The 56,369-nt window shown below is 67.5% G+C and carries 52 protein-coding genes and 1 pseudogene (2 of these 53 only partly in view); 28 read left to right on the forward strand and 25 right to left on the reverse strand.

Annotated features, from left to right (window positions below; translation table 11 throughout):
- On the forward strand, positions 1-640 hold the 3' portion of the coding sequence (locus ACZK3W_RS13310) for a response regulator (RefSeq protein ID WP_032128093.1). 14 nt of this gene lie to the left of the window's left edge; 640 of the gene's 654 nt are visible here — the last part of the coding sequence; the start codon falls outside the window, past its left edge; the stop codon is at positions 638-640.
- 709 nt (positions 641-1,349) lie between these two features.
- Entirely contained in the window at positions 1,350-2,264 is a 915-nt protein-coding gene (locus ACZK3W_RS13315; RefSeq protein WP_180838801.1) for an IS110 family RNA-guided transposase, read from the forward strand.
- Positions 2,265-2,505: 241 nt separating this feature from the next.
- Here ACZK3W_RS13315 and ACZK3W_RS13320 read toward each other — a convergent pair whose 3' ends face one another.
- Positions 2,506-3,699, reverse strand: a complete 1,194-nt coding sequence (locus tag ACZK3W_RS13320; RefSeq protein WP_121503526.1) for an MFS transporter — start codon at positions 3,697-3,699, stop codon at positions 2,506-2,508.
- Between the two features lie 93 nt (positions 3,700-3,792).
- Here ACZK3W_RS13320 and ACZK3W_RS13325 point away from each other — a divergent pair, with 93 nt between their 5' ends.
- Positions 3,793-4,722, forward strand: a complete 930-nt coding sequence (locus ACZK3W_RS13325; protein ID WP_032128095.1) for a LysR family transcriptional regulator — start codon at positions 3,793-3,795, stop codon at positions 4,720-4,722.
- A gap of 89 nt (positions 4,723-4,811) precedes the next feature.
- On the opposite strand, the gene ACZK3W_RS13330 is transcribed toward ACZK3W_RS13325, so the two are convergent.
- Both ACZK3W_RS13330 and ACZK3W_RS13335 read right to left on the reverse strand, forming a co-directional pair.
- Positions 4,812-6,269 (reverse strand): amidohydrolase family protein, encoded by a 1,458-nt coding sequence (locus ACZK3W_RS13330; protein WP_049398460.1) that lies wholly within the window; start codon positions 6,267-6,269, stop codon positions 4,812-4,814.
- Between the two features lie 52 nt (positions 6,270-6,321).
- Positions 6,322-7,023 carry an ankyrin repeat domain-containing protein gene (locus ACZK3W_RS13335; protein WP_197616795.1) on the reverse strand — a complete coding sequence of 234 codons (702 nt, stop codon included), beginning with the start codon at positions 7,021-7,023 and terminating at the stop codon, positions 6,322-6,324.
- A 122-nt stretch (positions 7,024-7,145) separates the two neighbouring features.
- On the opposite strand from ACZK3W_RS13335, the gene ACZK3W_RS13340 reads away from it, so the two are divergent.
- Together ACZK3W_RS13340 and ACZK3W_RS13345 are read left to right on the forward strand one after the other, a co-directional pair.
- The gene (locus ACZK3W_RS13340; protein ID WP_197616797.1) at positions 7,146-8,027 is read left to right on the forward strand and encodes a LysR substrate-binding domain-containing protein; all 882 of its coding nucleotides are present in this window, start codon (positions 7,146-7,148) and stop codon (positions 8,025-8,027) included.
- Between the two features lie 132 nt (positions 8,028-8,159).
- Positions 8,160-8,597 (forward strand): DUF3806 domain-containing protein, encoded by a 438-nt coding sequence (locus ACZK3W_RS13345; protein ID WP_197616799.1) that lies wholly within the window; start codon positions 8,160-8,162, stop codon positions 8,595-8,597.
- A gap of 115 nt (positions 8,598-8,712) precedes the next feature.
- On the opposite strand, the gene ACZK3W_RS13350 is transcribed toward ACZK3W_RS13345, so the two are convergent.
- Entirely contained in the window at positions 8,713-9,873 is a 1,161-nt protein-coding gene (locus tag ACZK3W_RS13350) for an amidohydrolase (RefSeq protein WP_197616801.1), read from the reverse strand.
- Between the two features lie 182 nt (positions 9,874-10,055).
- Here ACZK3W_RS13350 and ACZK3W_RS13355 point away from each other — a divergent pair, with 182 nt between their 5' ends.
- Positions 10,056-10,697: a hypothetical protein gene (locus ACZK3W_RS13355; RefSeq protein ID WP_111150827.1), complete on the forward strand. Its 642-nt coding sequence runs from the start codon at positions 10,056-10,058 to the stop codon at positions 10,695-10,697.
- A gap of 29 nt (positions 10,698-10,726) precedes the next feature.
- Here ACZK3W_RS13355 and ACZK3W_RS13360 read toward each other — a convergent pair whose 3' ends face one another.
- Together ACZK3W_RS13360 and ACZK3W_RS13365 are read right to left on the reverse strand one after the other, a co-directional pair.
- Complete coding sequence (locus ACZK3W_RS13360; protein WP_005410025.1) at positions 10,727-11,353, reverse strand: hypothetical protein; 627 nt, start codon at positions 11,351-11,353, stop codon at positions 10,727-10,729.
- 110 nt (positions 11,354-11,463) lie between these two features.
- Positions 11,464-14,190: a TonB-dependent receptor plug domain-containing protein gene (locus tag ACZK3W_RS13365; RefSeq protein WP_478450013.1), complete on the reverse strand. Its 2,727-nt coding sequence runs from the start codon at positions 14,188-14,190 to the stop codon at positions 11,464-11,466.
- A gap of 219 nt (positions 14,191-14,409) precedes the next feature.
- Between ACZK3W_RS13365 and ACZK3W_RS13370 the strand changes: the two genes are divergently transcribed.
- Positions 14,410-15,009, forward strand: a complete 600-nt coding sequence (locus tag ACZK3W_RS13370; protein ID WP_071229112.1) for a GNAT family N-acetyltransferase — start codon at positions 14,410-14,412, stop codon at positions 15,007-15,009.
- On the opposite strand, the gene ACZK3W_RS13375 is transcribed toward ACZK3W_RS13370, so the two are convergent.
- Together ACZK3W_RS13375 and ACZK3W_RS13380 are read right to left on the reverse strand one after the other, a co-directional pair.
- Entirely contained in the window at positions 15,006-15,782 is a 777-nt protein-coding gene (locus ACZK3W_RS13375; RefSeq protein WP_197616803.1) for a CDP-diacylglycerol diphosphatase, read from the reverse strand. The genes ACZK3W_RS13370 and ACZK3W_RS13375 overlap by 4 nt on opposite strands.
- Before the next feature lie 67 nt (positions 15,783-15,849).
- Positions 15,850-16,506 (reverse strand): decarboxylase, encoded by a 657-nt coding sequence (locus ACZK3W_RS13380; protein WP_197616805.1) that lies wholly within the window; start codon positions 16,504-16,506, stop codon positions 15,850-15,852.
- A gap of 171 nt (positions 16,507-16,677) precedes the next feature.
- Between ACZK3W_RS13380 and ACZK3W_RS13385 the strand changes: the two genes are divergently transcribed.
- The gene (locus ACZK3W_RS13385; RefSeq protein ID WP_006373100.1) at positions 16,678-16,974 is read left to right on the forward strand and encodes an I78 family peptidase inhibitor; all 297 of its coding nucleotides are present in this window, start codon (positions 16,678-16,680) and stop codon (positions 16,972-16,974) included.
- A 96-nt stretch (positions 16,975-17,070) separates the two neighbouring features.
- Here ACZK3W_RS13385 and ACZK3W_RS13390 read toward each other — a convergent pair whose 3' ends face one another.
- The 8 genes from ACZK3W_RS13390 to ACZK3W_RS13425 all read right to left on the reverse strand — a co-directional run bounded on the left by ACZK3W_RS13390 (position 17,071) and on the right by ACZK3W_RS13425 (position 25,392).
- Positions 17,071-17,955, reverse strand: a complete 885-nt coding sequence (locus ACZK3W_RS13390; protein ID WP_197616807.1) for a hypothetical protein — start codon at positions 17,953-17,955, stop codon at positions 17,071-17,073.
- Positions 17,956-18,086: 131 nt separating this feature from the next.
- A complete protein-coding gene (gene dld, locus ACZK3W_RS13395) occupies positions 18,087-19,793 on the reverse strand; it encodes a D-lactate dehydrogenase (protein ID WP_180837658.1) in 1,707 nt (568 codons plus the stop codon).
- Positions 19,790-20,929, reverse strand: coding sequence for an FMN-dependent L-lactate dehydrogenase LldD (gene lldD / locus ACZK3W_RS13400; RefSeq protein ID WP_180837659.1), 1,140 nt, complete (start codon positions 20,927-20,929; stop codon positions 19,790-19,792). Before lldD ends, dld begins: the two co-directional genes overlap by 4 nt.
- A 4-nt stretch (positions 20,930-20,933) precedes the next feature.
- Positions 20,934-21,698: a transcriptional regulator LldR gene (lldR, locus tag ACZK3W_RS13405; RefSeq protein ID WP_012480578.1), complete on the reverse strand. Its 765-nt coding sequence runs from the start codon at positions 21,696-21,698 to the stop codon at positions 20,934-20,936.
- 53 nt (positions 21,699-21,751) lie between these two features.
- Positions 21,752-23,410: an L-lactate permease gene (gene lldP, locus ACZK3W_RS13410; RefSeq protein WP_197616809.1), complete on the reverse strand. Its 1,659-nt coding sequence runs from the start codon at positions 23,408-23,410 to the stop codon at positions 21,752-21,754.
- 222 nt (positions 23,411-23,632) lie between these two features.
- Complete coding sequence (locus tag ACZK3W_RS13415) at positions 23,633-24,085, reverse strand: MgtC/SapB family protein (RefSeq protein ID WP_005410036.1); 453 nt, start codon at positions 24,083-24,085, stop codon at positions 23,633-23,635.
- Between the two features lie 159 nt (positions 24,086-24,244).
- Positions 24,245-25,003 (reverse strand): SDR family NAD(P)-dependent oxidoreductase, encoded by a 759-nt coding sequence (locus ACZK3W_RS13420; protein WP_049398446.1) that lies wholly within the window; start codon positions 25,001-25,003, stop codon positions 24,245-24,247.
- 95 nt (positions 25,004-25,098) lie between these two features.
- Positions 25,099-25,392: a hypothetical protein gene (locus tag ACZK3W_RS13425; protein ID WP_125894599.1), complete on the reverse strand. Its 294-nt coding sequence runs from the start codon at positions 25,390-25,392 to the stop codon at positions 25,099-25,101.
- Positions 25,393-25,449: 57 nt separating this feature from the next.
- Between ACZK3W_RS13425 and ACZK3W_RS13430 the strand changes: the two genes are divergently transcribed.
- On the forward strand, positions 25,450-26,403 hold the full coding sequence (locus ACZK3W_RS13430; RefSeq protein WP_197616811.1) for a helix-turn-helix domain-containing protein: 954 nt from the start codon (positions 25,450-25,452) through the stop codon (positions 26,401-26,403).
- Here the strand turns inward: ACZK3W_RS13430 and ACZK3W_RS13435 are convergent.
- The 4 genes from ACZK3W_RS13435 to ACZK3W_RS13450 all read right to left on the reverse strand — a co-directional run bounded on the left by ACZK3W_RS13435 (position 26,389) and on the right by ACZK3W_RS13450 (position 30,578).
- Positions 26,389-26,514: a hypothetical protein gene (locus tag ACZK3W_RS13435; protein WP_478450014.1), complete on the reverse strand. Its 126-nt coding sequence runs from the start codon at positions 26,512-26,514 to the stop codon at positions 26,389-26,391. The two genes, ACZK3W_RS13430 and ACZK3W_RS13435, sit on opposite strands and share 15 nt — an antisense overlap.
- Before the next feature lie 189 nt (positions 26,515-26,703).
- Entirely contained in the window at positions 26,704-28,614 is a 1,911-nt protein-coding gene (locus tag ACZK3W_RS13440) for a CocE/NonD family hydrolase (RefSeq protein WP_197616813.1), read from the reverse strand.
- A 219-nt stretch (positions 28,615-28,833) separates the two neighbouring features.
- The gene (locus tag ACZK3W_RS13445; RefSeq protein ID WP_197617181.1) at positions 28,834-29,220 is read right to left on the reverse strand and encodes a DUF4440 domain-containing protein; all 387 of its coding nucleotides are present in this window, start codon (positions 29,218-29,220) and stop codon (positions 28,834-28,836) included.
- The gene (locus ACZK3W_RS13450; RefSeq protein ID WP_197617179.1) at positions 29,220-30,578 is read right to left on the reverse strand and encodes an MFS transporter; all 1,359 of its coding nucleotides are present in this window, start codon (positions 30,576-30,578) and stop codon (positions 29,220-29,222) included. Before ACZK3W_RS13450 ends, ACZK3W_RS13445 begins: the two co-directional genes overlap by 1 nt.
- A 105-nt stretch (positions 30,579-30,683) precedes the next feature.
- Between ACZK3W_RS13450 and ACZK3W_RS13455 the strand changes: the two genes are divergently transcribed.
- Positions 30,684-31,580 (forward strand): LysR family transcriptional regulator, encoded by an 897-nt coding sequence (locus ACZK3W_RS13455; protein ID WP_197617176.1) that lies wholly within the window; start codon positions 30,684-30,686, stop codon positions 31,578-31,580.
- Positions 31,581-31,679: 99 nt separating this feature from the next.
- Here the strand turns inward: ACZK3W_RS13455 and ACZK3W_RS13460 are convergent, their stop codons facing one another.
- Positions 31,680-34,475 carry a glycoside hydrolase family 3 C-terminal domain-containing protein gene (locus ACZK3W_RS13460; protein ID WP_197617174.1) on the reverse strand — a complete coding sequence of 932 codons (2,796 nt, stop codon included), beginning with the start codon at positions 34,473-34,475 and terminating at the stop codon, positions 31,680-31,682.
- 513 nt (positions 34,476-34,988) lie between these two features.
- Here ACZK3W_RS13460 and ACZK3W_RS13465 point away from each other — a divergent pair.
- Both ACZK3W_RS13465 and ACZK3W_RS13470 read left to right on the forward strand, forming a co-directional pair.
- Positions 34,989-35,243, forward strand: a pseudogene (locus ACZK3W_RS13465) (VOC family protein); the annotation flags it as partial.
- 293 nt (positions 35,244-35,536) lie between these two features.
- Entirely contained in the window at positions 35,537-36,241 is a 705-nt protein-coding gene (locus ACZK3W_RS13470; RefSeq protein WP_197617172.1) for a helix-turn-helix domain-containing protein, read from the forward strand.
- A 9-nt stretch (positions 36,242-36,250) separates the two neighbouring features.
- On the opposite strand, the gene ACZK3W_RS13475 is transcribed toward ACZK3W_RS13470, so the two are convergent.
- Entirely contained in the window at positions 36,251-37,141 is an 891-nt protein-coding gene (locus tag ACZK3W_RS13475) for a sterol desaturase family protein (RefSeq protein ID WP_121503544.1), read from the reverse strand.
- A 132-nt stretch (positions 37,142-37,273) separates the two neighbouring features.
- Here ACZK3W_RS13475 and ACZK3W_RS13480 point away from each other — a divergent pair, with 132 nt between their 5' ends.
- The 7 genes from ACZK3W_RS13480 (at position 37,274) to ACZK3W_RS13510 (ending at position 46,047) form a co-directional block, all read left to right on the forward strand.
- Complete coding sequence (locus ACZK3W_RS13480; protein ID WP_180862776.1) at positions 37,274-38,224, forward strand: LysR family transcriptional regulator; 951 nt, start codon at positions 37,274-37,276, stop codon at positions 38,222-38,224.
- A 92-nt stretch (positions 38,225-38,316) separates the two neighbouring features.
- Positions 38,317-38,967 carry a DsbA family oxidoreductase gene (locus ACZK3W_RS13485; protein ID WP_049461586.1) on the forward strand — a complete coding sequence of 217 codons (651 nt, stop codon included), beginning with the start codon at positions 38,317-38,319 and terminating at the stop codon, positions 38,965-38,967.
- 35 nt (positions 38,968-39,002) lie between these two features.
- Positions 39,003-40,010, forward strand: a complete 1,008-nt coding sequence (locus ACZK3W_RS13490; RefSeq protein ID WP_049422824.1) for a cyclase family protein — start codon at positions 39,003-39,005, stop codon at positions 40,008-40,010.
- A gap of 298 nt (positions 40,011-40,308) precedes the next feature.
- Positions 40,309-40,923 (forward strand): translesion DNA synthesis-associated protein ImuA, encoded by a 615-nt coding sequence (imuA, locus tag ACZK3W_RS13495; RefSeq protein ID WP_032129603.1) that lies wholly within the window; start codon positions 40,309-40,311, stop codon positions 40,921-40,923.
- A gap of 9 nt (positions 40,924-40,932) precedes the next feature.
- On the forward strand, positions 40,933-42,342 hold the full coding sequence (locus ACZK3W_RS13500) for a Y-family DNA polymerase (RefSeq protein WP_478450017.1): 1,410 nt from the start codon (positions 40,933-40,935) through the stop codon (positions 42,340-42,342).
- A gap of 6 nt (positions 42,343-42,348) precedes the next feature.
- Positions 42,349-45,459: an error-prone DNA polymerase gene (locus ACZK3W_RS13505; RefSeq protein ID WP_197617168.1), complete on the forward strand. Its 3,111-nt coding sequence runs from the start codon at positions 42,349-42,351 to the stop codon at positions 45,457-45,459.
- An 81-nt stretch (positions 45,460-45,540) separates the two neighbouring features.
- Positions 45,541-46,047 carry a hypothetical protein gene (locus tag ACZK3W_RS13510; protein ID WP_012511394.1) on the forward strand — a complete coding sequence of 169 codons (507 nt, stop codon included), beginning with the start codon at positions 45,541-45,543 and terminating at the stop codon, positions 46,045-46,047.
- Between the two features lie 134 nt (positions 46,048-46,181).
- On the opposite strand, the gene ptsJ is transcribed toward ACZK3W_RS13510, so the two are convergent.
- Positions 46,182-47,468, reverse strand: coding sequence for a MocR-like B6 salvage transcription factor PtsJ (gene ptsJ / locus ACZK3W_RS13515; RefSeq protein ID WP_197617166.1), 1,287 nt, complete (start codon positions 47,466-47,468; stop codon positions 46,182-46,184).
- A gap of 76 nt (positions 47,469-47,544) precedes the next feature.
- Here ptsJ and ACZK3W_RS13520 point away from each other — a divergent pair, with 76 nt between their 5' ends.
- From ACZK3W_RS13520 to ACZK3W_RS13560, 9 genes are all read left to right on the forward strand, one after another.
- Complete coding sequence (locus ACZK3W_RS13520) at positions 47,545-48,318, forward strand: YggS family pyridoxal phosphate-dependent enzyme (protein WP_121503549.1); 774 nt, start codon at positions 47,545-47,547, stop codon at positions 48,316-48,318.
- Positions 48,315-49,016: a glutamine amidotransferase gene (locus ACZK3W_RS13525; protein WP_197617163.1), complete on the forward strand. Its 702-nt coding sequence runs from the start codon at positions 48,315-48,317 to the stop codon at positions 49,014-49,016. The genes ACZK3W_RS13520 and ACZK3W_RS13525 overlap by 4 nt, the downstream gene beginning before the upstream one ends.
- Entirely contained in the window at positions 49,013-49,237 is a 225-nt protein-coding gene (locus ACZK3W_RS13530) for a hypothetical protein (protein ID WP_125894569.1), read from the forward strand. The genes ACZK3W_RS13525 and ACZK3W_RS13530 overlap by 4 nt, the downstream gene beginning before the upstream one ends.
- Before the next feature lie 98 nt (positions 49,238-49,335).
- Positions 49,336-49,842, forward strand: coding sequence for a hypothetical protein (locus ACZK3W_RS13535; protein WP_197616946.1), 507 nt, complete (start codon positions 49,336-49,338; stop codon positions 49,840-49,842).
- Between the two features lie 123 nt (positions 49,843-49,965).
- Entirely contained in the window at positions 49,966-50,475 is a 510-nt protein-coding gene (locus ACZK3W_RS13540) for an RNA polymerase sigma factor (RefSeq protein ID WP_032129371.1), read from the forward strand.
- The gene (locus ACZK3W_RS13545; protein ID WP_197616944.1) at positions 50,472-51,398 is read left to right on the forward strand and encodes a FecR domain-containing protein; all 927 of its coding nucleotides are present in this window, start codon (positions 50,472-50,474) and stop codon (positions 51,396-51,398) included. The genes ACZK3W_RS13540 and ACZK3W_RS13545 overlap by 4 nt, the downstream gene beginning before the upstream one ends.
- A 64-nt stretch (positions 51,399-51,462) precedes the next feature.
- Entirely contained in the window at positions 51,463-53,934 is a 2,472-nt protein-coding gene (locus ACZK3W_RS13550) for a TonB-dependent receptor (RefSeq protein WP_197616943.1), read from the forward strand.
- The gene (locus ACZK3W_RS13555) at positions 53,921-54,721 is read left to right on the forward strand and encodes a ChaN family lipoprotein (RefSeq protein ID WP_197616941.1); all 801 of its coding nucleotides are present in this window, start codon (positions 53,921-53,923) and stop codon (positions 54,719-54,721) included. Before ACZK3W_RS13550 ends, ACZK3W_RS13555 begins: the two co-directional genes overlap by 14 nt.
- A complete protein-coding gene (locus tag ACZK3W_RS13560) occupies positions 54,714-55,427 on the forward strand; it encodes an energy transducer TonB family protein (protein ID WP_049398426.1) in 714 nt (237 codons plus the stop codon). Before ACZK3W_RS13555 ends, ACZK3W_RS13560 begins: the two co-directional genes overlap by 8 nt.
- On the opposite strand, the gene ACZK3W_RS13565 is transcribed toward ACZK3W_RS13560, so the two are convergent.
- Positions 55,424-55,858: a RidA family protein gene (locus ACZK3W_RS13565; RefSeq protein ID WP_197616939.1), complete on the reverse strand. Its 435-nt coding sequence runs from the start codon at positions 55,856-55,858 to the stop codon at positions 55,424-55,426. The genes ACZK3W_RS13560 and ACZK3W_RS13565 overlap by 4 nt on opposite strands.
- A 180-nt stretch (positions 55,859-56,038) precedes the next feature.
- Positions 56,039-56,369, reverse strand: the end of a protein-coding gene (locus tag ACZK3W_RS13570) for a cation diffusion facilitator family transporter (RefSeq protein ID WP_049398424.1). Its footprint extends 572 nt past the window's final position; the window shows 331 of its 903 coding nt (coding positions 573-903); its start codon lies beyond the right edge, outside the window; its stop codon occupies positions 56,039-56,041.

The following is a 56,369-nucleotide window of genomic DNA, read 5'->3' on the forward strand; positions in this document are numbered from 1 at the left end:
TGCCCCGATCGGCGTGCTGGTGGTCGACGACCACCCGCTGCTGCGTGACGGCCTGGCGGCGCTGCTGGGCGCACAACCCGATCTGCGCCTGCTCGGCGAAGCCGCCGATGGCGAGGAAGCCATCGCCTGCTACCAGCGGCTGCAGCCCGACGTGGTGCTGATGGACCTGCAGATGCCACGGCTGGATGGTGTGGAAGCCATCGTGCGGATCCGCGCGATGGACCCGCGCGCGCGCATCATCGTGCTGACCACCTACCGCGGTGACGTACGTGCGGTAAGGGCACTGCAGGCCGGCGCCAGCGCCTATCTGCTGAAGGACATGCTGCGCCATGAGCTGGTCGATACGATCCGCATGGTCGCTGGCGGCCGCCGCGCACCGATTCCCCCGGCGGTGGCGGCCAGCATCGCCGCGCATGTGGTGGAAGACCGGTTGTCGCCGCGCGAAACCGAGGTACTGAGGCATGTGGCCGGGGGCCTGTCGAACAAGCGCATCGGCGAGCGCATGCAGATTTCCGAGCAGACGGTGAAGGCGCACATGAAGAGCCTGATGGACAAGCTGGGCGTGGGTGATCGCACGCATGCGGTGACCCAGGCGCTGCGGCGCGGGATCATCAGCCTGGACGACAGCGGTCACGATTAGGGGTTGTTCGGCAGGGCTTGCAGCCCTGCACCCGCGGTAGTGCCGGCCGCTGGCCGGCAACCTCTACAGCAACAGCGGGCTTTCCGTGGGATGGCGGGGCGGTGTCGGAGTGCGGGGACGCTGCAAGTCCCCCTCCGGGGCCCGGCCCAGCCGCTGGCGGCTGTGCGTTCGGGCGCTTGCGAAGCCGTGCTTCGCAAGCAAAGCGCCCTCACCCATGTAAGCTCGGTCGCCTGCGCCCGACCCATGCGGCTCACGCCCCCGCAACCGGAGCCACCCCGCCTTCGACAGTTCCCCGCGGCCTGTCGTGTATTGCTTTCTGTAGCCGAGCCATGCTCGGCTCAGATCTCACAGATATTGAAATATTCGATTCCGATGGAGTCATCCACACAGGCGTGGATCCATCAGACATCGGGAAACTGTCAGAGGTGGGGCGGTGTCGGAGTGCGGGGTGTCAGCCGCATGGATGCGGCTGCCAAGCCTTATCTGATCGGAATCTGGCAGCGTAGGCGTCGAGAGCCGGCGTGGGCCGCCGTGCGAGCCTAGATCTCGACGATCCGTAACCAGGATCGCGACGATCGCCATGTAGCTTGGCGCCCACGCCGGAATCTCCCTTGATCCGCCCGAACAGTTGCTGGAGCGACCACTCGAAGCGATAAGACTGGGCAAGCGGGGGAGCTCTCGACCCTTCCAGACTATACGGAGTCAGGTGATGAACGGGATCGGGATTGATGTCAGCAAGCGTCAGCTGGATATCGGTACGACGGACGGAGAAACCCTGCAGGTCAGCAACAACCGCTCCGGGTTTTCTGAACTGGATGTTTGGCTGAAGAAGCGTCCGACCCGCCAGATCGTGCTTGAAGCCACGGGTGGCTATGAGCAGCCGGTGCTGGATTTCCTGCACAAGGCCGGTCATCCGGTGGCCCGTGCCAATGCCTTGCGCGCCCGGAAACTGGCTCAGGGGTTGGGTCAGACTGCCAAAACCGACCGTTTGGATGCCTACGCGTTGGCGCAGATGGCCGCCCTGGTGAAGCTGCCTCCCTATCAGCCGCTGCAGTCTTGGCAGCAGAAGATGCGGGAGTTCGTTCGGGCACGTCGGCAGGCGATGGACGCCCTGACCATCGCGCGGCAACAGCAGGAAATGGTGCTTGATCGTGAACTGCGCCGACTACTGCAGGGCAACATCACCCGCCTACAAACGTTGGTTGAGCGTCTGGGCAAGCAGATCGTCGAGCAGGTTGGTCAGCAGCCTCAACTGAAGATGCTGAAGTCGATGAAGGGCGTAGGGCCTGTGCTGCAGGCAGTTCTAGCCAGCTATCTGCCAGAGCTTGGCAGGATCACTGGCAAGCGCATCGCCAGCCTGGTCGGGGTAGCCCCGATGTCCCACGACAGCGGCACGATGAGAGGAAAACGAAGCATCCACGGTGGAAGAGCCGAAATCCGGCAAGTGCTCTACATGGCGGCAATGTCGGCCATGCGGCATGAACCTCGGCTGCGCGATTTTTACCAGTCGCTACGAGCCCGCGGCAAGGAAGGCAAGGTGGCCATCGTGGCAGTGATGCGGAAGATGCTGGTCATCCTCAACGCCCGTGTGCGCGACGCTGAAAGCGGGCTAGTCCCCGCCTGAGGCGAGCCAGGGCGAAAGACCAAAGGCTGCCGGCCAGCGGCCGGCACTACCGTGCCCGTTTACCTGACGGGCCTGAGACTCTCCAGCAACACAGTTGCTACAAGGACGTACTTGCGGCGTCCCCGCACTCCGACACCGCCCCACCACCCCACAGGAAACCCGCCGTTGCTGTTGCTGTTGCTGTTGCTGTTGCTCCAGCTTCCAGCAGGTGCAGGGCTGCAAGCCCTGCCGAACACCATCCTTACCTCAAACGCAGCAGCAGGCTGCCACCCGCGCACACCACCGCCAGCCAGGCCACGCCGTTCCAACCCCACTGCGCCAGCGCCAGGCTGCCCAGCGCACCACCGGCGGCCATGCCGATGAACATGCCCGTGAACAGCAACGCATTGAGCCGGCTGCGTGCCGGCGGCACCAGTCCGTAGACCAACGTCTGGTGCGCCACCAGCGCCGACTGGAAGCCGAAGTCGAACAGCAGCGCGCTCACCACCAGCAGCGGTAGCAGCGCAGCGGCCGGCAGCCACGACTCGGTCAACAGCAGGCCAAAGCCCAGCAGCGCCACCGCGATCGCCAGCCGCGCCACGGCGTGGCAACCCAAGCGATCGGCGAATCGACCCGCAAACGGCGCGGCCAATGCGCCGGCCGCACCGGCAATGCCGAATGCACCCGCTGCGGCACTACCCAGCCCCAACCGTGCATGCAGCATCAGCGCGAGGGTTGACCAGAACGCGCTGAAGCCCACCGCCAGCAGCGACTGGCTGGCCACCGCACGGCGCAGCTGTGGCTGCTCCCGCCACAACGCCAGCAACGAACCCAACAACGCGGGATAGCGCAGTGTACTGGTCGGTGCGAAGCGCGGCAGCGCACGCGCCATCACCGCTCCCATCGCCGCCACTGATACCGCGGCCAGCACGAACTGCGTGCGCCAACCCCACGCTTCGGCCACTACGCCACTGACCACCCGTGACAACAGGATTCCGAGCAGCAGGCCGGTCATCACCCGGCCGACGATCTGGCCGCGCTGCACATCCGGCGCCAGCACCGCTGCAGCCGGCACGATGTCCTGCGCCAGCGTGGCCATCAGCCCGACCAGCAGGCTGGCCATCAGCAGGCCAGGCAGGTGGCCAGCCATCGCAGCAGCGCCCAACGCCAACGCCAGCAACGCGGACTTCCACAGGATCAGGTTGCGGCGGTCGAACCGGTCGCCCAACGGCGCCAGCAGCAGAATGCCAAGCGCATATCCCAGCTGGGTCAAGGTCGGTACCAGGCCGGCGGCGCGCTCGCCGGCGCCGAGATCTTGGGCGATCAGGCCCAGCATCGGCTGGCTGTAGTAAAGCGAGGCAACCGAGAAGCCGGCGCCGGCTGCCATCGCCATCACCAGCGGGGTGGAGGGTGCGGTCGTGGGTGCCGCAGCGACGGACAGCGAGGGGGTAGACATGGGAGAGTCCGGTGGGGGAAGTGGGCGTATCCTGCCGGTATTCGCGAGGCGTCTGTAGTAGGCTTCCGCACATACACTTCATACGTAAAGCGCATGAATGACCTCGCCACCGGCGCCGATCGTCTGGATCTGCTGCGCACCTTCCTGCGCATCGTCGATGCCGGCAGCCTGTCTGCTGCGGCCGTGCAGCTGGGCACCACCCAGCCGACGGTCAGCCGCCGCCTTCAGGCCCTGGAGCGGCAGTTAGGCCTGCGCCTTCTGCAGCGCTCCACCCACGGCCTGCAGCTGACCGAGGATGGCCTGCGTTGCCAGCGCCATGCGCAACGCGTGGTCGACGAATGGGAGTCGCTACAGGCCGAACTGCACGGCGAACCGGAAACGCTGCGTGGACGCCTGCGGGTGATGGTGCCGCACGCGTTCGGCCAGGCGCAGCTGCTGCCGACCATGCTCGCGTTCCTCGCCCAGCACCCGCAGCTGAGCCTGGAGTGGATCCTCGAGGATCGGCGCCCGGACTTCATCGCAGAAGGCATCGACTGCGCGGTGCGGGTGGGCCCCGTCGACGAACCGCGCATGGTCGCACTACCGCTCGCCGAAGTGCCGCGCATCGTCGTGGCAGCGCCCTCGTTGGTGGACGCCACAGCAGTCAGTACGCCGGAACAGGCGCAATCACTGCCGTGGATCTCGCTGGTCACCTACTACCGCGAACGCCTGCTGCTGCATGACGCACAGGGCCGCGCGCATACGCTGTCGATCAGCCCGCGCCTGCTCAGCGACAACCTGTTCGTGGTGCAGCAGGCCGCATGTGCGGGGCTGGGCGCAGCGGTGGTCTCGGCCTGGCTGGTGGCCGACGATCTCGCACAAGGGCGGCTGGTGCAGCTGCTGCCGGACTGGCAGGCGCCGGCACTGCCGGTACACGTGGTGTTTCCCGCCGCGCGCCAGCAGCCGCCGCGGCTGCGCGCCTTCATCGATGCGATGAAGGCCGCGCTGCCGCAATTGCATGGAATGCGGCCGGCGCCGCGTTAGGTCATCGGCCGCATCATCCACGCATGGCGTGGATCTACTGATGGTACGGGTAGATCCACGCAATGCGTGGATTCTGCCCCGCCCCGCAATCAGTTGGCCTTGGCCGCCTCGGCATTCCACGCTGCGACCCTGGCCTTGGTGTCGGCCAGCATCTTGTCCAGTGCGGCGCGGTCATACACGTTGCCGCGCAGGATCACGCTGTCGATCTTTTCGGTGGCAGCAATGTCCTGCAGTGGGTTGGCGGTCAGCAGTACCAGATCGGCGGCCTTGCCCTGTGCGACACCACCGTAGCGGTCCATCTGGCCGAACCAGGCCGGGCCGGAACGGGTTGCGGCCGACAGCGCCTGCGGTGCGCTCAGGCCTTCCTTCACGAACAGCTGCAGTTCCTGATGCAGGGCGATGCCCGGGAAGTTGAACGAGTTGAGGAAGCCCGCATCGGTGCCCGCAATGATCGTCACACCGGCTTCCTGCAGCATCGGCAGCACCGCCGCGACCTGGTGGTACTGCGCGTGGCGCGCTTCGATCTGTGCCGGCGTGGCCTTCGCCGCGCGGTCCACGCGCCACTGGTAGGTCGCGCGCAGGCCCGGGCCGATGTAGGCCAGGTACGGATCGTTGGCGTGGTCATCCTGGTCAAGGAAATCGAGGATGCGGCCACCGTTGAGGGTCGGGGTCACGAACACGCCGCGCTTGGCGAAATCGCGGTAGGCGTGCATCGCCGTGTCACGGTCGAAGCTGGCGTCGAGGCGGCGGTTGGCTTCGGCGCGGTCGATGCGGCCGGCACCGAAGTCGGCGGCGATCTGCGCTTCATCCTTGCTGCCTGCCTTGAATGCGTAGTCCAGATGCTCGATCGAGGCCAGGCCTGCATCGACCGCCTGTTCAACGGTCAGCGCCATCGGAATGTGACCCGAGGCCTTGAACCCGGCCTTGCGCGCAGCACTGGCCGAGTACAGGAACAGCTCCGGCTTCAGCGTGCTGTCGGTAATCTTCACGAAATCAACCTTGTCGTGCTGCAGGCGGGCGATCGCCTTGTCGGCGTCGGCCTCGCTTCCCACTTCGATCGTACCCTTCCAGACCGGCTTGATGCCTTCGATCTTCGCGCCCGAACTGAGCAGGCGCGGACCAAACAGCGTGCCCTTGGCGATCTCGCCGCGCCACTGCAGCACCTGCTCGGGCAGGTCACCGGAACAGTCGCGCACGGTGGTGATGCCGTGCGCGATATATAGCGGCAGCAGCGCCTTGTTCTCTTCGATCAGCGCCGGGCCACCACCGAAGTGCACGTGCATGTCCCACAGCCCCGGAATCAGGTACTTGCCCTTGGCATCGATCTGGCGGGCCGCGCTCCATTGGCTGCGCAGCTGCGCGTCCGGGCCGACGGCCACGATATCCTCGCCACGGATCACCACGCTCTGTCCGGCCAGGGTGCTGGCGTGCTCGACATCGACCACGGTGGCATTGCGGATCAGCAGGTCGGCGCGCTCGGCAGCAGACGCCGACAGCGGGGCCACTGCAAGGAGGATGGCAAGGGACAACGGACGGGAACGGAACATGGACAGCATCCTGATGGGCACGACCAGCGTGCGGGGTGGAAGGGAACAGTCTTCAGCGCACCGCGCCGTGCTGGCGCAGCAGGGTTTCAATTCCGGTATAGCCGCGCTGGCGCGCGTGCGCCAGCGGCGTCACACCGTCGCCGTCGGCCAGCTCGGGGTCGGCGCCGGCCTCCAGCAGCAGCTGCACGATCTGCACGTGGCGCGCGCCGCCGTCACCGAGCAGGATCGCTTCCAGCAGCGCGGTCCAGTGCAGGCGGTTGACATGGTCTACAGCGACGCCGGCACGCAGCAGCGTGCGCACAGTGGCGACGTGGCCGCGCTCGGCGGCGGGAATCAATGCGGTGCCGCCATAGCGGTTGGTGCTGCGCAGGTCGGCGCCATGCGCCAGCGTCATCGCCAGGATCTCGTCCAGGCCACGCGCGCCGGCGTACAGGTAGGCGCTGTCCTGCATGGCGTCCTTGGCGTTGACGTCGGCGCCGGCTTCGATCAGTTCACGCGCGGCGTCTACATTGTTGCCATGCGTGGCCAGCAGCAGCGCGGTGCGGCCCTGGCCATCGCGCGCCTCCAGCGTGGCGCCATCCTCGATCGCCTGTCGCAGCGCATCGGCATCGCCACGGCTGGCAGCATCGCGCAGGCGGCCATCGACGTCGGCTTTGGACGTTGCGGTGCAGGCCGGGGAGACCATGGCCACCAGGAACAACAGCAGCACGCGCGCGAACGGCGCAGGCCAGCCAGGGGAACGATGGACGCGCATGACGGTGTCTCCTCATGACCGTCGCCACGGAGCGCCGTGCGACGGTAGCAACAGCCGGGCATTGCCGGCCCCTGCCCTGCATGGTAGAAGTCGGCATTGGTATCCAGAAGTGAAATGTTCAAATGCAAGACAGTGCCAAATCGAATAGAACCCTGTTCGAACTGGACCTGCTGCGGGCGCTGGTGATGGTGGCCGACTGCGGCAGCTTCACCACTGCGGCCACGCGCCTGCATTCGACCCAGTCCACGGTCAGTCAGAAGGTGCGCCGGCTGGAGGAACTGGCCGGGCATCGCCTGCTCGAACGCGGCCACCGCGACGTACACCCCACCGATGCCGGCCACACCCTGCTCGGCTACGCGCGGCGCATGCTCGACCTGAACGAGGAAATGGCACAGGCGCTGGCCGGCGCCACCGTGGAAACCGCGGTGCGCATCGGTGTGCCCGAGGACTTCGTCAACGCGCAGACCACACGCATGCTGGCCGCTTTCAGCCGTCGCCACTCGCAGGTGAAGCTGGAGATCAGCAGCGGCCTCAGCCGTGACCTCGCGCAGGGCTTCGACCACGGCGAGCTGGACCTGGTGCTGGTCAAGCAACGCCGCAACAGCCGCCAGGCGGTGCATTGCCGGCGCGAGCCGATGCACTGGATCGACAGCCTGCGCAGCAGCTGCCTGCAGCAGGACCCGCTGCCGCTGGTCACCTTCCCGCCACGCGGGCTGTACCGCGACGAGATGATCCACGCCGTGGAGGCGCTGGGCCTGCGCTGGCGCATCGCCTTCACCAGTTCGTCGCTGAGTGGCATCCAGGGTGCGGTGGCCGATGGCATCGGCATCAGCCTGCTGCCGCGCCGCGCGGTCAGCCGCGAGCACCGCATCATCGATGGAGAGCGCGAGCTGCCGGTGATCGACAACTACGAGATCGGCCTGCTGCATCGCGCGGACGCCGATGATGCCGTGCGCGCACTGGCCAGCGAGCTGTGGCGGCAGGTGCAGCGCGAACCGGACTGACCACGGTAGATCCACGCCATGCGTGGATGCCTTTCGCGCATCACGCATCGAAACATGGTCACTCCGGCCGTATAGCGGGCAACAATCGCCCCGTAGAGTGCCGGTTGTTTCCGTGCCCCACGGCGCCCTTCCATGTCCGACGAAATCCCCACCCGCTTCGATCCCCTGCCTACAGCCCTGCAGACGCATCTGCAGCACCAGCGTTCGCTGATCGCCGCGCGCGTGGCCGCCGGCTTTCCGACGTTGCCGGTGCAATGGCCGCTGGCGGCCACCACGCTGCAGCGCGTGGTCGATGCCGAGCTGATCGACCGTGATGACGGCGATGGCTGGGAAGCGCTGGGCGTGGCGTTCGGTGACACCCTGGCCCAACGCGTGCCGGGCCTGGCCTGGATGCAGGTCACCGATGCCTGGGGCATCGACGCGGTGCTGCGCTATGCCGACAGCAGCCTGCAGATCGGCGCCAGCACGCTGCTGCTCAAGCGCGTCGAGCAGGGCGAGATCATCGACATCGCCCATCTGCTGGCGTGGCTTGAGGAATTCATCGCCACCCGCGCCGACGATTACGCCTGAAAAGCTGCCGAGCATGGCTCGGCGCAACCGGAACTGGCGTGGCGTCGTGGGTAGATCCACGCCATGCGTGGATGGAACCACCGCGCGGCCACATTCATCCACGCATGGCCTGGATCTACAGCCAACGGCCATCAACCACCACGCGGCGCTCCACCGGCACTCCGGCCACGGCGGCCGGGCCGTGGTCGGCACGCACGGCCACGAATGTGGCCGGATGCCCTTCCACAAGACCGTACTGCGGCAACCCGATCACCTGCGCGGCATGGGTGGTCACCATGTCCAGCGCCAGCATCAGGTCGGCATCGGTATGGAAGCCGGAGCGGTAGCCCAGCAGCATCGCCCGCTGCAACAGATCGCCGTTGCCATACGGCCACCAGCAGTCACGGATGTTGTCGTTGCCCGCGAACACGCGCACACCGGCATCATGCAGCGCGCGCAGCGGCGGGAATGGATGATCCCCCGGCGCGTTGCTCATGATCGCCACACCCGCCGTCGCCAGCGCCTCGCCCACCTGCAGCGCGCGTGCCAGCGGCACCTCGCCCAGCGAATAGGCATGGCTGACCGCCACCCGACCCTGCAGGCCAGCGGCCCGGGTGCGCGCGGCGATGCGCAGCAGCTGCGCCAGACCGGTTTCGCCGGGCTCATGCAGATGGATGTCCAGCTGAACGCCGTAACGCTCGGCCAAGCCGAACAGCAGCGCCAGCTGGCCTTCGGCATCACCGTCGAGCGTGGTCGGGTCGATGCCGCCGAGCACCTCCACGCCCGCAGCAAGGGCCTGCTCAAGCACCGCAGCGGTACCAGCGCAGGACATCACCCCGGCCTGTGGGAACGCCACCAGCTGGATGCGCATGATGTCGGCACAGCGCAATGCGGCCTCGCGTACCGCCTCCAGGTGGCGCAGGCCGGTGCTGCCATCGATATCGACATGGCAGCGCATTGCCACTGTGCCGAAGCCGCTGCATTGGCGGATCAGCGCCTCGGCGCGATCGACCATCGGCGCCGCAGCCGCCACTGCCGCCTTTTCCACCGCCAGCCGTTCACGCAGGCTGTTCACCGGCTGGTGCGGGTGCCAACGGTCGCCGACGAAACTCTTGTCCAGGTGGATATGGCCGTCGACCAGCCCGGGCAGCACCGCAAAGCCCTGCAGGTCGATGCATTCCGCCGCGTCGGCCGGCGCGGCCTCGCCATTGAGCCCGCTGATGCGGCCATCACGGATATGGAAATGCAGTGGCGCACCGTCGCGGTCGACACCGCCATGGACGAACTGGAGGGTCATCGGGAACTCCCGGAATGCCAAGAATGGCGCCATCGTGCGCCTCGCCGCAGCCATCGGCCAACGAAATATCTGGATGGCACGCATTCACCAGAACGATGACTACCCTGCGACAACCGGTCGCAGCCACGCCGTGCACACCCCTGAACGGGTAACATGGGCGCCTGTTTCCGCTGTGATGCCGCATGGGCCCGTCCGACCGCCACGATCGTCTCCGCCGCTGGCAGGCCGCGTCCCTGCTTGCCGCCGCCCCGATCGCCAGCCTGTCCGCCACTGATGCGGCGGCCGCTGCGCCGCTGCAGTCGCCGCCGGGCCAGCAGCGCATTGCCCCGGCTGCACTGGTCGAGCGCCTGCACCAGCGCGTGCTGTCCGGGCAGAGCGCCACTGCCACGCTGGAACACTGGTGCGCCGAGCACGGCCTGGCCGAACAGGCGCGGGTGCGTGCAGTGCGCGTACACGGCCAGGACAAGCCTGCCCCCGCCGACGTGCTGCAGGCGCTGGGTGTGAAGCCGGGTGCCGAGCTGCGCTATCGCCGCGTGCAGCTGGTCTGCGGCAGCCGCGTGCTGTCCGAGGCCGACAACTGGTACCTGCCCGGCCATCTCAGCCCGGCCATGAACCAGGTGCTGGACAGCACCGACGAACCCTTCGGTCGCGTGGTCGGCCCGCTCGGTTTCCAGCGCCAGACCTTGGCTGACCAGACGTTCTGGCCGCCGCGGGGCGAAGGCGACCGCGGCGTGATCCTTGAAGTGCGCGCCCTGCTGCGCGACCGCCAGCAGCAGCCCTTCAGCTACGTCATCGAGTCATACCTGCTGCAGGCGCTTCCGTAACGCGCCGTGGCGCCGGTCATCCGCCGGTGCTACGGGCCCGCGATGCCGTTGGCGGCCGGGTCCACCGAGAACACGAAACGCCCACCGCGCTGGTCCCTGCCCCGTGTCATCGGCGCGGTGGTAAGGCTGTAGACCGGGGCCGCCTTGTCCATGCCGATCGCCTCGGACCAGGCACTGAAATCCTCATCGGTACGGCTGCGGATCTCGCCAACGCACAGGCTGTAGCCGCAGGCAAAAGACACCAGCGTGCCGTCGTTGCCGATGAGCCGGGTCGCGGCCGTCCTGTAGAGCCGGGTCAGGTCCTGCACTTCCGGGTGGCCGGCCGCATCGCGCTCGAACTGGCTGATCGCCTGCGCGAAGGCCTTGTCGGAACCCAGCACCGCCTCGCTCTTCTGTGCGGACACCGCACCCTCGTTCAGCAGCATGCGCTCGCCCTCGAGGAAGTGACCCTCCGGTTGCGCGAGCCCAGGGGCAGCCGTCGTGGTACTCGATGCCGTTGGCACGCGCGCTGATACAGCATCGGTCGCGGGGTTGGAAAGGGACGGCGCAGGCGCGGCATTGGCCACCTCCGCGGCATCCTCCACGCTGGCCGCCTGCCTGCCACTGCAACCTGCAATGGCCAGCACGGCAATCACGCTCCACCCCCTGACATCCATGCGCATCCTCCTCCGTGTATCGCCACAGCATGCCATGTGCGCGCCGGCAACACGGATGCACTGCACAAAGAAAAGCCCGGCAATGCCGGGCCTTTCGTTCGCCTGCCGGATCAGCGGAACCGGTAGTCCAGCTGCACCCAGTACTGGCGGCCATACGGGTCGTAGTTGCCGACCGGGTAGAACGGCCAGCCGCCACCGTTCTTGTCCGCCGGCGGGCGGCTGTCACGCAGGTTGTTGACGATCACGCCCACCGACAGGTTCTCGCCGAACTGGCGGAACACGCTGGCGTTGTAGGTCATGTACGGCGCGATGCGGCCACTGCCATCGGTCTTCGGCAGCGAGCCGAAGCGGTTGCCGTACAGCGTGGTGGTCCAGTCTCCCTGGTTCCAGGTGATGCTGCCGTTGGCCTTGCTGCGCCACTGGTAGTCATCCAGCGAATTGCGGATGTCACGCTCCGGATCATCGGAGAACTGCCGGTACTTGTGCTCCAGCACCACGGTGTAGGCCAGGCGCGTGGTGAAGCGGCCATAGCGACCGGCATCGAAACGCCAGTTGCCCTTCAGGTCCAGGCCGCGAACCGATTCAGAGGCGGCGTTGATCGGGTTGATCAGCACACGGGTCACCTGGTCCGGCTGCACGGTTGCATTGGACGGGTTGCGGATCACACGCGACAGCGCGTCCTGGCACAGCGGTGAGCCGATGTCACGCGCTTCGCCGCCCAGCGTCTTTCCCAACCGGCAATCGGCCTCGTCGCGCAGGATGCGGCTGGTATCGAGGCTGGTCACCTCGTTGTCGATGCGGATGTCGTAGTAATCGGCACTGAAATCCAGGCCAGCCAGCGGCGACCAGACCACGCCGAAGCCATACGACTTGGCCGACTCCGGCTGCAGCTGCGGGTTGGCACGGTTGCTGTAATCGATCGACAGGCCGTTGTAGTCGCAGTTGTCATACGACTGGCCTGCGGTGCGGCAGCGCCAGTAGTCGGTCATGCCCGGGTTGTAACCACGCGTCTCGGTCGCGAACACGTAGTTCATGTCCGGCGCCCGGAAGCTGGTGGCAGCGGTACCACGGATCAGCAGGCTCTCGATCGGCCGGAACTCGACGCCGAAGCTCCAGGTCGCCTTGCCGATGTGCTCACCACCGGCACGGTACTGGTCATAGCGCCCGGCCAGGGTTGTGGTCAGCGACTGCAGCAGCGGCAGCTGCAGCTCCACGCCGGCAGCATAGCGGTCGCGCTCGCCACCGGCACCAATACCGGCGCTGGTGTTCCAGAATTCACCGGTGCCCAGTCGGGGGTCCGGTCGATTGCGATAGCCCTGGCTACCAGCCTCGACCACCGCGGCCAGCGCAGCGTCGCCACCGGGCAGTGCGAACAGCCGGCCGTTGACGCTGGCGCTGAAGGTCTGCAGCCACGCCGCGTTGCGGCTCTCCTGGTAGCCGGACAGGCTCTGGTACTCGTTCGGGCTCAGCGGCTGGAACAGGCGCGCCGGATCCGGCGCATAGACCTCTACACCATTGCGCACGCCCAGCTTCGGGCCAAGCAGGTATTCGTTGATCCCGGCCAGCAGCACCGGGCGGCGGGTGCGGTTCTCGTAACGCGAACGGCTGTAGACCGCCTCATAGTCCCAGCCACTGTCGCCGATCTGGCCGCGCGCGCCGACGTTGAATGACCACGAATTTTCCAGGAAACGATTGGCATTGCGCGGCAGGCCACCGATTTCCTCGGGCGCAAAGCGGCGGTACCAGCTTTCCAGGTTGCCGGTGGTCTGGTTGTAGAAGTAGTTGCGGGCCGAGGTCCAGGTGGGCGCACGGGTGTTGTTGGTGATGCGTGCGCTGCCCACGGCCAGATCGGCGAACAGGTCGGTGGTCTCGTTGACGTGGAAGGTCAGCAGGCCGTAGCCGTTGAGGTTGCGCTTCTCGGTCTGCACCGTCCAGTAGCTGGCGGCGGCCTCGTTGCTGCCGCAATACCAGCCCTGGCGCGGGTTGAAGGCACGGAACACGCTGCCGCCATAGATATCCGACGCCGCGTCGCAGCCATTGGCGCCCGGATCGATGTTGCGACCGGTAGCGGCGTTGCGGCGATACGCGATCGCGGTCGCCTGCGGCGCCTTGCCGGCGGGGTCATCATCCAGCGAGTCCATGAAATCGCGCTGGCGCGCATGGATCGCCTTGCGCACATCGAACTCGAAGCCGAACAGCGCATCCCAGCGCTCGCCGGAACTGCCACCAACCACCTGCGCGCGCTGGTTGTCGCCACCGCCCTGCTGGGTGCCGCCGGCCCGCACGTTCACGTCCACACCCTCAAAGCGGTCCTTGAGGATGATGTTGACCACGCCGGCGATCGCATCGGAGCCGTATACCGCCGACGCACCTGCCGCCAGGACCTCGATGCGCTCGATCAGCGCACTGGGAATGTTGGCCAGGTTGACCACGTTCACCGACCCTTCGTAGGCCAGCGGGTAGTCGGCCTGACGGCGGCCGTTGACCAGCACCAGCGTGCGGTTCGGGCCCAGCCCGCGCAGGTTGATGGTGTTGGCAGCCGGGGTGAAGGTGTTGCCGAAGTCCTCGCCCTGTACGTTGCCGGTGTTCTCGGTCAGCGCGCTCAGTGCGTCGAAGGCATTGCGGTAGCCCTGCGCATCGATCTGTTCGCGGCTGATCACCGTCACCGGCGACGGGCCCTCGACACTGGCGCGTGGAATGCGCGAGCCGGTGACCTTCACTTCCTGCAATGTGGTGGGTGCGCTTTCCTGCGCGAAGGCCGGCATCGAGACCAGCATCAGGGACGACAGTGCGAGCACCAGCGGACGCGGGCGCAGCGCCTTGTGGGAGGCGGACATGGGCTTCCTGGGGAGTTGGGCGGGTGGTGGTACGGGGGCAGCGGCCTGTACGGCGCATAACGATCCCGTAACGAAAGTGTCCTGAATGGGGGGTTTCAACGGAAATGACCAGGCCTGATGGCCTTATGCCTGAACCGAATCAGACCCGCAGTGCCATCCACCACACTTTTGCAATGTTTTGAATGGTGCAGGGCTGCAGGCATGGCCATCGTGCCCGGGATGATGACCCCGTACCCCACTTCCCTCCTTCCCCCATTGCGCCCGGTGCTGCGCCGTCACCTGCTGCAGCTGCAGGCCGCACCGGTCACCCTGCGCCCTTTCCAGCGTGCCGACCTGCCGCGCTGGCGCCTGTTCGATGACCGCCGCCGGCGCGGCCGCCGCGATCCGTCCGTCATCGATGAGGAAGCGCGCTTCCTCGCCCACATGCATCGCTCACGCCTGGAACAGGACAACGACCAGCTGCTGCTGGGGGTGTTCGATGACGAGCACGGCAACGTACTGGACCAGCTGCACGTACGGCTGCAATCACTACACGCGCGCAGCGCCGAACTGCTGTCGCTGCAGCATTGGCACCCGCATGCCGACGCGGCGCTGCAGGCGCTGTGCCCGTTCCTGTTCGAGGACGTCGGCCTGCATCGCCTGTTCGTGATGCTGCCACCGGACTGCAGTGATCCGTTCGCCACCGCGCTGCGGGCCTTCGGCTTCGAGCAGGAAGGCCTGCTGCGCGACCATCATCTGGATCTGGATGGCTGGCAGGATCGCCAGCTGCTGGCGCTGACCGCACCCATGTGGCGGAGCAAGCACAGGATGCTGGACTAGCGCACCCGCTCCAGCGCGTTGCCGGCACCGGTCAGCACCGAGCAGGCGTGGTCCTGCAGCTCTTCGGCGCTGGCCTCGTTGCCGGTGCCCGCGTCCACACGGGTGGCCAGCAGGATGAAGCCCGGGACGCCCTGCACGGTGTCCCGGCCCGCCACAACCAGGCTCCACTGGCCGACGTCGTCCACGCCTGCGAGTTCGTAGGCCAGCAGATTGAGCGGATTGGCGGTCAGTTCTGCGCCCGGCAGCAGGCGTGCCTGGTACTGATGGCCGCGCAGCAGCCCCGGCAGCGGTGTCCACTGGCTGCCCAGAGCGGCAGCATGCGTGTCCAGCGCCTGCAGCACGTCGGCACGCAGGCAATCCACATGAATATGCAGCTGATGTTGCGAGCGGCCATGCGGTGAATTCAGCGCCAGGCTGGCGACGTTGCGCGGCAGCGGTTGGCCCAGCGCCCGTTCGGTGTGGGTGCGGGCCAGCCAGGCCGCGCCGAAGTAGTTGGGTGCACCACGCTGGTACAGGCTGCGGCTCTCGATGCCGCTGACCTTGTCCAGCGGCATCAGCAGGAACTGGTAGTCGCCGTGCGCGTCCTTGACCAGCACATCGCGGCGGTCTGCTGCCGTCTCCACCCGCAGGCAATCGCCACGCGGGCCTTCGGCTCCCTGGCAGTCACGTTCAATCAATCGCCACAATGCATCGGAATGGGCCGGCGGCGGAGGCGCGCTGGCACAGGCAGACAACAGCAGCAGGGACGACAGCAGGAAGGGGCGCAAGGACACGGCACGACTCACGGAGCAGGCACGGCAGACAGCGCCGCGCTGCATTCTAGCCAGTGCAACGCTGCAATCAGTAGGTGCCGAACGGCACTTCAACCACGATCGGGGCGGCACCCTCGCCGGCCTGCAGGCTGTAGCGGTCCAGCGCGCCATCGTCATCGGCGTGCGGCTGGCGCTGGAAATGCAGCGGGTAGCGGCTGTCCCCCAGGCGCACGGCACTGCCGTCGGCCTCCAGCGCGGCACCTTCCGGAATCAGCAGACCGCCCAGGTCGCTGTAGGCGCCAGGTACATCGGCGAAGCTGTAGTCGGCCAGCTCGTCCACCCGCTGCATCGCATAGACGTGCGGCACATAGGGTCGTGCAGGGCTACGGCCATTGCTCAGGTCCGTCACCCAGGCCTGCGGCAGGTGGTACTCCCCGCGCAGCGCAGCGACGCCCAGCGAGGGGCTGGCCACCTGCAGGCAGCACACCGCCCGCTTGCCCTCGCGGTCGAGGATGGCGAAACGGTCGCCGCGGGTGGCCGCCTGCGGCAGCATGGCGAAGGCCAGGTTACGCTGGGCCGGCGCGTAGCCGGATTCGGTCTGCAGGTTGCGCCAGGCGCCGAATACCGGGGTTTCGACCGGCGCGGGTTCCGGATCGGCAGCGGAGGCGGCAAACGCCATGCCCAGCAACGACAACACCAGCGCCGTCATCGTCTTGTCCTTGCCGCGGAAACTGCCTGCCGTCATACCGTATCCAACACCTGCGCCGGAAAGGCCCGGCCTGCCCGCTGGCGTACTGCCAGCCATTGCTCCCACTATGCAATGACCACGCTGTGCCGGCAATGACCGGGGCGCTGACGCCTTTCGCACGCTCGGTGCTATCGTTCCCGCCATCGTCCCCTGCGCAGGAGCGCTCGCATGTCTGCATTCCGTCTGTCCCTGTTGCTGCCGGCCTCCGCCCTGCTGCTGTCGGCCTGCGTCAGCACCCCTGGCCCGGAAGTCAAAGGCAGTGGCCGCTGCGACGCCAGCCAGCTGGGCTGGGCGATCGGCCAGCCGGCCAACGAGCCCAACATCCGTCGCCTGTCCCGCGAGAGCGGTGCCGGCCTGGTCAACCCGATCGGCCCCAGCACCATCACCACCAAGGACATCCGCCCGGACCGCCTGCGCGTGTTCGTGGACAAGGACAACATCATCACGTCCACCCGCTGCGAGTAAGCGCGGCAGCAGGCTTTTGTAGAGTCGAGCCATGCTCGACTGGCTTTTCGGATGGGTCGCGCAGAAAACCAGTCGAGCATGGCTCGACTCTACATTTCAGGGTTCGGTATATCCCGCACAATCCGGCAGCGCCTGGTCGGGGTGGAATACCCCATCGCTGAAGCGGAACAGCCGCGTGTAGGTGCACGCCGGGTCCTGCTCGGTGCGCAGATCCTGCTTCTTCAACGGCCCCTTGGCCAGCGAATCCTCGAAGCGCGAAACACCGGCCGGGAACCGGGTCGCCACGGTCTGGTAGCGCAGCACCGGCATGCCCTCGGCGACCGTATCCAGCGCCAGCTTCGCCGAGAAGCCGTATTCGTCATGGCAGGCACCTGCGCGCTGCTTGATGTCCTGTTCGCTGAAACAGGCGCGGATCATCGCATTGCCCAGCCATGGCACGGTCAACACGTCGTCGTCCACCTGGATGTCGTCCTGCAGGTGGCGCACGCGTGCCAGTTGCAGCGTGGACGCGTCGGCACCTCCACCGGAGTACATGGCGCTGAACGTGACGATGCCACCCAGCAGCACATTCTGGCGGGCGCGCTGCTGCGGGTCGGTCACCGGTTCATCGCTGCCCACGCCAGGTGCCAGCCGCACGATCCACGGCCACAGCGACAGCTCGCTTTCCTGCGGCACGTCGATGCTGACGTGGTAGGTGTGTGGCGTGCCCTGGCCCGGTTCCTTCTCAAGTACTTCCAGCACGGTCGGCCGGTCACCATCTTTGGCAACCGGCTGCACGCGCACGCACCAGATGCCGTCCCGCGTGCACTCGTAGAGCCCCACCGGCCCCGTCTCATTGGCGATCAGCACCTGCCCCAACGGCTCCATCACGTTGCCCGCAGCGTCACGCTGCTGCGGCAGGATCGAGCCCTGCGTCAGCGCCAGCATCGGGGTGGCCAGCAGTGCAACGCACACGGTCGTGCGGGCAAGGACGGGGGGCATGGATGAGATTCCTGCTCGTGGAATCCAGATGGTAACCGCTGCTCCGGTAGAGTCGAGCTTGCTCGACTGTGCCTGTCGGGAATTGCAGCCGAGCATAGGCTCGGCTCTACAGTAAAGCCACGTTGTATCCGTCAATGCCCACTACAGTCGCAGCCACCCCACCCTTTCGCCTTCGATGTCTGGCCGATGCCCGGATTGAACGTATTGCTCGGATCCAGCTGCCTGTAGAACCCGGCCAGCGCCGGCTTGGCCGGGTACAGGTGGCCGACGTTGTGCTCGGCTGGATACTCGGCGCCACGCTGGTCCAGCAACGCCCACATCGCATGCTCGATCGCCATCGGGTCTTCGCCTTTGCGCGCGATGTAGTCCTGGTGGAACACGTGGCACAGGAAGTGCCCGTAATACAGCTTGTGCAGCAGGCGGCCATCGATATCGACCGGCAGCTGCTCGAACCAGTCGGCATCATCGCGGCGCAGGGCGATGTCCAGCGCGACGATGTCCTGCACCTGGTCGCGGTGTACCTCGCGGTAGCGCACCGCGGCGCCGGCCACAGCGAAGCGATGCAGGAACGCCTTGCGCCCCTCATCGGCCGTGCAGTGGAAGTAGCCGCCCTCATGGTCGGCGAAGAAGCCGCGCAGCCATGCCTCGGTTTCCGCGGCGTCCTGCGCGGAGACCTTCAGCAGCAGATGATGCTCGTAGCGCTGGCGGAACTCGCCCATGCGCTTGGGCAGGTGCGAGGGCAGCAGGCCGGTCAGCACCTGCATCACCCGGTCGGTCACGCCGCGCAGGCCCAGCCGCTCGAACCAGCCATCAACCCGGCTCTTCAATGCGAAGGCGGCCGGCACGCGGGCGGTGCCGAGGCGGTCGATCAACAGGAAGCTGTCCTTGCCGTAGCGTTCGCCGATGTCATAGGCATCGCGGTGGATATACTCGCCGGCAATCGGCAGGCGTTCGAAGCCGGTCAGCAGCTGGCGCCGGATCGCGGTCAGGCTGTCGGTGCGGTTACTGCCGATATAGAAGACCTCGGCGGCCTCCTTCTCGAAGGTATCCAGGCGCACCGCGAATACTGCCAGCTTGCCGGCAGACCCCGCTGCCTCGAAGTGGCGGCTGGGGTCGGCATTGAAGCGTGCTGGCGTATCGGCATCGACCCGGCGCACTTCCTCGGCGTAGCGTGGATCGGAGGCGGCGCGGCCATCGCCGTCCCCAACGTCGGCAGCACGGTAGTCACCCGCCTGCACGCGCTGCAGGATCTGCTCGGGCGTATCGCCCAGCGCGATGCCCAGATGGTTGACCAGCTGCAGCTGGCCCTGCGCATCGACCTGCGCATACAGTGCCAGCTCGGTGTAGGCCGGGCCACGGCGCACCAGCGCGCCGCCGGAGTTGTTGCAGATGCCACCGAGTACCGACGCACCGATGCAGGACGAGCCGATCACCGAATGCGGTTCGCGGCCGAGCGGTGCCAGCGTCTGCTCCAGGCGGTCCAGCGTCGCGCCAGGCAGGCACAGCACCTGGCGGCCCTCGTTCAACAGCTGGATGCCGGTCAGGCGCAGCGTGCTGACCAGCACGATCGGACGCCCATAGTCGTTGCCATCCGGGGTCGAGCCACCGGTCAGGCCGGTGTTGGCCGCCTGCAGGATGATCGCTGCCCCGCCCTGCACCGCCGCCTGCAGCACACGCCACAGCTCCAGCAGCGTCCCCGGGCGCACCACCGCCAGCACCGGGCCGTCGCCGAAACGGTAGCCACGGCGGAAACGGCGGGTGGCCTTGTCGCCGGTCAGTACATGGCGGTTGCCGACCGCATCGCGCAACTGCGCCAGCACGGCATCGTGGCCACTCACGGCAGGTTGACCAGCGAATCGCGGCCGATGTCAGCGATGCGGCGCGCACCGGTCAGTGTCATCGCCACGCGCATTTCCTTGGCAATCAGGTCCAGCAGGTTGGCCACGCCCGCCTCGCCCTGCGCTGCAAGTGCATAGACGAAGGCACGGCCCAGCAGCACGGTATCGGCACCCAACGCCAGCATGCGCACCACGTCCAGGCCGGTGCGGATGCCGGAATCGGCGAGGATCTTCAGGTCGCCCTGCACCGCATCGGCAATCGCCGGCAATGCACGCGCGGTGGACAGCACGCCGTCGAGCTGGCGGCCACCGTGGTTGGAGACCACGATGCCATCGGCGCCGAACTTGACCGCATCACGTGCGTCATCCGGGTCGAGGATGCCCTTGATCACCATTGGGCCCTTCCAGAACTCGCGGATCCACTCCAGGTCCTTCCACGAAATGGAGGGATCAAAGTTGCTGCCCAACCAACCGATGTAATCCTCCAGCCCGGTCGGGTTGCCGCGGTAGGTGGAGATGTTGCCCAGATCATGCGGGCGGCCGAACAGGCCCACGTCCCACGCCCAGTGCAGGTGGGTGATGGCCTGGCCGATGCGGCGCAGCGAGGCATTCGGGCCGCTCATGCCCGAGTGGGCATCGCGGTAGCGCGCACCCGGCACCGGCATATCCACGGTGAACACCAGGGTGGTCACGCCCGCGGCCTGCGCCCGCTCCAGCGCGTTGCGCATGAAACCACGGTCGCGCAGTACATACAGCTGGAACCACATCGGCCGCTGGATGGCCGGTGCCACTTCCTCGATCGGGCACACCGATACGGTGGACAGGGTGAACGGGATGCCGTGGCTGTCGGCGGCGCGCGCCGCCTGCACCTCGCCGCGCCGGGCATACATGCCGGTCAGGCCGACCGGGGCGAGCGCCACCGGCATTGCCAGCGTTTCGCCGAACAGTTCGGTTTCCAGGCTCAGGTCGGACATGTTGCGCAGGATGCGCTGGCGCAGCGCGATGTCGGACAGGTCGGAAACGTTGCGCTTCAGCGTGTGCTCGGCATACGCGCCGCCATCGATGTAGTGGAACAGGAACGGCGGCAGCCGGCGTTGCGCTGCGGCACGGTAATCGGTGGAGGCGGAGATGATCATGGGGTCAACCGTGTGGGGAAGGTAGACGCGAGGCCCGCGCACGCCGGGCTTCGTTGTCATCGAGGGTGCGCAGCGTGGTGTGCACGAACTCGAGGTGGGCATGCGCGGCGGCGCGCGCGCGTTCGGGGTCGCCGGCCAGCACCGCGTCCATCATCTCGCGGTGCTGGTCGGACAACGGCGAGAAGGTCCTCGCCGAGGTGTAGAGCTTTTCGCGGCTCTGCGAGATGTTGGTCTGCAGCAGTTCGAACAGCCCGCGCATCACCTGCAGCAGCACGAGGTTGTGCGAGGCCTCCGCGATGGACAGGTGGAAGGCCGCGTCGGCCTCCGCTTCGCCGGTGGGGTCATCCTTGCCGTGCGCGTCCATCATGGTCTGGAACGCCTGCGCGATGCGCGTACGATCCTCATCGGTGGCGCGCAACGCTGCATGCCAGGCGGTGGCACCTTCCAGCGCGTGGCGGATCTCCAGCACGTCGAAGCGGTATTCCGGGTCGCCCTGGAACAGCGGCAGGTACGGCGCCAGCGGTTCATCCAGCGCCTGCCGCGCGCGCGCCGCGGGTTCGGCCACGTAGGTGCCGCCTCCGACCCGTGCGGTCAGCAGGCCCTGGCTGGCCAACTGCGCGATGGCCTCGCGCAGCGCCGTTCGCGAGACCCCCAGCTGCACCGCCAGGGTGCGTTCGGCCGGCAGCCGGTCACCCGGCTGCAGCCGCTGTTCCTGCACCAGGCCGCGCAGCTGCGCGGCCACCTTGTCCGAAATACGTTGCGTGCTCATGGCGTCATTGTGGCCCGAAGCGCGCAGCGGGTGGTCGGCCTGCCGTGCATGGCTCAGGGAATCATCCAGGTCAGCCAGTAAGCCTGGGCCAGGGTGATCAGGCCGACCATCGTGGTGAAGATCAGGCTGTGCTTGACCGTGAAACGGAACAGGTCCGATTCCTTGCCGGCCAGGCCGACCGCCGCGCAGGCAATGGCGATCGACTGCGGCGAGATCATCTTGCCGGTCACGCCGCCAGTGGTGTTGGCCGCCACCAGCAGCACGTCGGACACGCCGATCTGCTGCGCGGTGGTGGCCTGCAGTGCCGAGAACAAGGCATTGGACGAAGTATCCGAGCCGGTCAGGAACACGCCCAACCAGCCTAGGAACGGCGAGAAGAACGGGAACGCATCACCGGTGTGCGCCAGTGCCAGCGCCAGCGTCGCCGACAGGCCCGAGTAATTGGCGATGAAGGCGAAGGCCAGCACCATGCCGATCGAGTAGATCGGCATGCGCAGCTCACGCACGGTCTCACCGAAGGTCTGCAGCGCCGAACGGGCCGGCATGCGCAGCGCGATGATGGCGATCACCGCGGCGAGGATGATCGAGGTGCCGGTGGCCGAGAACCAGTCGAACTTGTAGATCGCCTCGTAGCTGAGCGGTGCATCCACGATCGGCGGCATCTTCTGCACCCTCTGGTCCAGCCCCGGCACCGGGATCTTCAGCACCCAGCTTTCCAGCGGGCCGCCCGCCGCGAACAGCGATTTGAACGGTTTGATGCTCCACAGCGTGACCATCGCGGTGAGGATCAGGAACGGCGACCACGCCTTGGCGATCTGGCCGACGCTGTAGCGCGGCGCCTCCAGTGCCTGTGCGGCCGCCTCGGCGCTGGTTTCGGTATCGAAACGGAAGATCCGCACCGGCTTCCAGCGGCGCAGGAACAGCGTCAGGCAGACCAGCGAGGCCAGCGACGCGGTGATGTCCGGCAGCTCCGGGCCGATGAAGTTGGAGGTCAGATACTGCGCGATGGCGAACGAGCCACCGGCCACCAGCACTGCCGGCCAGGTTTCCTTGATGCCGCGCCAGCCATCCATGATCGCCATGATCCAGAACAGCACGATGATCGTAAGGAACGGCAGCTGGCGCCCAGCCATCTGGCCGATCTCGAAGGCATCCAGACCGGTGACCTGCCCGGCCACGATGATCGGAATGCCCATCGCACCAAAGGCGACCGGCGCGGTGTTGACGATCAGGCACAGGCCGGCGGCATACAGCGGTTTGAAGCCCAACCCGACCAGCAGTGCCGCGGTGATCGCCACCGGTGCACCAAAACCGGCTGCACCCTCCAGGAAGGCACCGAAGGCGAAGCCGACCATCAGCATCTGCAGCCGCTGGTCCTCGGTGACCGACAGGATCGAGGCGCGGATGATGTCGAACTGCCCGGTCTTCACCGAGACCTTGTACAGGAACACCGCGCCGATGATGATCCAGGCGATCGGCCACAGGCCGTAGACGAAGCCATACCCGGCCGCGCCCAGCGCCTGCGCCAGTGGCATGCGGTAGAACAGCAGGGCCACGCCCAGCGCGATGGCCACGGTGATCGTGCCGGCGAGCCAGCCCTTCATGCGCAGCACGGCCAGGGCGACGAAGAAGAACGCGATCGGCAGCAGCGCGATCAGGCTGGACAACCACAGGTTGCCGGCGGGGTCGTACAGGTGTTGCCAGGGCTGCATGAGGGCTCTCGACTGGGGCGGGATGTGCTCCACCGCAGGCGGTGGGTCGCCATGGTCGTCGATTATTGGTATTACCAATAATGATTTCGATCAGACCACTTGCAGCGGATTTAACCGCCGCTCCGGCGAAGCGCCTATTAGACCATAGGGCTAGATGCCATATTGGTCCGACCATTTAGATCCCGTGATAGTGCCGGCCGCTTGCCGGCAATTCGAGATTCCCTACGAAATCCGCTTCTCCAACCGCCGCATCACCGCCAGCACCAGCACGCACAGCACGCTCACCCCGATGGCAATCACGTACTTGCCGATGCCCACGGCGATGCCGATGGCCGCCGCCATGATCAGCGAGCTGGCCGTGGTCAGGCCGCTGACCTGATCCTCGCGTGACCCACGCAGAATGGTGCCGGCGGCAACGAAGCCGACGCAGGCGACCACGGCTTCGATCAGGCGCACCGGGTCGACCTGCAGCAGGTCGCGGTAACGCTCCTGCTGGAAGTGCTCTGCCACTGAATCGCCGAGTCCAACAATCAGCGCAGCAGCGCCGGCAATCAGCATGTGGGTGCGCAGGCCCGCAGCGTGCTTGCCCATCTCGCGCTCGACACCGAGCACGCCGCCGAACAGCATTGCTGCGGCCACGCGCAGCAGGATCGAGACATCCTGGGTGAGTTCCATGGGCAGGCTCCGGGCGTTTCCCGGAGCGTTGCTCGGCAGCCGTGGGATGGCGGTGAAGACGATGGCACGCCCTCTTCACCGCATGCTTCACCGCGTGCGCTCATCCACGCATGGCCTGGATCTACTGGCCATCGCCATACGTAACCTTCACGCACTCGATCATTGCGCCAGATAACCACCATCGATCGCATAGTATGTGCCGGTCGCGAACGAGGCGTCGTCGCTGGCCAGCCAGGCAACCAGCGCCGCCACTTCCTCGGCCGTGCCCAGCCGCTTCAACGCGTGGCGGCCTTCCAGCGTGGCGCGCACCTTGGGGTCCATCTTCTCCAGCAGTGGTGTGCTGATGAAGCCCGGGCCGACCGCGTTGACACGGATGCCGTCGGCTGCATGCTCCCAGGCGGCGGTCTGGGTCAGCCCGACCACGCCGTGCTTGGCCGCCACGTACGCGGTGGAACCGGCATAGCCCACCTGGCCCAGGATCGAGGCCATGTTGATGATGCTGCCACCGGTTCCGGCCGTACGCATCGCCTGGATCTGCGCACGCTGGCACAGGAACACACTGGTGAGGTTGACGTCGATTACCCGCTGCCAGCCATCGATCGGATAGTCACCGCTGCTTGCGGCCGGCCCGCCGATACCGGCGTTGTTGACTGCCACATGCAGGCCGTCGAGTTCCTTGATCGTGCGCTGCACCGCCGCCTCCACGGCCGCGTCGTCTGTAACGTCCAGCGCAATGCCGATGGCCTGTGCACCGGCACTGCGCAGCTGCGTCACGGTGGCATCGACTGCATCCTGCTTCAGGTCCCAGACCGAAATACGGGCACCGGATGCGGCCAGCGTCTGCGCCACGGCCAGGCCGATACCGGACACGCCGCCGGTCACGATCGCGGTCTTGCCGGTGAGCTGGTAGTCAATCATCTGCGTTCTCCATCAGTGGGGGTATCGATGTGACCTGCAATGGCCAACCGCCCCACCCTACGCGCCCGCTCGTGATGGCCCGGCCGACATCGCGTCTACGGGTGATCGTTCCAGCCATGAAACCTCAACTCAAGTTGATGTATGGAATTGCGTACGGATATGCATGCAAAACGCTGGCGTATGTTCGGCGGCATTTTCACTTTGGCCGTAATCGTCAATCGTTTTGACCATATTGAAATCAAAAGCGCGCGAATCAAGGCGACAATGGGAAACGTTTCCAGTTTCTTCGACACATTCCATTCAACCTGGTGTTCCCCCACCATCCAGCGTGCCCACGCCCCTGCTTCCCAGCATGTCTGCACGGGTAACGACGGGATCTGCATCTGCATTGCAGAGCGCGTGGGCGAGGTAATGCCAGCGTCCACCTCCAAAGCACGTGCCGAGCGATGTCCCGATATTTCACTTTTGCTGATTACCGCCGCTTCGGCCACCGCCATGGCTTCGATTACCGCGCCGACCCGGAACACCTGCGTGACGACCAGTGGGCCGGCCATGGCGAGGTCAACGAGCAGTTCCTGCGCGGCGGCATGAGCCTGATCGCCTCCGACGTCCATAATCGCTTCCCTTATGTCGCCACCGCCCAGCAGAGTCCCGGCCTGGCCATCCGCGTGATGCTGCAGGGCGAGGTCGATGTGCGCATTCCGCGACGCGGTGGTTTCACCCTGCGTGCTGGTACGGCGATGACCGCGCACCACCGCGAACAGGTTGAGATGACGGGTGCGCATCCTGGCGAAACGCGCATGCGCGGCGTCAGCGTGATGGTGCCCGGCCAGATCGATCCGGACCTGTTCCAGCTGCCACAGTTGGAGACCGCGCTCAACACCCACCTGGAATGCCGCCACTGGGCCATTCCGCATACCCTGCTGCCGGTGCTGGGCCAGCTGTTCGAAAGCCCATGGGAGGACGGCATCGACGCGTTGTGGCGCGAAGGCGTCGCACTGCAGCTGCTGGCTGTTGGGCTGAAGGCCGAGGATCTGCAGACCGATCATGTGCGAACGCTGCGGGCTGGCCAGCGCGAGCGCCTGGAGCGCGTGCGTGCCTACCTGCATGACGATCCCAGCCACGCGCATAGTCTGATCGAACTGGCCCAGCTGGCCTGCATGAGCCCAAGTTCGCTGCGCCGTCATTTCGCCCAGCAGTACGGCTGCTCGGTGTTCGACTACCTGCACGAACAACGCATGCGCCACGCCGAGCAGGGCCTGCGCGAGGACGGCTGGACTGTCGAGCAGGCTGCGGCCGCCAGTGGTTACCGCCACCCCAGCAACTTCGCGGCTGCATTCCGCAAGCGTTTCGGCCTGGTACCCAGCCGCTGGCGCACCGGACCCTCAAAGGTCGGATAGCAGCTTCTGCTTCACGCCATCACGGATGCCGGCCAGCGGACGGCACGACCGCAGCCGCCTGAATCGACCTGCAATGGCTTCGCTCTGGTAGGTGTCGACCTTGGTCGACACGCTTTCACACCATCCCAGATGCCGGCAAGCGGCCGGCACGATCGCGGCCGCCTGAATCGAACTTCCATGGCTCCGCTCTGGTAGGTGTCGACCTTGGTCGACACGCTCTCACACCATCACGGATGCCGGCCAGCGGCCGGCACGACCGCGCACCGCCGGGTATCGCGCACCCGGCGCACCCCATCAACCTCAATACACCGGCAGATCGATGTAACTGGCCTGCGCCGCGCTGTGCCAGACCCGCTGCGTGGCCTTCTGGTAATCGCCGGGCTTGGCCAGGTAGACGTTCGGCACGTAGGTCTGCGGGTTGCGGTCATACAGCGGGAACAGACTGGACTGCACCTGCACCATCACCCGGTGCCCCTTCTGGAAAGTGTGGTTGGCGTTGGGCAGGTCGAAGCGGTACGGCAGCACCTCGTTGGCGGCCAGCGGCTTCGGATCGCTGAAGCTCTCGCGATAGCGGCCACGGAAGATCGCCAGCGACACCGGCAGCTCGTGGCCGCCCATCTCCGGCGTCGACGCTTCCTGGTCCGGATACACGTCGATCAGCTTCACCACCCAGTCGCTGTCGGTGCCACTGGTCGACGCCTGCAGGTGCACTACCGGTGCGCCGCCGATGCGCAGCGGCGCGGTCAGCGGTTCGGTGATGAAGGTCAGCACGTCCGGGCGGCCATCAACGAAACGCTGATCCTTGACCAGCCAGGTGGTCCACATGTCGCGGTCACCGAAACGGACCGGGCGCGGCACGAACGGCACCGGCTTGGCCGGGTCGGACACGTATTCCTCGAAGTCGCCCTCGCCCGCCGCCGGTGCCTGGAACGCCAGCTTGCCGCCAGCACGCAGGTACAGCGGCTTGCTGCTGGCAGCACAACCCTTGTCGCAGCTGCGTGGCCAGCCCTTCAGGCGATCCCAGTGGTTCTCGCCGGTGTTGTATATCAGCACCGGCGGCGTATCCGCCTTCGGCGCACCGTCCACCAGGTACTGGTCAAAGAACGGCTTGAGCACATCACGGCGGAACTGCAGCGCGGTATCACCATCGAACTTCAGCGCGCCCAGCTCGCTGCCACTGTAGTTCACCTGGCTGTGCCGCCACGGCCCCATCACCAGATAGTTGCGATTGTTGCCGCTGTCGCGCCCTTCCATTGCCTGGTAGGCGTGGTTGGCACCCCACATGTCCTCCTGATCCCACAGACCCTGCAGCCACATGGTCGGCACCTTCAACGGTGTTTTCGCCATTACCGCGTCCAGCGCCTGGCCCTGCCAGAAGCCGTCATAGGCCGGGTGCTCCACCAGTTTCTTCCACCAGGTCAGCTGATCCACGCCGGTGAAACGCGCGTAGTCGCCAGCCGAACCGATACGCAGGAAGGTGCTGTAGTCATCGTAGCCGAGGCTGGGCAGCGGCGTGCCCTTGCCGCGCTTCTCGGTCTGCATCGCGAAGTAGTTGAAATTGACCTGGCGGAACGCGCCGTAGTTGAGCCAGTCGTCGCCCATCCAGCCATCCACCATCGGGCTCTGCGGCGCGGCCACCTTCAGCGCCGGGTGCGGGTCGGTCAGCGCCATCACCACGGTGAAGCCCTCGTACGACGAGCCGAGCATACCGACCTTGCCGTTGCTCTCCGGCACGTTCTTCACCAGCCAGTCGATGGTGTCCCAGGCGTCGGTGGAGTGGTCCACCTTGGTGTTGTTCAACGGTCCGCGCAGCGGCCGGGTCATCACGTAATCGCCCTCGGAGCCGTACTTGCCGCGGATGTCCTGGAATACGCGGATGTAACCGCCATCGACAAATACCTCGTCGCCCTGCGGCAGCAGGTCGCGCATGCGCGGCGAATCACTGCGGCTGGCGCGGCCGGCAGCATCGTAAGGCGTGCGGGTGAGCAGGATCGGGGCATTGCGCGCGCCCTTGGGCACCACGATCACCGTATACAGCTTGGTGCCATCGCGCATCGGCACCATCACCACGCGCTTGTCGTAGTCACGACCGACATCAGGGGCAACGAAGGGCTTGCCGCTGATGTCCGGGGTCATCGGCGGGGTTTCGGCGGCCAGCACTGTGCTGGACAGGCAAAGGGCAATGGCTACAGCGACGGCACGCACACGCATGGACAACCCCTCCCGGCAGGAAAGCCTCAAGCCTACTCCTGCCTTGAGCCGTGAAGTGTGTGCAGGCTTTGCATTCTGCGGTGGATGTGGGCAGGACTGATGGCACATGTGCGACCAGCTGCTGCGCTCGTCGGCAACCGGTAGTGCCGGCCGCTGGCCGGCAACTTCATCCACCTCGGGCACGGTACGCGGTTGCCGGCCAGCGGCCGGCACTACCGATCAGGCTGCCGTTACCTCATGCAGCGCCAGCCAGCGCCAACGCCCCTCTTCCTGCCGCAGCACCGCCAGCGATTCCCGCCATACGGGCTCGCCGCCATCGATCGCATGTCCTTCGCGATAGCGCAGCACCGCCAGCGGTGATGGCGCTTCCACCGCCTGCACGGCGTCGATGGAAATCTGCAGCCCTGGACGCGCGCCATGACCGCCCGCGAACAGTGCCTGCACGGCCTTTCGGTCCAGCCTGCGACCCGCGATGCCGACCATGCTGAAGTCCGCGCAGAAATGCGCCATCAGGTCCTCCAGCGCGTCGGTGCCGGCGTCGGCGCGGAACCAGGCCTGCAGCTTGTCGTGCAGGTGGTGGACTTCGTGTTCTGCGGTGGTATCCATCAGGTGTTCTCCGGTTGCGAAAGGGTGAGCAACTGCGGCCGGCGCAGCAACGCCATCGGCAGCAGGGTAAGTAGAGCGGCCAGACCCAGCGCCACGCCGGTGGCGCGGGCCGGCAGCCACTGCATGGCCAAGGCCAGCAGCAGCGCGATGGCCGCGGTGCCCAAGCAGAAGCTGAGCTGGCGATTGAGGTTCCAGAGCGCACTGGCATCGCCCAATGCTTCGCCCTCGACCCCATGGAAGGCCAGCGTCTGCGCCGTGCTGCTGCACAGGCTGCCGCCGGCGCCCATCAAGGCAAACAGCCATGCTGCAATGGCAAAGACCGGGTGTGGCAGCAGCGCCATCAACAGCAGGCCGCTGGCCTGCAGAAGCATGCCCGTACGCAGTACCGTGGCTGGTCCGAAGCGAGCCAGCAGGCGCTTGCTGGCCGTGATCGCAATGGCCGAGGCCAGCGCCCACGGCAGCATCAGCGCGCCGATGTGCGCGGCACTATAGCCGGCCTGGTGCAACTGCAGGGTACTGACCAGCTGGCTGCCGATGAACACACCGGGTACGGCCAGATAGATCAGCATCGCCAGGCGCAGCCCGCGATGGGACAGCAGCGACCAGCGCAGCAGTGGCTGCGCCTGCTGCCGTGCATGCCGCAGGTGAGCCGCCGCCAACAGCATTGCGATCAACAGCAGTACGGCACCGGCGGTCCGATGTCCGGGCTCGCCCAGCCAAGTCAACGCCAGCAGCAGCGCGCCCAGCGCCGCCATCGCGGTGGACAGCGCATAGGCCTGCAGGCGTGGCGCACTACGCGCGCCATCGGCCGGCATCCACGCCAGCACCAGTCCAATCGCCACCACGGCCAGCGGCAGGCTGGCCCAGAGCACACCGCGCCAGGACAACCACTGCACCAGCAGCCCACCGAGCGCAGGCGCCAGTGCCGGCACCAGCAGCGCCACCAGCAGGATGCGGCGGGTCAGCGCGCCACGCTGGTCAGGCGTGCACTGTCGGTACGCTGCCGCTTGTGCCACCGGAATCAGCAGGCCACCAGCCAGGCCCTGCAGCAGGCGCCAGCCCAACAGCCAGCCAATACCCGGTGCAGCCCCGGCCAACACTGCGGAGGCGGCGAACAGCAGCAACGCCACCAGCAGCAGGCGACGCTCACCGCAGCGTGCGGCCAGCCAGGGCGCCAGCGGAATCACCACGCTCAGGCCCAGCATGTAGGCGGTGCCGACCCAGGCCAGGGTACCGACGTCGGCATGCAGTTCCGCCGCCAGCGCCGGATAGGCCACCGTGGCGATGAACATGTTGACCAGATCCAGAGCGAACACCAGCAGGAAGATGGCCTCATGGCGCAGGCGGGGGGACGGCATCGGCGACGCTCCAGCAGGGAAGCGGCCAGCATGCCGTGCGGGCCTTGTTGGAAAAACACGACAGCAACTGCAACACTGTCAAATCTTCTTTGACAATGAATTGCCATGGTCAGCCTCGATCGCTTCGATATCTTCCGTGCAGTGGTCGAGGCCGGCAGCCTGACCGCTGCCGCCGATCGCCTGGGCCTGAGCCGTGCGGTGGTCAGCTTCAACCTGAAGCGGCTGGAGCAGGAGCTGGGCGTGACCCTGCTGCTGCGCAGTACCCGCCACCTGGCCCTGACCGAGGCCGGCGAACAGTTCCTGCAGCACTGCGTGCAGGCGCTGGACGCCGCACAGGCGGCGATCGATGCCGCCCGCCGCGACCAGCATCAGCTGCAGGGCGTGCTGCGCCTGACCACCACCCCAGAGTACGCCCAGCTGCGCCTGATTCCTGCGTTGGAGGCGTTCCGTGCGCGGCATCCGGCTCTGCAGCTGCATCTGTCGACGTCACCCGCGCCGGCGGACCTGATTCCCGAACGTTTCGACCTGGCGATCCGCCTCGGCCGCCTGCCCGATTCCGGCCTGCATGCCAGTGAGCTGGAACGGCACCCACTATGCGCGGTGGCGGCTCCGTCCCTGCTGGCACGCCTGCCCTCTGCCGATGCTGCCGATGACCCCGTGCAGCTGGGCACCCTGCCCCGCCTCGGCTACCCACGCCTGGCCGACGTGCCGGTGGTGGCACCGGATGGCAGCGACGCCCTGTTCGCCACCAACCCGGGCAATGCAGTTGTGCGCGTGGATGGTGCCAGCAGCCTGCGCGCCTTCGCCGTGGCCGGCGCCGGGGTCACCGTGCTGCCACGCTGGCTGATCGATGACGACCTGGCCCAGGACCGGCTGCGCCCGGTGCTGCGCCAGCACAGGTTCCCGCAGCAGAGCGTGTACGCGGTCTACCCGCACAGCACGCAGCCCTCACCGAAGGTGCGGCAGCTGATCGATTTCCTGCACGGGTGGTTTGTCACCTGAAAAAAGGGGACGGAGGGGATTAAGTCGTTTATGCATAAACGACTTAATCCCCTCCGTCCCCTTTTTGCATGGCCCCTTGCGGGGCCATGCCTTCAGGCATCAGCGCAGCACCTGCTCCACCAGCTGTACGTCCACCGTCTGCAGCGGTTCGGCGGCGTTGCGCGACAGTTGCACCTGGTAGGTGCCGCCGTCGATCTTCCACTGGCGGGCCTGCGCATCGTAGTGGGCCAGGGTCTTCGGCTCGGCTTCGATGCGGATGCGGCGCTGTTCGCCCGGCTGCAGGGTCACCTTGTCGTAGCCGATCAGGCGGATCGGCGTGGTGCTGCCGGCCGGCAGCTTCAGGTACAGCTGGGCGACGTCGGCACCGGCGCGCTTGCCGGTGTTGCGGATGTCGACGCTGGCGACCAGGCGCGAGCCTTCCACGCTCACCTTCAGGTTTTCATAGGCGAACGAGGTGTAGGACAGGCCATGGCCGAAGGCGAAGGTCGGGGTCAGGCCCTTGGCCGCCATCCACTTGTAGCCGACGTTGGCGCCTTCGATATCGAAATCGAACACATCACCGAACGGCTTGGCCGGCTTGAAGCCGAGGCCGTCGATGTGCGGGCGCGGCAACTGCGATTCGTCCACCACCCAGGTCACGGGCAGGCGGCCGGACGGATTGACCTGGCCGGTCAGCAGCGCGGCAATGCCTTCGCCACCGCGGATGCCCGGGTACCAGGCCTGCAGCATCGCCGGCACCTGCGCCAGCCACGGCGTGCGCACCGGGCCGTTGGTTTCCAGCACCAGCACGGTCTTCGGGTTGGCCTTGGCCACCGCCGAGATCAGGGCGTCCTGGTTGTCCGGCAACTGCATGTCCGGCAGGTCCACCGATTCGGCCGCCCACTGGGTGGCGAACACGATGGCCACGTCGGCCTGCGCGGCGGCCTTGGCCGCAGCGGCGGCATCGGTCCCGTCCACATATTCGATGGTCGCATCCGGACGCGCCGCACGCAGCGACTCCAGCGGCGAGGACGGGTGGAAGATCACCGGGCCCGGCCAGGTGGTCGGCAGCACGCCCGGCACCGCGTTGGTGCCCTTGGCGGTCACGCCTACCATCGACGAACCACCACCGCCGATCACGCCCTTGTCGGCGTGGCCACCGATGATGACGATGCGCTTCACGCTGTCGGCCAGCGGCAGCAGGTTGCCTTCATTGCGCAGCAGCACGCTGCCTTCTTCCACCGTGCGCTGGGCGACGGCGAAGCCAGCCTCGGCATCGACCTTCTGGTGCTGCGGCGGGTTGTCGAAGTTGCCGTGCAGGAACATCGTGCGCAGGATGCGCGCCACCATGTCGTTCAGGCGTTCCTGCGGCACCACGCCACCATGCACAGCCAGGCGCAGCGGCTCATCGAAGAACACCGCTGCATCGAACACTTCACCGGCAGACTGCTGGTCCAGGCCGGCCAGCGCTGCCTTGGAACCGCTGTGCACGCCGCCCCAGTCGGACATCACGAAACCGGGGAACTTCCATTCCTGCTTCAGCACCTGGTTCATCAGGTAGCCGTTCTCGCAGCCGTAGGTACCATTGATCTTGTTGTACGAGCACATCGCCACGCCCGGGCGGCCGGCGTCCAGCGCGATCTCGAAGGCCAGCAGGTCCGACTCGTGCATGGCCTGTTCGCCAATGCGCACGTCGTGGAAGTTGCGGCGGGTCTCCATGTCGTTCAGCGCGAAATGCTTCATCGAGGAGATCACGTGCTGGCTCTGCACGCCCTGGATCAGCGCGCCGACCATCGAACCGGCCAGCAGCGGGTCTTCACCGGCATATTCGAAGTTGCGACCGTTGCGAGGGTCGCGCTGCAGGTTGACGCTGCCGGACAGCAGGATGTTGAAGCGCTGTTGCCACGCCTCGCGGCCCATCGTTGCACCACCAGCGAAGGCGACTTCGCGGTTCCAGCTGGAGGCGGTGGACGGGCCCGACGGCATTGCCGTGGCGAAGTCACCCGGGCGGATGCCACCCGGATTGGTCACGCCGACGCCGGCATCGGCCGACTGCTGCGACGGAATGCCCAGCCGCGCTACGCCCGGCACGAAACCGGCCGACCCGACCGCGCCTTCCGGCAGCGGGCCACCGTCCTTGCCCAGCCCGAAGTAGCTGTGCAGCATCTGGAACTTCTCATCCTCGGTCATCACCTTCAGCAGCAGCGCAGCGCGTGCATCGGCGTTGAGGGTGGTGTCCATCCACGGCGTTTCACCGTGCTTGTCGGCGGCATAGGCCAGGGTCAGCAGCGTGGCACGCAGGGCGCTGCCTTCCACCTTGAACGGTGCACTGCTGGCGGCCTGGAAGCCGTCGCTGAAATAGCTGGCATCGGCTTCCAGCGCCACACGTGCCGGGTCGAAGCCTGCGGCCTTGGCCGATTCACCGGCCACTGCGCCAAGCAGCACCGCCGGTGCGCCGAGCCGCGAACGGGTGACCAGCGCCGGCAGCTGCGCGGCACCTGCACCAGCATCGGTGTACACCGCCACGGTGTGGCGACCATCGTCCAGGCGCAGGTAGTTCAGGCCCGGCTGGTCCGGGCCGGACTCAGCGGCAATCGGCAGCCGGGTCAGCACGGCCTGACCGCGCTGGGTCTGGCCATCGTCCTTGCCCGCCGCAATGAAGCGGTACTCGTAGCCCAGGCCGTCGGCCAGCACCTGCAACGGATCGACCTGGCCGATGCCGCGCTGCACCTGGCGCACGCTCACAGCGTCCACCTGCAGGGTCTTCAGCTGGGCGGCCAGGGCCGGCATGGCCTCGGCGGTCGGGGCCTGTTCCAGGGTCAGCACAGTGAACGCGGCGGGGTCGGCCCAGGCCGGGGCGGCCAGTGCGGCTGACAGGGCCAGGGACAGTGCAAGCGGCTTTGTAAACGTTTTCATCGGCAGGCGTAATTCCGTTGCCAAGGCAATCGGTCCAGGGAAAGTGCCGCCGAAGGGTGCAGCGTTCATGCCGCGCAGGGGTTGCCAGGCAACGCCCCGCAGGCCGAAGGACGGGCCGGTCTGCGCCTGGGACCCTCCTCCCGGCGTGACAACCTGCCTGTCCGGGCCGCGCAGGGCGGCCCAATCATGTGAAGATTGTGCGAGGGCGTTCACACCTGTCAACAGGACCTAAGTCACAGGCCGACCCCAGCCACTGGTTATCAGGCCATCACCGGCGGTCACCAGCGCGCCGCGCGGGGCGGCGGAAAAAAGAGCCCCCGGCCCCCGAACCGCCCCCCCCCCCCCCCCCCCCCCCCCCCCCCCCCCCGGGGCGGCCCCGCGGGGACCCCCCCCCCCGGGGGGCGCGGGGGGGGGGGGCGGGGGGTGGGGGGGCCGGGGGGGGGGGGGGGGGGGGGGGGGGGGGGCGGGGGGGGGGGGGGGGGGGGGGGGGGGGGCGGGGGGGGGGGGGGGGGGGGCCTGCGTCTGGCGATGGTCGGTGCGTTCCTGTTGATCGAGGGCAGCAAGGCGGCGCTGGCGCCGTTCACTTCGACCACGGGGACACTGCTGGTCGATGACGTTCGGCCCTATCACGACAAGCTGGTGGCGGCTGGCGCTGAAATCATCTTCCCGCTGCAGGTGGTACCGACCGGGGCGGCGTTCAATGCGGTGCATCCCGATGGCACCGTGGTCGAGTACGTGCATCACCGGCCGGATCCGCAGGGGCGGTGAGGGTACGCGCGGCCGGGCTGCGCCCGGCACCCGCAGAGGCGACATCAACGTCAACAGCCAGAGCAACAGCAAAAGCTGGGCTCCTGCCGGTAGGCGGGGTGGGTCCGGTTGCGGGGGCCGCTGCAAGTACGTCCATGTAAGCTCGGTCGCCGCATCCATGCGGCTCACGCCCCCGCAACCGGACCCACCCCGCCTTCGACAATTCGCCGCAATCTGCAGTAGATCCACGCCATGCGTGGATGCTCTTCGATCAATCGTCGAATCAATCGATTTCGATGGAGATTCATCCACGCATGGCGTGGATCTACAATTCCTCCATGTCCTCTCCCGCCCTGCCCTGGAATGGCACGCTGCTGCTGGATGCTCACGTGGCCGTGCTGCAGGGCCACGCCGGTGGCAGCGATACGCACGCACACTACGCACATCAGCTGCTGCTGAGCGACGGCGCGCTCTGGCAGGTCGAGGTCGCTGGCGTACGGCAGCAGGGCCAACGGCTGTGGCTGCCGTCATTCCAGCCGCACGCAATCCTGTCGGCGCCGGAAGCGGGCTGCACGGTGTTCCTCGAGCCCGCACATGCCGATCCCGGGCAGATCGAGCAGCACCTGCACGCGCTGCCGGGCAACGCGCTGGAGCTGCACGACTGGCTGCCACGGCTGAGCCGCCCGCAACCACTGGACCGCCGCGTGCAGGCCGCGCTGTCCCGTATCGCCCAGCACCTGCCCGGGCCGGTGCCAGCCGCCGATATCGCCGAGGCGGCACATCTGTCGACCAGCCAGCTGCATCGACGCTTCCAGTCCGATCTGGCGGTGACCCTGCGCGGCTGGGTGCTGTGGCAACGGCTGCGCAGCGCACTGATGCATCATCTGCGCGGGCACAGCCTGACCGACAGCGCGCACGCGGCCGGATTCGCTGACCTGGCCCATCTGTCGCGCAGCCTGCGCCGCATGTTCGGCATCAGTGCCGCGCAGCTGCAGGGCCTGCAGCTGCACGCAGCCTGACACGCCCCATCATCCGCGCCTGCGCAGACCTTCCGGCAGCTCCGGCACCTCGCCATGCGGCAGTTCGCGGAACGGCGCCAGCAGCTGTCCGGGATAATCGCGCGGATAGTCCGGCTGGCTGCCGATGCCGAGGTCGCGTTGCTGCAGCCGATAGCCGGGCGCATCGAAGGCGGTCCCCAGCAGGTGATCCCAGAAAGTCAGGAACAGGCCGAAGTTGACGTCGCCGGCGGTGCCGTAACGCATGTGGTGGAAGCGATGCAGCGGTGCCCAGGCCATCACCCGGCCCAGCACGCCGGGGCGCATGTCCACGTTGGAATGCTGCAGCAGCAGCTGGATGGCAATGGCGAACGCCAGCACCGCGGCTACCGGCATCGGCAGGCCCAACAGCAGCAGCGGCAGCACGCCGCCCACCGCTTCGGCCGCCTGGTGCAGCGGGTGTTTCATCAGACCGTTGAAGCCATACATGCGGGTCACGCTGTGATGCACCGCATGCAGCCGCCACAGCCAGCCGATGCGATGGCTGGCGTAGTGCACCAGGGTGATGCCGAGATCGGCGCAGATGACGGCCAGCAGCACCTGCAGCGCGAATGGCCACTGCAGCGGCCAGGCCTGCCACGGAATGATGGCTGCCAGCAGTGGCACCGCCGCGATCGACAGCAGGTTCAGGCTCTCGTTGACCAGCGCATGCAGGGTGTCACGCAGGCTGTCGCCGTGGTCGTGGTTGAACGCGGGGTCATACGGCCAAGCACGTTCGGCAGCGAACGAGACCGCGATGGCAACCGCCAGCAAGGCCAGCAGCCATAGTGGGTCGCCGTGGAGGTGGCCGATCCAGGCGACGGCGGCGGCAACGAAACCCAGCAGGAACAACGGGGCATACAGGCGGAGCATCCAGTGCTTCATGGGCAATCCGGAAAGTAAGGGGCCTGCATGCTGGCGCCGCGTATGGGCCGCCGGCTTGAACAAACGGCGCAACCCGGCGCGCTCCCCGGTGGATGACCATCGTGGACGGCACCACGTTTCCCACATCCATGCATGGCGTGGATCTACAATGGCGCCCTCATCGCGCCCGGGACCGGCATGGATTCCTTCAACCTGATGCGCGCCTTCCGCCGCATCGTCGAACGCGGCGGGCTGGCCCGCGCCGCCGAAGACCTGGGCATGTCACCGGCCGGGCTGAGCAAGCAGCTGCGCACCCTGGAAGCGCACCTGGGCGTGGTGCTGCTGCAGCGGACCACGCGGCGCATGAGCCTGACTGAGACCGGCCACGCCTATTACCGCGAATGCTGCCGCCTGCTCGACGAGCTGGATGCATTGGAACGTGGCATCGCCGAACAGCGCGGCGACGTGGCCGGGCGCCTGCGCGTCAATGCACCGCAATCATTCGCGCTGAGCACGCTGTCGCCGCTGCTGCCACGCTTCCTGCAGCAGCATCCGCAACTGTCGCTGGACCTTGTGATGGAAGACCGCCTGCTTGATGCGGTGGGCGAAGGTTTCGATGTGTCGCTGCGGTTGCGTGCCGAGCTGGACGACTCGCGACTGGTAGCGCGCCGCCTGGCCTCGTTGCAGCAGGTGCTGTGCGCGGCTCCGTCCTACCTGCAGCAGCATCCGGCACCGCAGGCAGTGGACGATCTGCAGGCGCACAGCGTGCTGGCCTACAGCCTGTCCGACTCGCCCGGCAGCTGGCCGCTGCTCGGCCCCGACGGCCAGGTGACGATCACCCTGCCGGCGCGCGTCACCGTCAACAACAGCCTGCTGCTGCGCGACCTGCTGGTGGCCGGCATGGGCATCGGCGCCCTGCCCTCGTTCCTGGCGGCACCGGCGCTGGCCCGTGGCGAACTGCAGCAGGTGCTGCCCGACCACCGCTATCCGCCGCGCTTCGTGCATGCGGTCTATCCCACCTCGCGCCACCTGCAGCCCAAGGTGCGTGCCTTCATCGATTTCCTGCACGCCGAGCTGCCCGGCTGCGCTGGCCTGGATTCGTAACCGCCAGCGAAAACTGAGCTGCCCGCGGCGTGCTGTTTCAGACGCGCCGCGCTGCCTAATCTGCCGCCTCCCCTCTCACCGATGGCAGGCAGATGTCTTCCGTTCCTTCCCCCGCCACCGCCGCGCCGGTGGTCGATTTCTTCCACGACGTGGTCTGCGGCTGGTGCTTCGTGCTGGCCCCGCGCCTGCAGCAGGTCTCCGCCGAACTCGGCATCCAGGTGCGTCACCGCAGCTTCGTGCTGCAGGACTCGCGCGCGCAGATGGTCGAGGTGTTCGGCTCGATGGAGCGCGCCAAGGCGATCATCCTGCGCCACTGGACCGACTGCGCCGCGCATGAAGACACCGCGCGCATCGATATCGAAGGCATGCGCGCACAGGACTTCGAGTATCCGTCCGGCTGGCTCGGCGCACTGGCCTGCCAGGCCGCCGGCATGCTCGGTGGCAACGACGCCCATGGCGCGATGTTCGATGCCGTGCAGTGGGCGCACCTGCACCAGCACCGCAACATCGGCGACGCCGAAGTACTGCTGGATATCGCCGAAGCACTGGGCCACCCGCGTGGCGCCTTCGCTGACCACATGCGCAGCGACGCAGCAGCCCGGCGTGTGCAGGCCGACCGTGCCGAAGCCGCGGCCCTCGGCATCCGCTCCATTCCCACCGTGATCGGCGGCAACGGCCTGCGCCTGCAGACCCTGCCGCTGCCGCAACTGCGCCAGGCCCTGGCGCACCTGGTCGCGGCCTGAGCCGCACCGTCCCCCATCCTGCAAGGAGATTCCCCATGACCTCACGTACCCTGGCCACCGCGCTGGCCCTGCTGCTGGCCGGCACCGCCGCTTCCACCACCGTATCCGCGCACGAACGCGTTCCCTCCGGCCAGCAGGTCGGCACCAGCCCCTGGGGGCCGAAGGACGAGATCGGCCGTCTCAACCTGATCACCGAGGCCTCGCGTGCGGCGATCCTGTCGCGGGTGAGCGGCGGCAAGGCCTATGATCTGGCCACCGAATACTACGTTGGCATGCCCAGCTGGCAGGATGCCGGCGACCCGCACTACCAGTTCTGGATGACCCACACCCCGCGCGGCACGGTGATGGATGATCCGATGGGCGTGGGTGAAACCATGAACCTCACCCGCAGCTACACCGGCACCGCGTTCTCGATGTACAGCCACACCGGCACCCACATCGATGCGCTGAACCACTTCGGCATCCACGGAAAGATCTGGAACGGCTTCGAGGCCGACAAGCACCTCGGCGACCGTGGCTGGAACGTCACCGGCATCGAGAAATTCCCGCCGCTGATCGCGCGTGGCGTGCTGATCGACGTGGCCGGCGCCAAGGGCGTGGACATGCTGCCGGACAGCTACCGCGTCACCCGCCAGGACCTGAAGGATGCGCTGGCACGCCAGCAGGTGAAGCTGCAGCAGGGCGACGTGGTGCTGATCCGCACCGGCCGCATGCGCCTGTTCGAACAGCCCAAGGCCTACATGGCCAACCCGCCGGGCATGGGCCTGGACGCGGCGCGCTTCCTGGTGGAGGACAGCGGCGCGATGATCGTCGGCGCCGACAACCTCAGCTTCGAGACCTTCCCCTCGGAGGTGTCCGACGACTACGTGCCGCTGCACACCTACCTGCTGGCCCAGCAGGGCGCGCCGATCATCGAGCTGGTGGCGCTGGACGAACTGGCCCGCGACAAGGTCTATGAGTTCGCCTTCATCGGCGGCCCGCTGAAGATCCGCGGCGGCGATGCCGCGCCGCTGCGCCCGGTGGCGCTGCCGGTGCGCCCGTAACCGGGAGTGCCCGTGCCTGTAGGTGCCGACCCTGGTCGGCACCGTTTTCCCATCCACGCATGGCGTGGATCTACCGAGGCTCTGTCCAGTAGATCCACGCCATGCGTGGATGCTTTTTCCCCCTTCAGCAACCTGAAACCTGACCCTCCGATTTCATTAGTAATTCTACTCACAACGCGAGTAGCATGTCCGGTCTCAGCCCCTGATACCGGCCCGTCGATACTCGCGCCATGCCTGCCGTTTCCGCCCGTTCCTGCCGCTTCAAGCCAACCCGGCGCCTCCCTTGGAGGATCGGCTGATGGGTGCTGTCGTCGCCCTCGACCGGCTGCTGGACGGGCGCCAGCTGTGGCGCGGCCCAGCCCGCCAGGGGCCGGCCAGCGACCACCTGGCCAGTGGCCATCCGGCGCTGGACGCACGCCTGCCCGGCGGCGGCTGGCCGGCCAGCGGGCTGTGCGAGGTGCTGCAGGCGGCGCCCGGCGTCGGCGAGCTGGCCCTGGTCTGGCCGGCGCTGGCGAAGCTGAGCCAGCGCGACCGCCCGATCGTGCTGGTCGCCCCGCCCTACCGCCCGCATGCCCCGGCCTGGGCGGCGGCCGGGCTGGATCTGGCCCAGCTGCAGATCATCCACGCCGCACCGAAACAGGCGCTGTGGGCCACCGAGCAGTGCCTGCGCTCGGCCGCCTGCGCGGCGGTGCTGTGCTGGCCACACCAGGCCGACGACCGCTCACTGCGCCGGCTGCAGGTGGCTGCCGACAGCGGCCAGTGCCTGGGCTTCGTGTTCCGCGAGGCGCAGGCAGCGCGCAACCCCTCCCCGGCCAGCCTGCGCCTGCAGCTCGACCACGGCCAGGTGCGGGTGCTGAAGTGCCGTGGCGGCCTGCCACCCGCACAGCCGTTGCCACTGGCCATCGCCCACTGAGGCCGCGTCATGCATTGGGCCTGCCTGTTGTTGCCGCAGCTGGCACTGGACAGCGTGCTGCGCCTGCAGCCGGACCCGCAGCGGCCACTGGTGCTGCTGCAGGGGCCGGCGCAGCGTCGCGTGCTGCGTGCGGTCAGCCCGTCGGCACGCGCAGGGGGACTGCGCCCGGGCATGCTGCTGTCGGCCGCACAGGTGCTGGTGCAGGACATGTACCTGCACGACTACGACCCGAACGCCGAACAGCACACCCGGCAGCTGCTGGCCAGTTGGGCCTACGCCTACAGCTCGCAGGTCAGCCTCGATTTTCCGCACGCGCTGGTCATGGAGATCGGCGCCAGTCGCGCCCTGTTCGGTGACTGGCTGACGATCGAAAAGCGCCTGCGCGGCGAACTGCATGAGCTTGGTTTCCGCCACCGCCTGGTGGCCGCACCCACCGCGCATGCCGCGCGCGTGCTGGCCAACGTCCACGACGGCCTCGGCATCGATGCGCAGCAGCTGCCAGCGGCACTGGCGCAGCTGCCGTTGCCGCGCTGCGGCCTGCCCAGCGAAGCGGTGACCGTGCTCGGTCGTTCCGGTCTGCGCACGCTGGGTGCGGTGCTCGAACTGCCGCGCGACAGCCTGGCCCGGCGCTTCTCACCCGAGGTGCTGCAGCAACTGGATGCGCTGCGCGGCCTGCCCACCGCGCCACTGCGCTACTACCAGCCACCGGACCGTTTCGATGCACGCATCGAATTCGAATACGAGATCGAATCCAGCCAGGCCCTGCTGTTCCCGCTGCGCCGCCTGCTGCTGGACCTGGCGGCCTTCCTGTGCTCGCGCGATGGCGGCGTACAGCGCTTCGACCTGCACTTCGAGCATGACCTGCTGCCGGCCAGCGTGCTGACCATCGGCCTGCTGGCACCCGAGCGCGATCCCGCGCTGCTGTTCGAGATCGCACGCAACCGCATGGAAGCGTTCGCCCTGCCGGCCGGCAGCCGCGCACTGCGCCTGCAGGCCGAACAGCTGCCACCGTTCGTGCCCGCCGCGCGTGACCTGTTCGATACCCGGCCGGCACAGGCGATGCCCTGGAACCAGCTGCGCGAGCGCCTGCGGGCGCGGCTCGGCGATGACGCCGTGCAGCCGCTGGCGGTGCAGGCCGACCATCGCCCCGAACGCGCCAGTGGCACCCAGCCTGCGGCCAAGCCTCCGTCGTACTGGCCACTGCGTCCGGGCTGGCTGCTGGACACGCCGCAACCGCTGCGTGATCCGCGCCTGCGCATCGTCACCGGGCCGGAGCGGATCGAATCGGGCTGGTGGGACCAGGCCGATGCGCGGCGCGATTACTACGTGGTGGAAACCGCGCATGGCCAGCGCGGCTGGGCTTTCCGTGAGCGCAATGATCCACATGCCCCGTGGATGCTGCACGGCTGGTTCGGCTGAGCCGCCATGCACAGCGAACTGCCCGGCTACGCCGAACTGCACTGCCTGTCGGCCTTCAGTTTCCAGCGTGGCGCCTCGATCGCCGAAGAACTGTTCGCGCGCGCTGCCGGCCAGGGCTACCGCGCGTTGGCGATCACCGACGAATGCTCGCTGGCCGGCATCGTGCGCGCCTGGCAGGCCGCCAAGACGCATGGCGTGGCGCTGATCGTCGGCGCCGAATTCCAGATCGAGGACGGGCCGAAGCTGGCCCTGCTGTGCACCGACCAGGCCGCCTACGCCGGCTTGTGCCAGTTGATCACCACCTGCCGGCGGCGCGCGGCCAAGGGCGAATACCGCTGCCTGCGCGAGGACCTGCTCGACCTGCCCGGCGGCCTGCTGTGCCTATGGCTGGACCGGCAACCAGCGGCCACCGATCTGGAACTGCTGCGCGCCGGCTTCGATGATCGGCTGTGGCTGGCGGTGGAGCTGCACCATGAGCATGACGACGCGCGTCGCCTGCAGCAGCTGCAGGCCTTCGGCGAACGCCACCACCTGCCGCTGGTGGCCAGTGGTGATGTACACATGCACGTGCGCCGCCGCCGCGCCCTGCAGGACACACTGACCGCCATCCGCCACCGCTGCAGCGTGGCCGAGGCCGGCTGGCGCCTGTTTCCCAACGGCGAGCGCCACCTGCGCCCGCGTACCGCGCTGGCCCAGCTGTATCCGCCCGAACTGCTGGCCGAGACCCTGCGCATCGCCGAGCGCTGCCACTTCACCCTGGAGCAGCTGCAGTACACCTATCCGCGCGAACTGGTACCCGAGGGCCACGACCCGGACAGCTGGCTGCGCGTGCTGGTCGAGCGCGGCATCCCGTGGCGCTGGAAAGGCGGCATCGAACCGGCACAACGCAAACAGATCGAGCACGAACTGGCATTGATCCGGGAAAAGAACTACGCCTCGTACTTCCTCACCGTGCAGGACATCGTGCGCTTCGCGCGCAGCCAGGACATCCTCTGCCAGGGTCGTGGCTCGGCGGCCAACTCCGCGGTGTGCTTCGTACTGGGCGTGACCGAGATCGACCCGGCACGCAGCAACCTGCTGTTCGAGCGCTTCATCTCCGCCGAGCGCGACGAACCACCGGATATCGACATCGACTTCGAGCACGAGCGCCGCGAGGAAGTGCTGCAGTACGTGTTCAAGCGCTATGGCCGCGAGCGCGCGGCGTTGACCGCGGTGGCGATCAGCTACCGTGGCCGCAGCGCGATCCGCGACGTGGCCCGTGCGCTTGGCCTGCCGATGGACCAGGTCAACGAACTGGGCGCGGCGATGGACCACTGGGGCGGCCATGTGCCGCTGCCGGAGACCCTGCGCGAGCGCGGCTTCGATCCGGAAACCCCGCTGATGCGGCGACTGCTGGCGCTGACCTCCGAACTGATCGACTTCCCCCGCCACCTGTCGCAGCACCCGGGCGGCTTCGTGATTTCCGAGCATCCGCTGTCAACCCTGGTGCCGGTGGAGAACGCGGCGATGGCCGACCGCACCGTCATCCAGTGGGACAAGGACGATCTGGATGCCACCGGCCTGATGAAGGTCGACTGCCTGGCGCTGGGCATGCTCACCGCCATCCGCAAATGCCTGGCGATGCTGCAGCAGCATGGCCTGCACGAAGGACGCATGGATGCGATTCCTCCCAAGGATACGAAGACCTACGACATGATCTGCGCCGCCGACACCATCGGCGTATTCCAGATCGAGTCGCGCGCGCAGATGGCGATGCTGCCGCGCCTGCAGCCGCGCACCTTCTACGACCTGGTGATCGAGGTGGCGATCGTGCGCCCTGGCCCGATCCAGGGTGACATGGTGCACCCCTACCTGGAACGGCGAAGGATCCTGCGCGAGCAGGGTCCTGACGCGTTGAACGATCCAGACAATCCACTCTATCCAGCGCGGCTGGAACGCGTGTTCGCGCGCACCCTCGGCGTGCCACTGTTCCAGGAACAGGTCATGCAGTTGGCGGTGGAAGCGGCCGGCTACACGCCGGGCCAGGCCGATGCCCTGCGCCGCTCGATGGCGGCGTGGAAGCGCCGTGGCGGCCTGGAACCGCATCGCGAGAAGCTGCTGGCCGGCATGCTCAAGAACGGCTTCAGCCGCGAGTACGGCGAGCACCTGTTCGAACAGATCAAGGGCTTCGGTGACTACGGTTTTCCGGAAAGTCACGCCGCCAGTTTCGCCCTGCTGACCTATAACAGTTGCTGGCTGAAGTGCCATCACCCGGCCGCGTTCACCGCCAGCCTGATCAACAGCCAGCCATTGGGCTTCTACAGCCCCGACCAGCTGCTGCAGGATGCGCGCCGGCATGGCATCCGCGTGCTGCCGGTGGACGTGCGCCACAGCGACTGGGACTGCACGCTGGATTTCAGCAAGGGGCCGGCCGCGATCCGGCTCGGCCTGCGCCTGGTCGATGGCTGCAACGAGCCCGCCGTGCAGGCCATCATGCGTGAACGTGCGCGGCGCCCGTTCGACGATGTGGGTGACCTGTGCCAGCGTACCGCTCTGGACCGCCGCCAGCAGGGCCTGCTGGCCGATGCCGGGGCGCTGCGTGGGCTCAGCGGCCATCGCCATCGTGCGCGCTGGGATATCTCCGGTGTGGAAAACCGGTTGCCGCTGTTCGACCAGGCCCGCGCCACCACCGAAGCCCGCGTGCCACTGCCCCTGCCCAGCGCCTGGGAAGACATGCAGGCCGATTACCGCAGCACCGGCACCACGCTGGGCCGCCATCCGATCTCGTTCCTGCGCGCGCAACTGCGCAGCCGTGGCTGCCTGGATGCCGCACAACTGGCTGCCCACGGCCATGGCCGGCGCGTGCGCATCGCCGGCCTGGTGCGCATGCGCCAGCGCCCGCAGACCGCCAGTGGCGTCACCTTCCTCACCCTTGAAGACGAGACCGGCATGATCAACGCCGTGGTCTGGCGGCACCTGGCCGATCGCCAGCACCGGGTGCTGGTCGATACCCAGCTGATGCAGATCGATGGCCGCCTGGAACGCGTCGATGGCGTGCAGCACGTCATCGTGCAGCGCATGCACTGCCTGGATGAACTGCTGCAGGGGCTGCGCAGCCACAGTCGTGATTTCCACTGACGATACACAACGTCACACAACGAACTGGCCATTGCCGGTCCGCATCCGCTATCGTCGGCACATCCAAGGAAGGACGACCCGATGTCCCGTGCGCTGCTGCTGACCACCCTGGTGGTCTCGACCCTCGCCCTGCTTGTTTCCGGCTGGACCGCCTGGAACCTGCATCGCAGCCAATCGCCACAGCGCATCATCGAGGCACGCGGGCTGATCATCCACGATGCAAGCGGCCAACCGCGGGTAATCCTCGGCGCACCGGTTCCCGATCCGCTCAGCCAGGGCCGCACCCAGGGGCCGCGCGCCACCGCCCTGTCCGGCCTGATCCTGCTCGGCCCCGACGGTTCAGAGCGCGGCGGTTATGGCACAAGCGACCGCGGCGGCGAAGCCCTGCTCACCCTGGACGATGCCACCGGCACCACCGAAGTATTCAAGGTCGTCGCCAATCCCGACCGCGGCGCCAGTCTGATGGTCAAGCACCAGAACAACACCGGCGCCATGCTCACCTCCTGGCAGGGCAAGCCGGAGCTGATGTTCGTTGATGACAGCGGCCAGTCCTACTACGTGCGCCCGGGCGCCAACGCCGCGCCTTGATCTGCTTCTGTAGCGTCGAACCATGCTCGACTACCGGTCATGTAGAGTCGAGCCATGCTCGACTGCTTCTACCAACAGCAGCCGAGCATGGCTCGGCTCTACAAAGGCGAAGCAAAGCCGAGCATGGCCCGACGCTACAAACCACACACCGCCGCCAGGTCATCGGCCAGCTGCCGCAGCTGCGCCGGTCCCAGCGCCGAACACGTAATGCGCAGACCATGGCCCGGTGCCGCCACCGCGAACACTTCGCCCGCGCGCACATGCCAGCCGCGCGAGGCCAGCGCCAGCACCTGCGGATGGCTGTCCGCCGGCAACGGCAGCCACAGGTTCAATCCTTCCATCGGCTGCGGCGTCGGCATGCCACGCGCGCGCAGCAGCTCCTGTAGCGACTGCAGGCGCTGCTGGTAGCGCTCACCCGCCGAGGCGATCTTCGCCCGCTGCGTTGCCGACGCCAGCACCGAAGTCGCTGCATCCTGCAGCAGGTGGCTGACCCAGCCGGTGCCGGACGCCAATCGCAGCCGCAACCGCGATGCGGTCTCCTCATCGCAGGCCAGCCAGGCCAGCCGCAGGTCCGGACCCAGTGGTTTGGACAACGAACGCAGCAGCGCCCAGCGCCGGCCATCCAGCGGCAGCACTGAGTGATAGGCCTGCTGCGAGAGCAGTGCGTAGTGATCGTCAATCAGCACCGCCACCTGCGGGTAGGCCGCCAGCAACTGCCGCAACGCCCGTGCCCGCTTCGCATCCAGGCTGGCCCCGGTCGGGTTGTGTGCCCGCGGGGTCAGCAGCACCGCGCGTGCGCCGGCCTCCAGCGCCTGCCGCAGCGAATCGACCTGCATGCCATGTGCATCCACCGCCACCGGCAACGGCGCGTGGCCCACAGCATTGAGCACATTGAGGCTACCGAGGAAGCATGGATCCTCCACCGCGATGCGGTCTCCTGGCAGCAACCACGCCGCCAGCAGGCGCTCGATGCCATCAACCGCGCCATGGGTCAGCTCCAGCGCATAGCCCTCCGGGCAGTCCGCATCCAGCGAGGCCCTTGCCAGCGCCTGCAACCTCGGGTCGACCGTGCCTACGCCGTACAAACGCGGTGCGGCCGGGGCCAGGCGCAGGTTCGGCAGCAGGCGCGGATCCGGATTGCCACCGGCCAGGTCCTGCAGCGCCAGCCCGGGCGTACTGCCCTCGCGCGCCAGCGTCGGCGGCAATCCGCGCACCACCGTGCCACGGCGGCCCGCCGTGCTGGCCAGGCCCGCCGCATCCAGGCGCTTGTAGGCAGCGGCCACGGTGTTGCGGTTCACGCCCAGTTGCTCGGCCAGTTCACGCACCGGCGGCAGCACGCTGCCGGCCGGCAGGCGGCCCTTGCCGATGCCGTCGCGGATGCTGTCGAAGATCGACTCGGCGCTATGTCCGGTGATTTTCATTTTGTCCTATGCCAAAATATATCTTGTCCTGTGCCAGTGTATCCCACCCTGGCCATCCTGCATTGGAGGTGCCCGCATGCCCCTTGCCGCTGCCGACTGGCCCGTCGCCCAGTCCGTTGAACAGATCGCCGCCAACCTGGTCACGGTGCGCCAACGCATCACCGATGCCTGCGCGCGCGTCGGCCGGGACCCGGCCAGCGTGCGCCTGCTGCCGGTCAGCAAGACCGTCGATGACGCCCGCATCCGCATGGCGGTGGCCGCAGGCTGCCACGAACTGGGCGAGAACAAGGTGCAGGAGGCGCAGCGCAAGGCCGAAACGATGGCCGACCTGGGCGTGCACTGGTCGGTGATCGGCCATCTGCAGACCAACAAGGCGCGCTACGTGGCGCGCTTTGCCAGCGAGTTCCAGGCGCTGGACAGCCTGCGCGTGGCCGAGGCCCTGCAGCAGCGCCTGCAACTGGAAGACCGCACGCTGGATGTGTTCGTGCAGGTCAACACCTCGGCCGAGCCGAGCAAGTACGGACTGGAACCCGACGCGGTCGAGGCCTTCGTGCAGCAGTTGCCGGCCTTCGATCGCCTGCGTGTGCGCGGCCTGATGACCCTGGCCATCTTCACCCCCGACGTCGAGCGCGTGCGCGCCTGCTTCGTGCGCCTGCGCGAACTGCGCGACCAGCTGCAACGCACCGCCCCGCCCGGCCTTGACCTGTCGCAGCTGTCGATGGGCATGTCCGGTGATTTCGAAGTGGCCATCGAGGAAGGTGCCACCGTGGTCCGCGTCGGCCAGGCCATCTTCGGCGCCCGCGCCACCCCGGACAGCTTCTACTGGCCGAACAGCGGAGCCCCGGCATGAAGCACGCGGTTGTCCTGCAACACGTTGCCTTTGAAGACCTCGGCACCCTGCAGCCTCTGCTGTTGGCACAAGGCTGGCAGTTGCAGGTGCTGCAGGCCGGCGTCGATGCGCTCGATCCGGCCGAAGTGACCGACCTGCTGGTGGTGCTGGGCGGCCCGATCAGTGCCAATGACACAGCGACCTATCCCTTCGTCACCGACAGCATCGCCCTGCTGCAGCGCCGGCTGCAGCAGCAGCGGCCAACCCTGGGCATCTGCCTGGGTGCACAACTGATGGCGCGTGCACTCGGTGCCAGTGTCGCTCCCAGCGGCGGCAAGGAAATCGGCTTTGCGCCACTGCTGCTGACCGATGAAGGCCAGCGTTCACCGCTGCAGGCCCTGCAGGGCATTCCGGTACTGCATTGGCATGGTGAGGCGTTCGAGCTTCCGGCCGGTGCACGCCGCCTGGCCAGCACGCCGGCCTGCCGCCACCAGGCCTTCGCCATCGGCAACCACGCGCTGGCCCTGCAATGCCATCCGGAACTGGACGCGCGCCAGTTCGAGCGCTGGCTGATTGGTCACACGCTGGAGCTGGCCCAGGCCGGCATCGATCCGAATGATCTGCGCGCGCAGGCGCGTCGCTATGGCGCACCACTGGCCGCGGCCGCCACCGCGATGTTCGACCATTGGCTGCAGGACCTGCCGGAGACACCGCGATGAACTATCGATTGCAGATCCACCGCGATGGCGCCTATTGGGGCCACTTCGACTGCAGCGGCCCTGATGCCCTGCAGCGCATGGACGCCATCGCCGCACAACTGCCTGCGGATCAGGGCTTCCAGCTGAAACGGCAGAAAGGTGTTGGCGAAGAGCGCATCCTGTCCAGCAATGCCGACGGCCTGCGCGTACTGGCTTCGCAGATCCAGTACCGCGATCTCTGACGATCGTCACGGTAGTGCCGGCCGCTGGCCGGTACTCGAATCTGCCGGCCAGCGGCCGGCACTACCCCGGCTGTTCGGCCGCGTGCGAAGCTTCACCGATGCTGACCCTGCAACGCGGCAACCACCACGGACTGCTCATCGCCCCGCGCTGGCCCTCCACCCGCATCCAACTGGAAGAAGAGGTACTGCAACGCCTGCTCGACGCGCAGGCAATGCTGCCTGTGGGGCTGCGGCTACTGCTCACCCGTGGCTTCGAACCCAGCCACAGCCGTCTCGGTGGCTTCCGCCGCCTGGTGCGTGGGCTCGGCATCACCCTCTTCCGTGCCTGTTATCCGCAGCGCCAGGATGAAGTCGACGCCATCTTCGGCGCCAACGGCCACGACATCGATGGCCGTCATGTCGATGTCTCACTGGTACTGCACGGCGAGCGGCTGCGGCTGCTGCCCCTGGGCGTGTTCACCCCGCCGCGCTGGCAGCACCGCCGCGTCGCCCGGTATGCCGAGCCAGTCGCACGAGCGAAGCGCAGCCTGCAGCACTGCGGATTCGTGCTGCATCACAATCCCACCGAAGCCCTGCAGATCCACTGCGATTATCGTCCCCGCTGACGCCGCGGTGGCTCATGCGGACTGCGCTCGCACCAAAGATGCAAATGATTCTCTTTTGCTGTAATGTGCAGCCGCTGCCCTTGCCGCCGCGGGCTGTTCCCTTTCCCAGTTGTCGCCCGCCCCGTGTCCACGCCTGTCGAACCGACGGATGTCGCGCAGCTGTGCGCGGCCCATTACCGGCCGCTGCACGCCCATGTCCGCCGCAAACTCCCGCAACGCAGCGACGCCGATGACGTCGTCCAGGAAACCTGGCTGCGTGTCGTCAAGGTCGCCGCCAGTGGCCTGCTGAGCAACGGCCGCGCGTACCTGTACCGTGTTGCCCACAACCTGATTGCCGACCATTACCGGCAACGCCAGCGCCGTCGCGAAGAAGCGCTGGATGACACGCAGTTGCATGCCATCGCCGATCCTGCGCCGCTGCCCGAGCAGCGACTGCTCGACGCCGAACAGCTGCGCCACCTCGACGCGATCATCGCCGCGCTGCCACCGCGCTCGCGCCAGGTGTTCCTGCTGGCGCGGGTTGAACAGTTGGCGCTGGCCGAGATCGGGCGCCAGCTCGGCATCAGCCGGCAGACCGCGCACGGCCATCTGCTGCGCGCACTGGTCGCCCTGCAGCAGGTGCCCGGCGCATGAGCCTGGACGCGATCGCGCGCGAAGCTGCACGCTGGTGGCTGGACGGGCACGACGGTGGCCGCGACGAGAACGCGTTCGACCAGTGGTACCAGGCCGACCCTCGCCATGCTGCGCAGTACCAGCATCTGCAACACCTGTGGCAGGCCGGTGCGACGCTGCCCAGCCTGCAGCGGCAACAGCAGCGCAGGCAACGCCGTCGCCTGCGCGAAGCTGGCATTGCGGTTCTGTTGCTGTGCGCGCTGGGTCTCTACAGCCGCCATGTGTCGCCGCCTGTAGCGCAGGTCCTGCGAACGGCCGCTGGCGAGATCCGCGAGGAGACCCTTCGGGATGGCTCGCATGTCCTGCTGTCACCCGGCAGCGAAGTGAAGGTGCGCATCGATGGGCAGCGCCGCCAGCTCCAGCTGCAGCGCGGCCAGGCCTGGTTCCAGGTCGCCGCCGATGCCGACCGGCCCTTCCAGGTGCATACCCCACAGGGCACCGTCACTGCACTGGGGACCGCATTCGATCTTGCCGTGCAGGGCAACAGCAGCGTGGTCACCGTTACCGAGCATCGCGTGCGCGTGGACAGCGGCAACGTCAGCATGCTGGCTGACCACGGCGAACAGCTGCGCTTCGATGGGCAGGCAACAGCCCATGCAACAACGACCGCCCCCGGAGCATTGGCCTGGCGCGAGCGGCGCCTGCATTGGGTCTCGGCCCCACTGGCCGACGTCACGCAGGGCCTGGACCGCTGGCATGGCGGGCACACGTGGGTCGTCGGCGAGCAGCTGCGCCAGCAGCCGGTCACCCTGCTTGGCAGTGCCGACGGTGCGGCCGGCAACCGCGACCAGTTGGCCACTCAGTTGCAGGTGCGCGTGCTGCGCCTCGGCGCGGGCATACAGGTGTGGCTGCCGCCACGCAGGGAACAGCGTGATGGACCCTGACATCCGGCCTGCGGCTGCGTCTACCCAGGATGACGACGCTCTGCGTCAGCCCCTGGAGCCCCCGATGCTGTGCCCCCGCCCCCTTGTCCTCGCCCTGTCGCTGGCCTGTACCAGTGCCCTTCCGCTGCTGCCCGGCAGTGCCCACGCACAGACCGCCACCCGTACCTACAATCTGCCCGCACAACCGCTGGCGGCCGCGCTGGACGCCTACAGCCGGCTGACCGGCGTCGATCTGGTGATCGGCGCAGCGCTGCCCGCGGGCCATTCGGCGCCTGCGCTGCGCGGTGACTTCGACGATGCGCAGGCCCTGTCGCGCCTGTTGGCAGGCAGCGGCCTGCGCCCGCGCTTCGTCGATGCGCGTCGTGCCGCCCTGGAGCCGGCGCCGGCTGAACGCGCCGATGGCAGCCGTCGCACTGGCCCGCTGCGGGTGCAGGGTACTACCGCACACGGTCAGGCACCGGGTGCCGGCGCCAGTCAATATGTACCGGCCACCCGCGATGGCTTTGCGCCCTCGGTGGGCAGCGAGCGCGTGGCGATGGCCGAACGCCAGGAAGGCAACAGCCTGCTGCGCTCGATGCCCGGCACCCACAGCTTCCATTCGCGCAGCCAGCCGGGCCTGCAGGTCAACATCCGCGGCATGACCGGTGCCGGCCGGGTCAACACCATGATCGACGGTGTCACCCAGACCTTCCGCAACAATGCCGGGCACGGCTCGGGCGGCCCGTTCGCCTATGTCGATCCCTTCCTGCTGGCCGGTGTGGACGTGCAGCGCGGTGCGGTCGCCGGTGGTGATGGCGCCGGCACGCTGGCCGGCAGTGCCAACTTCCGCACGCTGGACATCGACGATCTGCTCGGCGAGGGGCGCGACTGGGGCCTGCGTGCGGGCTACCGCCACGGCAACAACGGCTACGGCAGTGGCCGTACCTTCGCCGGCGCCTGGCGCCACAGCGAAGAGAGTGGCGACCGCCAGTTCGGCCTGCTGGCCGCCGCCAGCAGCAGCCGCAGCAGCGAGTACGCGACCGCACGCGGGCAGAAGAACAACGCCGACCCGGGCAGCCAGCAGCCCAGCAGCTGGCTGTTGAAGGCGCGCCTGCAGCCCAGCGACCAGCATCGGCTGGACCTGAGCCACATGCGTTACGAAAACGACTTCTACCACAACTATCCGTGGCAGATTTCCGCGCGCAACCAGCGCGCCAGTTACCACTACACACCCTATTCGCCGTGGATCGACCTGCGTGCGACCTTCGCCAGCAACAAGACCCGGCTGTTCTACCCGCCGGTGGAGGACTCCAGCTACATCGGCCGCCGCACCCACAGCAGCCTTAGCAGCTGGACCGTGGACAACACCAGCCGCTTCGACATCGGTGCACTGCAGGCGCGCTGGAACACCGGCATCAAGCACCAATCGGACAGCTATGTGGCCGATACGCCCATCCTGCGCGGTGCCAACCCGCAGGGTCGCAGCCAGCTGGACAGTGTGTTCAGCACGCTGGAGCTGCAGTACGACATCTATGCCCTGACCGCAGGACTGCGCCAGGACCGCTTCGGCATCCGTGGTCACATCCCGGTGTGCTCGGATGTGTCCGGCCAGTGCGCGGAGATCAATGGCGGCGACATCGACGTGCGTCGCACAGAGCGCGCACTCAGCCCGAGCCTGGCGGTTTCACTGCAGGCCACCGACTGGCTGCAGCTGTTCGCCGAGGTCTCGCGCACGTCGCGGCCGCCGCGCGTGCAGGAAATGTTCTTCGAGAAGATCCCGCTGGAGGACGCCAGCGTCGCCGACGGCATCGGCGCCAATCCGTTCCTGCGCCGCGAGCGCTCGCGCAACCTGCAGTTCGGCGCCAACCTCAGCACCGACTCGCTGCTGGTCGACGGTGACCTGGCACAACTGCGGGTCACCCGCTTCGACAACCGCATCCGCGACTACATCAAGCCGCAGTACCTGCTGATCGTGCATCCGCCGGAAGTGGAACCGTTCGTGGTGCCGATCGACAGCGATCCGCAACTCAATGCCTGGACCGATGTGCTGGACGCCGACGACTTCAGCGCCACCACGCGCTGGATGAACCACCCCGGCGTGGTGCGCATGCGCGGCATCGAACTGGAAGCCCATTACGCCAGCGAGCACTACCACGCCACGCTGAGCTGGACCCGCTCGCGCACCAGCGCGCCGGCCATCGAGTTCGTCAACCTGGAAGACATCACCGCCCTGCCCGACCGCTACTGGACGCTGGACGTGGGCGGCCGCTGGTGGCAGCAGCGCGTGCAGGCCGGCCTGCGCGCCGAGTACTCCGGTCCGACCGAGGAAGGCTACGACTTCTTCCAGACCCGCAAGACCGGCGGCACCGGCATGCTGCTGGACTTCTACGCCAGCTTCAAGCCGCAGGCCAACACCACGCTGTGGCTGAACATCGAAAACCTGCAGAACAAGGCCTATGACAACAATGCCTCGATCGACAGCATCTTCAGTCCGATCCTGGACCGCGGCAACGGCCGTGGCCGCACCGTCTCGATGGGCGTCAATGTGGCGTTCTAGCCGCCACTGGCTGCCGCTGTGCCTGCTCGCGCTCGCGTCGATGGCCAGCGCGCAGCCGATGCCCGGCAAGGTGCTGGACCTCGCCAGCGGCCAGACCCTGGACGAAGCTGCGTTCGTGAAGCGCGCAGCGAACGCTCCGCGACTGCTGCTGGGCGAACGCCACGACCTGGCCGGTGACCACGCTGCCCAGCGCTGGCTGCTGCACGCGCTGCAGCAGCAGCGTCCACAAGGCGCGCTGGTGCTGGAGATGATTGCCAGCGAACGCCAGCCGCGCCTGCAGCGGGTGCAGCGCTGGCTGGCCAAGGGCAACCATGCCGACGGTGCACGCCTGCAGGAGCTGCTGGGCTGGGATACACGATGGCCGTGGACCGCCTACGGCGGGCTGGTGCAGGACGCCACCGCTGCCGGCATCCCCTTGTTCGGCGGCAATCTCGCGCGCGTCGAGGTCAACGCCCACCTGGCGTCCGCTGATGCAGTGCGGTTCCCGGTGCCCGCCGCCCGCCAACGCCTGTCGGATGTGGTTCTGGCCCAGCACGCAGACGCGGCACCGATGCTGGAAGGGATGCTGGCCGTGCAACAGGCCCGCGACACGCGCATGGCACAGGTGCTGACCGCAGCACCCGCACCCGCGCTGCTGGTAGCCGGTCGCTGGCATGTGCTGCGCGGCACCGGGGTGCCGGGCTACCTGCCACCGGATACGCCTGCGCTGGTGATCGCATTGGCCTCGCCGGGTGAAACCGTCGGTGCTGCTGATGCCGATCTGCTGTGGGTGCTGGACGATGAGTGAGCGCGGCCAACACTGGCAGGCGATCGTGATCACCGTCGTCCTGCACCTGCTGCCCCTGCTGCTGTTGGTGCACTGGGTTGCAATGCCGCCGATGCTGCCACCGCCGGAGCAGGACGTGCGCATCAGCCTGCGCCTGCTGGCACCGGCCACGCCGCCACAGCCCGTAGAGGAGCGCCAGGCCGATACCCCCAGCCAGGCGCAGCAGGCGCGTGCATCGCAACCGACAAAGTCGCCCCCGCCACCGAAGCCCACCGCCGCGCGCGAGGGCGAGTTGGCCGCCAGCGAAACGGGCGGGACGGGTCGAAAGCCGCTGCCGGTCGCCCCGCCTGCGGCCGCGACCGATGCAAGTCCCGCACCGGCATCGATCACGGCCGCGCCGCCCGCTCCAGACGCGCCACCGGCGGACTTCCAGGCCGGCGCCGCCAGCGACCAGTGGGAAGCCCGCCTGATGGCGCGGCTGGAGCGTTATCGCTATTACCCTGCCGCCGCGCGCTCGCGCCGGCAGCAGGGCACTGCCTGGGTCAGGGCCAGCATCGACCGCGAAGGTCGCCTGCTGGCGCTGCGGCTGGAGCAGTCCAGTGGCCAGCCGATGCTCGATGACGCTGCGCTGCAGACCTTCCGTCGCGCGCAGCCGCTGCCGCCCATTCCCGATGAACTGAAGGCACCGCAGGAACTGGTGGTGCCGGTGGAGTACTACCTGCGCTAGGCGGCGTAGGCCTCCGCCTCGATCTCGAACAGCATGCCGTCCAACGCCAGTCGCGGCACCGGGATCAGCGTGCAGGTGGGCGCCGCGCGGTTCGGCCAGCGCCGTCGCACCTGGTGGGCAATGATGCCGAGCCGGTCCTCATCGTGGTTGACCACCAGGATGCGCAGCCGCGCCACATCGGCCAGGGTTGCCTGCGCCGATCGCAGCGCGGTCTGCAGGTTGTCCAGCGCCTGCCCGACCTGTTCTTCGAAGCTGGGCGAGAGGCGGCCCTGGGCATCTTCGCCGCCCTGCCCTGCGACATGGATCACCCGTGCCGGCAGGCGCACCACCGCCACGTGTGAGTAGCCGTTGGCCGAAGGATCGTAGAGACCCGGTGGATTGAACAGTTCCATCAGGCCATGGCTGAGGTCCGGTGTGGTCAGCAGGTTCATGCCGCGCGCCTCGTGGGGGATGCCGGCAGTCTGTGACCTCAACTCCGGTTGAGGTCAAATGGGTCCTGTGCAACAGAGTAGTCCGCCATGCGCAACGATCGCGCGTTCCCGTGGACTCGAGCCTGCTCGACTTCCACCGACCAGAAGCAGTCGAGCAAGCTCGACTCTACAGAAGCGTGGTCACGTCCACGCTGGGTCTGCGGTGAAATCAATGGTCAACCAGAACGTGCTGCCCCGCGCATCCAGCCGCACCGCAATCTCGTCACGCATCGCATCGACCTCGCCCACTGAACCCAGCGGCGTGGCCGGGTCGGCCAGCACGTGGATCTCGATGAAGCGCATCCGCCCCATCTTCGCCACATGGCTGGTGAAACCGGCATAGCCACGCTCGGCGACGAACGCCTGCATCACCCGCTGCACGCGCCGGTCCAGATCATCCGGTGCCACCTGCAGCACTTCGCGCATGGCCTTCCAGGCACCCCGCGCCGGCACCGGCAACACCGCCAGGCTG

This window comes from Stenotrophomonas sp. 80084_Sma (assembly GCF_056481995.1).

Bases quoted from the DNA above. Each gene is read 5' to 3' on its own strand.
- ACZK3W_RS13320 (WP_121503526.1), bottom strand. From the start codon at position 3,699: ATGTCTACCCCCTCGCTGTCCGTCGCTGCGGCACCCACGACCGCACCC.
- ACZK3W_RS13415 (WP_005410036.1), bottom strand. From the start codon at position 24,085: ATGGAACTCACCCAGGATGTCTCGATCCTGCTGCGCGTGGCCGCAGCA.
- ACZK3W_RS13335 (WP_197616795.1), bottom strand. From the start codon at position 7,023: ATGCGCGTCCATCGTTCCCCTGGCTGGCCTGCGCCGTTCGCGCGCGTG.
- ACZK3W_RS13560 (WP_049398426.1), top strand. From the start codon at position 54,714: ATGAGTGAGCGCGGCCAACACTGGCAGGCGATCGTGATCACCGTCGTC.
- ACZK3W_RS13350 (WP_197616801.1), bottom strand. From the start codon at position 9,873: ATGACCCTCCAGTTCGTCCATGGCGGTGTCGACCGCGACGGTGCGCCA.
- ACZK3W_RS13340 (WP_197616797.1), top strand. From the start codon at position 7,146: ATGCAAGACAGTGCCAAATCGAATAGAACCCTGTTCGAACTGGACCTG.
- ACZK3W_RS13430 (WP_197616811.1), top strand. From the start codon at position 25,450: ATGTCCCGATATTTCACTTTTGCTGATTACCGCCGCTTCGGCCACCGC.
- ACZK3W_RS13530 (WP_125894569.1), top strand. From the start codon at position 49,013: ATGAACTATCGATTGCAGATCCACCGCGATGGCGCCTATTGGGGCCAC.
- ACZK3W_RS13510 (WP_012511394.1), top strand. From the start codon at position 45,541: ATGTCCCGTGCGCTGCTGCTGACCACCCTGGTGGTCTCGACCCTCGCC.
- lldR (WP_012480578.1), bottom strand. From the start codon at position 21,698: ATGAGCACGCAACGTATTTCGGACAAGGTGGCCGCGCAGCTGCGCGGC.
- lldP (WP_197616809.1), bottom strand. From the start codon at position 23,410: ATGCAGCCCTGGCAACACCTGTACGACCCCGCCGGCAACCTGTGGTTG.
- ACZK3W_RS13425 (WP_125894599.1), bottom strand. From the start codon at position 25,392: ATGCAGATGCAGATCCCGTCGTTACCCGTGCAGACATGCTGGGAAGCA.
- ACZK3W_RS13470 (WP_197617172.1), top strand. From the start codon at position 35,537: ATGGCGTGGATCTACAATTCCTCCATGTCCTCTCCCGCCCTGCCCTGG.
- ACZK3W_RS13475 (WP_121503544.1), bottom strand. From the start codon at position 37,141: ATGAAGCACTGGATGCTCCGCCTGTATGCCCCGTTGTTCCTGCTGGGT.
- ACZK3W_RS13355 (WP_111150827.1), top strand. From the start codon at position 10,056: ATGGGCCCGTCCGACCGCCACGATCGTCTCCGCCGCTGGCAGGCCGCG.
- ACZK3W_RS13445 (WP_197617181.1), bottom strand. From the start codon at position 29,220: ATGGATACCACCGCAGAACACGAAGTCCACCACCTGCACGACAAGCTG.
- ACZK3W_RS13505 (WP_197617168.1), top strand. From the start codon at position 42,349: ATGCACAGCGAACTGCCCGGCTACGCCGAACTGCACTGCCTGTCGGCC.
- ptsJ (WP_197617166.1), bottom strand. From the start codon at position 47,468: ATGAAAATCACCGGACATAGCGCCGAGTCGATCTTCGACAGCATCCGC.
- ACZK3W_RS13325 (WP_032128095.1), top strand. From the start codon at position 3,793: ATGAATGACCTCGCCACCGGCGCCGATCGTCTGGATCTGCTGCGCACC.
- ACZK3W_RS13345 (WP_197616799.1), top strand. From the start codon at position 8,160: ATGTCCGACGAAATCCCCACCCGCTTCGATCCCCTGCCTACAGCCCTG.
- ACZK3W_RS13385 (WP_006373100.1), top strand. From the start codon at position 16,678: ATGTCTGCATTCCGTCTGTCCCTGTTGCTGCCGGCCTCCGCCCTGCTG.
- imuA (WP_032129603.1), top strand. From the start codon at position 40,309: ATGGGTGCTGTCGTCGCCCTCGACCGGCTGCTGGACGGGCGCCAGCTG.
- ACZK3W_RS13485 (WP_049461586.1), top strand. From the start codon at position 38,317: ATGTCTTCCGTTCCTTCCCCCGCCACCGCCGCGCCGGTGGTCGATTTC.
- ACZK3W_RS13520 (WP_121503549.1), top strand. From the start codon at position 47,545: ATGCCCCTTGCCGCTGCCGACTGGCCCGTCGCCCAGTCCGTTGAACAG.
- ACZK3W_RS13420 (WP_049398446.1), bottom strand. From the start codon at position 25,003: ATGATTGACTACCAGCTCACCGGCAAGACCGCGATCGTGACCGGCGGC.
- ACZK3W_RS13450 (WP_197617179.1), bottom strand. From the start codon at position 30,578: ATGCCGTCCCCCCGCCTGCGCCATGAGGCCATCTTCCTGCTGGTGTTC.
- ACZK3W_RS13440 (WP_197616813.1), bottom strand. From the start codon at position 28,614: ATGCGTGTGCGTGCCGTCGCTGTAGCCATTGCCCTTTGCCTGTCCAGC.
- ACZK3W_RS13525 (WP_197617163.1), top strand. From the start codon at position 48,315: ATGAAGCACGCGGTTGTCCTGCAACACGTTGCCTTTGAAGACCTCGGC.
- ACZK3W_RS13565 (WP_197616939.1), bottom strand. From the start codon at position 55,858: ATGAACCTGCTGACCACACCGGACCTCAGCCATGGCCTGATGGAACTG.
- ACZK3W_RS13455 (WP_197617176.1), top strand. From the start codon at position 30,684: ATGGTCAGCCTCGATCGCTTCGATATCTTCCGTGCAGTGGTCGAGGCC.
- ACZK3W_RS13545 (WP_197616944.1), top strand. From the start codon at position 50,472: ATGAGCCTGGACGCGATCGCGCGCGAAGCTGCACGCTGGTGGCTGGAC.
- ACZK3W_RS13380 (WP_197616805.1), bottom strand. From the start codon at position 16,506: ATGACGGCAGGCAGTTTCCGCGGCAAGGACAAGACGATGACGGCGCTG.
- ACZK3W_RS13490 (WP_049422824.1), top strand. From the start codon at position 39,003: ATGACCTCACGTACCCTGGCCACCGCGCTGGCCCTGCTGCTGGCCGGC.
- ACZK3W_RS13360 (WP_005410025.1), bottom strand. From the start codon at position 11,353: ATGGATGTCAGGGGGTGGAGCGTGATTGCCGTGCTGGCCATTGCAGGT.
- ACZK3W_RS13535 (WP_197616946.1), top strand. From the start codon at position 49,336: ATGCTGACCCTGCAACGCGGCAACCACCACGGACTGCTCATCGCCCCG.
- ACZK3W_RS13390 (WP_197616807.1), bottom strand. From the start codon at position 17,955: ATGCCCCCCGTCCTTGCCCGCACGACCGTGTGCGTTGCACTGCTGGCC.
- ACZK3W_RS13365 (WP_478450013.1), bottom strand. From the start codon at position 14,190: ATGTCCGCCTCCCACAAGGCGCTGCGCCCGCGTCCGCTGGTGCTCGCA.
- ACZK3W_RS13315 (WP_180838801.1), top strand. From the start codon at position 1,350: ATGAACGGGATCGGGATTGATGTCAGCAAGCGTCAGCTGGATATCGGT.
- ACZK3W_RS13480 (WP_180862776.1), top strand. From the start codon at position 37,274: ATGGCGTGGATCTACAATGGCGCCCTCATCGCGCCCGGGACCGGCATG.
- ACZK3W_RS13330 (WP_049398460.1), bottom strand. From the start codon at position 6,269: ATGTTCCGTTCCCGTCCGTTGTCCCTTGCCATCCTCCTTGCAGTGGCC.
- lldD (WP_180837659.1), bottom strand. From the start codon at position 20,929: ATGATCATCTCCGCCTCCACCGATTACCGTGCCGCAGCGCAACGCCGG.
- ACZK3W_RS13500 (WP_478450017.1), top strand. From the start codon at position 40,933: ATGCATTGGGCCTGCCTGTTGTTGCCGCAGCTGGCACTGGACAGCGTG.
- ACZK3W_RS13370 (WP_071229112.1), top strand. From the start codon at position 14,410: ATGATGACCCCGTACCCCACTTCCCTCCTTCCCCCATTGCGCCCGGTG.
- ACZK3W_RS13555 (WP_197616941.1), top strand. From the start codon at position 53,921: ATGTGGCGTTCTAGCCGCCACTGGCTGCCGCTGTGCCTGCTCGCGCTC.
- ACZK3W_RS13460 (WP_197617174.1), bottom strand. From the start codon at position 34,475: ATGAAAACGTTTACAAAGCCGCTTGCACTGTCCCTGGCCCTGTCAGCC.
- ACZK3W_RS13550 (WP_197616943.1), top strand. From the start codon at position 51,463: ATGCTGTGCCCCCGCCCCCTTGTCCTCGCCCTGTCGCTGGCCTGTACC.